We start from the raw sequence: 57,671 nt of genomic DNA, 5'->3' as shown, positions 1-57,671 counted from the left end.
TTTTTAGTTTTATTTACAAATCATTACTTCCCCCAATTAAAAGTGATTTTATTAATTTCCTTATTTTCTTTTTTTCTTGCAGTTTTTATATTACCCTTTAAATTTGGAGTAAAGAAAAGTGTAGGGCAATTAAGAAATCACATTGTAGTTGAACTTCCTAAAATGAAAAATGAAATTGCACTTTTTTTAGTTGCAGGAATGTTTGGTGTAAGTATTAGTAGTGTTTTATTAGGTTTTAATTTATCTTTACCTTTTGAGCAATTAAACGCTTTTTATGCTTCACTTCTTTTATTGTTTTTTGTACTTTTATCTTTTGTAGGAATTCATCCTATTATTTCTATTGCAGTATTAGGAAATTGGGTAGATCAGTTAAACCATACACTTTTAGCAATAGCTTTTTTAATGTCATGGGCAATAGCTGTTTCTACATCACCTTTTAGTGGCTTAAATCTTACAATGCAAGCAAGATATAAACTTAGTGCAAAAGAGATTTTCAAAACAAATTTACCTTATTCTATAAAGATGTACATAGTTTGTGTTATTATGTTAATTCTTATCTCAGAATATTTAGGATTATAATTTGAATATATTTTTTATTATTTTAGGAAAAATTGCACCATTATATTTGAATATAGCTTTTGGTTACATCTTAACAAAATACTTTAAAGTAAAAAGAGAATATATTGCTTTTTTATTGGTTTATATTTTAGGACCTATTGTTATATTTTTTGCAGTATTATCTATTGAAATAACAGTTCAGTTAGTTTTTTTACCTCTTTTTATTTTTTTCTTTGGAAGTTTTATAGCTTTTTATATTTTAAAAAAGTATAAAAATGATTGGAATGATGCTAGTGTAAATACTTTAGCTTTTACCTGTGGTACAGGAAATACTGGTTTTTTTGGAATACCTTTAGCAATGATTTTACTTGAACCTAGTGTTGCAAATATTTTTATTTTTGGGACTTTAGCTTCTTTATTATATGAAAATACAACTGGTTTTTTTGTTACTGCAAAGGGAAGTTTTACCGCAAGACAATCAATAATAAAGGTGCTTAAATTACCTTTATTATACGCATTTATTTTAGGACTTTCTTTTAATCTTATAGGAGTTAAAACTCCTGAATTCATAGTACCTTATTTTGAAAATTTTAAATGGGCATATGGAATTTTAGGAATGATGATGTTAGGTATGGGAATGAAAGGTTTTAATTTACATGAAGACTTTGATAAGAAATATATAAAAATCTCATACTTTTTTAAATTTGTTTTTTGGCCAGGGGTAATTTTGGCAATAATTTTTATTGATAAATCATTTGTCAATTTTTTAAATGAAGATATATATAAAGTAATGTTTTTATTTTCTATTGTTCCTTTAGCTGGAAATACGGTAACTTTAGCAGTTTTATTAAAAGCAAAACCAGAGAAAGCTTCCTTTACAGTATTATTATCAACGCTTGTTTCAGTTGTTTATATTCCTGTGGTATTAGCATTGTATGGAGGATTTTAATTTAGTATTCTTTGAATTTTCCAAAGATGTTTAGAATAATAAGGATTATCAAGTCGTGAGATAGTTACACCTTTTCTAGTAGAAGCATGTAAAAATTCTCCTCCTCCTATGTAAATACCAACATGCCTAGACTTATAGCCAGTTTTAAAAAAAACCAAATCTCCAATTTGTAAATCAGCCATACCAATTTCTTGACCTACTTGAGATTGTAGTTTTGTTGTTCTTGGTATTTTTACTTGAAGTGCTGTTCTAAAGGTGTTTTGAACAAAAGCAGAACAATCTATGCCTCTTTTTGTATTTCCACCATATTTGTATTTTACACCTTTCCACTGATAATAATAAGTTATAAGTTGGTCATAGAGTCTTTGATTCTCTTCATAATCTCTAAATTCTAAATTTGGATTTGGTTTAGGGTTAGAAACTACAGAGCTGCTAGAAAAACAGCCTGTAAAGAACAAAATGAAAAATATAACTAGAAAAAGTAGTTTTGTGTTTTTCATTTTGAAACTCTCATTTTAGAATCCTCTTAAAGTTACACCTAGATAAACGGCAATCAGTCCTAAAACTATATTTAGAGGAATTAAAATTTTTGCTATTGGTTCAAGTTTTTGTTTTGCAAGGGGGAAATCAAGATTGTCAAAAGCTTTTTGTGCTTGATTTCTTCTGATATAAATATAAATAAATACTAAAGTCATTATAGTCCAAATAACTTCTTTTGCAATAACAAAAGAATAAAGACTTGTACCTTTAAATCCTAAAGCAATAATCATAATAATTGCAGTTATTAGTAAAACTACAATTGAAGGAATAACCATAGAAAAAAATCTTTGTAAATTTTCTAAAGTTCTTCCTAATTTTATTTTTGGTTCTTCTACTTTTTGCATAGAGTAATGAACTGCAAATCTAATTGCAATCATTCCTCCTACCCAAATTATTGCAGAGAAAACATGCAAAAAAATTATAATGCTAGAAAAATTGTTAAACAAAGATTGCATTTTATAAATTTTCCTTTACGAAGTTTAATGCCACTTCTTTTGCTTCATTTACCTTTGAAACATCTTTTCCACCTGCTTGTGCGAAGTCTGGTCTTCCACCACCTCCACCACCAACAATAGGAGCTACAGCTTTAATCCAATCTCCTGCTTTAACATTTGTATTTTTACTACCTGCAACAAGCATAACTTTTTCACCTTTTGCTTGAATAAGTAAGATAGCTACTTTTTCATTTCCATTTTTGTAGTCATCAACAAGTTTTTTAATATCACCATTTTCAACAATATCAACAACTACTTTTGTATTATTTATTGTCTCTTCAGAAATAGGAGTTTGTATAGAATTATGTGCTTCTTCTAACTCTTTTTTTAATTCTTTAATTTGTTCTTTTAATTTCTTAATTCCAGTTAGTGCATCATTGTTTTTAACTTCAGCTTGAATGTTATTAAGTTGTTTAATGTTTTCTTTACTATATTTAATAGCAGAAAGCCCACATACTGCTTCAATTCTTCTAACTCCTGCACTAACTCCTGTTTCTTTTGTGATATAAAAAGAACCTATATCATGAGCATCTTTTACGTGAGTTCCCCCACAAAATTCAACTGATACATCTCCAAAGCTAACAACTCTTACAACATCTCCATATTTTTCACCAAACATTGCAATAGCACCTTTTTGTTTAGCTTCTTCAATTGGTAGTTCTTCAACACTTCCTTCTAGTCCTCTTGCAATCATTGAGTTTACTAAATCTTCAACTTCTTCAAGTTGTTCTTGCGTCATTGCTTTAGGATATGTAAAGTCAAATCTTAATCTTGAGGCATCATTTAAAGACCCTGCCTGAGAAACAGTTTCTCCTAAAACCATTTTTAAAGCACTTTGAAGTAAGTGTGTAGCAGAATGATGTTTAGCAACTTCCCCTCTATCTACAACTACAGCATCAACTTCTTCTTGTACACTTAAAGTAGAGTTTTCAACTTTTACTTTTGATAAATTAATTCCATGAAATTTAGAAGTCTCTTCAACAATAGCAATATGTTCATTATCTTCTAATGCTCCAATATCTCCATTTTGACCCCCACTTGTAGCATAAAAAGGAGTTTTATCAAGCATTACCCAACCATTTTGTCCTGCTTTTAAAGAGTTTACTTCTTTAAAGTTTTCATCTAAAATAGCTACTATTTTACTTCTTGAGGTAGTATTTGAATAACCTATAAATTCATTTAATCCATATTTTTCAATTAATGTTTTGAAATCACCTTCTGTAGCACTATCTCCACTTCCTTTCCAAGAAGCTTTTGCTTTCTTTTTTTGTTCATTCATCAATTTATCAAATTTTTCAATATCAACATCAAGATTTTTATCTCTAAGCATATCTTGAGTTAAGTCTAGAGGAAAACCTTTTTCATCATAAAGTTTAAAAGCAATTTCTCCACTAAATTTATCTTTAGTATTCTCTAACTCTTCATTAAATAAAGTCATTCCAGATTCAATTGTTTTGAAAAATCTTTCTTCTTCTAAAGTTAGTTGTTCTTTTACATAATCTTTTTGTTCTATAAGTTCTGAATAATGAGAACCCATAATATCGCATAAAGTATCATATAATTTTGCCATAAAAGGTTTTCTAAAACCAAGAAGATAGCCATGTCTTACAGCTCTTCTCATAATTCTTCTATTTACATAAGGTCTTCCCTCATTACCAAATAAAATTCCTTGAGAAAGCATAAATGAGTTTGCTCTTAAATGGTCTGCAATTACTCTAAATGAGCCAAGTGTTTCTTTTGTTGCTTCTTTATTTGCTAATTTTTCAAGTTTTTTTATAATTGGTTGAAAGTTTGATGAATCAAAGTTATTAAAAACACCTTCTTTTATTGCAATAACTCTTTCAAGTCCCATTCCTGTATCAATTGACGGTTTAGGAAGTTCTGCTCTTGTAATAGTACCATCTTCATTTTTACTTTGTTCATACTGCATGAATACAAGATTCCAGATTTCTAAAAATCTATCGCCTTCTCCACCTAGGTAATCTTCTGATGAAGAGAAGTTTTCTTCTCCTTGATCATAAAAAATTTCAGAACATGGTCCACAAGGTCCTGTATCACCCATTGACCAGAAGTTATCTTTATCTCCAAATCTTTTTATTCTTGAAACATCAATATGTTTTTGCCAAATTTCAAAAGCTTCATCATCACTATCATGAATAGTTACCCATAATTTTTCAATAGGTAAAGCAAGGTTCTTTGTAATAAATTCCCAAGCATAAGCAATAGCATCTTCTTTGAAATAATCACCAAATGAAAAATTACCTAACATTTCAAATAAAGTGTGGTGTCTTGCAGTATAACCTACATTTTCCAAGTCATTATGTTTTCCTCCTGCTCTTACACAAAGTTGGCAAGAAGTTGCAGTAGGGTTTTGTGGTTTTGGAACTGCACCAGTAAATATATCTTTAAATTGAACCATTCCAGCATTTGTAAACATCAATGTTGGGTCATCTGGTACTAAAGGCATAGATGAAATTACATCATGTCCTTTACTTTTAAAAAATTCTAAATATTCTTTTCTAATATCCATATAAACATCCGTATTAAATTTAATTTTATTTTAACGTAAAGTTCATTTAGCCAAGTTTATTTAAAGTTTATACTCCTATAAAATTAAAAGAGGAAAGAGATAAACCTCTTTTTTATTTTTTTATTTTCTTATTTTCTTTCTTTAAAATATTTATTTGTTTCTTCTGAAACTATTTTAGATAGCAATAGTAATGCAATTAAGTTTGGTATAGCCATAAGTCCATTTGCTAAATCTGAAAAGTTCCATACTACTTTTAATTCTGTCATTGCTCCAACAACAATAAAACTTACAAATACAATTCTATATAATTTTACTGATTTGTCTCCAAAAATATATTCAAAAGCTCTTTCTCCATAATAAGACCAACCTAAAATAGTAGAATATCCAAATAAAACAGTTGCAATAACTATAACTAAAGCTCCATAATCACCTAAAAAATATTGAAAACTTTTTAGTGTTAATTCTCCTGCATTTATTCCTTGCGTCCAAAGTGGAGCCATTAAAATAATTAAAGCTGTCATTGTACAAACAACAAGAGTATCAATAAAGGTTTGTGTCATTGATACTAAAGCTTGTTTTGCAGGATCATTTGTTTTTGCAGCAGCTGCTGCAATTGGTGCAGAACCAAGTCCTGATTCATTTGAAAACACACCTCTTGCTATACCATATCTAATGGCAGCAGCAACAGCAACTCCAGCAAATCCTCCTCCTGCTGCAATAGGATTAAAGGCATGATAAAATATTAATCCAAAAGCATCAGCAACTTTATCTAGATTTGTAAATATAACTATAAATGAAGTTCCTAAATATACTATTATCATAAAAGGAATTAGAAAAGAAGTAGTTTTTCCAATAGATTTAATTCCTCCAATAACAACAAAAGAAGTAATTGTTAAAAGAACTATCCCTGTTAACCATGTTGGTGTATCAAATTGTGCACTTAATGCATTAGAAATAGCGTTTGATTGAGTCATATTTCCAATACCAAATGAAGCAAGTATAGTAAATAAAGCAAAGGCAAAAGCAAGTCTTGGCATATTTAAACCTTTTGAAAGGTAATACATGGGACCACCTTTATAACCGTTTTTACCTTTTTCTCTATACTTTACAGCTAAGATTGCTTCAGAATATTTTGTTGCCATCCCAACTAAACCTGTTACCCACATCCAGAATACGGCTCCAGGACCTCCAAAAGTAATTGCAGTTGCAACACCAACAATATTTCCAATTCCTACAGTTGCTGCAAGTGCTGTCATTAATGCTTGAAAGTGAGAAATATCTCCTTTTGCATCTTTTTCTTTTGTGAAAATTAATTTTAAGGCATGACCTAAAGCCCAAAATTGCATACCTTTTAATCTAATAGTTAAAAAAAGACCTGTACCAACAAGTAATATTAACATCGGTACTCCCCAAACAAAGTTTGAACTTACAGATATAATTTTTTCTAATGTTTCCAATTTTTTCTCCTAAACATAAACCTTTTATCTTATCTTAGACTTAGTTAAAAAAAAATCAACACCTATTTTATTCAAAGCTATAATTCAGATATATTATTGTTTAATACGATAAAAATTACTAAAAGAAAAAGATTATCATTTACTTAGTTAAACTAAGACTTAATAAAAGTTTAGTATTATTATGCCCTTAGAACACTGAAGGTATTTATTTTCATTTTAGTATATTAAATGATAGAAAGGATTATACTATGTTAGATTTAGCAATTATTGGTGGAGGACCAGCTGGCTTAACAGCAGGTTTATATGCAACTAGAGGTGGTTTAAATAATGTAACAATGTTCGAAATGGGAATGCCAGGAGGACAAATTACAGGAAGTAGTGAAATAGAAAATTATCCAGGTCAAGCTGAAGTAGTTACAGGGATGGAACTTATGGAAAACTGGCCTGCTCAAGCAATGAAATTTGGTTTAAAACATGAAATGAATCAAGTTACAAATGTTACAAAAGAAGGTGATATCTTTACTATAACTACAGGAGATGGTAAAACTCAAGAAGCAAAAAGTGTTTTATTAGCTACAGGTTCAGTACCAAGAAGAGCTGGATTTAAAGGTGAAGATGAATTTTTTGGAAAAGGTATTTCTACTTGTGCTACTTGTGATGGATTTTTCTATAAAAATAAAGAAGTTGCTTTAATTGGTGGTGGAGATTCAGCATTAGAAGAAGCAGTGTACCTTTCTAAAATTTGTTCAAAAGTATATTTAGTACATAGAAGAGATACTTATAGAGCAGCTCCAAGTACAATTGAACATATGAAAGCTTGTGAGAATATTGAAGAAGTTACTAATGTTACAGTTGAAGAAGTTATTGGTGATAATACAGGGGTAACAGGTTTAATTGTAAAATCAAAAGAATCTGATGAAACAAGACAACTTGATGTTCCAGGTGTATTTGTTTTTGTTGGTAGAGATGTACTTAATGATCCTTTAAAACAAGAAGATGGTTCTTTTCTTTGTGATGTAAATGAACAAGGAGAAGTAATTGTTGATCTTAAAATGAAAACTTCAGTTCCAGGTCTTTATGCTGCAGGAGATGTAAGAATAGATGCAGCAAAACAAGTTGTATGTGCAGCAGGTGATGGTGCAACAGCAGCTGTTAATATTATTGAATATATTGGATAATCTTAAAAAGGATAAATTAGATGTTAAATGTAGGTATTTTAGGTAGTACAGGTAGAGTAGGTTCTCTTTTAATAGATGATTTAGAACTTGATAATGAAGCAAAGTTATCAGCTTGTTATGTTTCTAGTAAATTGACTAAAAGTATTCCTGAAAATACAGTTGTTACAAATGAGATGAAAATATTATTAGATTCTTGTGATGTTGTTATTGATTTTTCTGTTCCTGTTGCTACTCAAAGCCTACTTGAAGAAGTTGTTGAAAATGGTGGAAATAAACCTTTAGTTATTGCAACTACAGGTTTTAATAAGCATCAACAAAATTTACTTATTGAAGCATCTAAAAAAGTACCAATTCTTTATGCAACAAATATGAGTTTAGGAGTTGCAGTTTTAAATAAACTTGTAACTTTAGCAAGTAAAGCATTAAAAGAGTTTGATTGTGAAATTGTTGAACAACATCATAGACATAAAATTGATTCTCCTTCAGGGACAGCTTTAACTTTAGCAGAACATGCAGCTCGTGCTAGAGACTTAGACTTGGATAAAGTTAGAGTTTCTGGTAGAGATGGTGAAATTGGTGCAAGAACAAAAGATGAAATTGGTGTAATGAGTCTAAGAGGTGGAGATATAGTTGGAAGACATACAGTTGGATTATATAATGATGGTGAATTTATAGAGCTTCATCATACAGCAACTGCAAGAAATACTTTCTCAAAAGGTGCTATCAAAGCAGCAAAATGGCTTGTAAATCAAGAGCCAGGACTTTATTCTATTAATGACTGTTTAGGTCTATAAAAAATTAAATTTATATTAAGAAGAAAAGAAGAGATTTATGCGCATAAAGTTCACTTCTTTTTTTCTAAAAGGTTAAAATAAATGTGTGCAATTGTTGGGATTTATGGAAATGATAATGCAGCAAGATTAGCTTCTTTAGCTTTATTTTCAATGCAACATAGAGGTCAGGAAGCAACTGGTATCTCTTCTTCATGTGGTGGAAAGATATATACTAAAAAAGATAGAGGATTAGTTTCTGAAGTTTTTAATAATGAAGCTTTAGAGTACTTAAAAGGTAATATGGCAATTGGTCATAATCGATATTCTACTGCTGGTGGAGATTCAATTTTAGACGCTCAGCCTGTTTTTGCAAAATATAAACTTGGAGAAATTTCTATAGTTCATAATGGAAATCTTATAAATAAAGATCAAGTTAGAAATGAACTTATAGAGCAAGGTGCTATTTTTCAAACAGGAATGGATACTGAAAATTTAATACACTTAATAGCAAAAAATACAAAAGACAGATTAAGAGATAGAATAAGGGAAGCTCTAGATAAAACTATTGGAGCTTATTGCTTTATAATTCAATCAAGATCAAAGCAGTTTGTTATTAGAGATAGGTATGGAATTAGACCTTTATCTTTAGGTAGATTAAAGTCTGGTGGATACATTGTTGCAAGTGAGACTTGTGCTTTTGATTTGGTTGATGCTGATTTTATAAGAGATGTAAAGCCTGGAGAGATGCTAATATTTGCTGAAGGGCATGATGAGCCTGAGTCAATTCAATTATTTGAACCAGAGTATAGACCTTGTGCTTTTGAATATGTTTATTTTGCAAGACCAGATTCTGTAATAAATGGAAAAAATGTATATAGAACAAGAGAAGATATGGGGAAAACCCTTGCTAAAAATGATGTAAATAATTCAATTAAAGCAGATATGGTTATTCCTGTTCCTGATTCTGGTGTTCCAGCTGCTCTTGGATATGCTGCTCAAAGTGGAATACCTTTTGAGTATGGAATTATTAGAAATCATTATGTTGGAAGAACATTTATTGAACCGACACAAGAAATGAGAAATATGAAAGTTAAGATGAAACTTTCTCCTATGAAATCACTTATTACTGGTAAATCTTTGTTGGTAATTGATGATTCAGTAGTTAGAGGAACAACTTCTAAAAGAATTGTTAAAATGCTAAAAGAAGCAGGGGCAAAAGAGGTTCATTTTAGAGTAGCTAGCCCAGAAATCAAATTTCCTTGTTATTATGGAATAGATACTCCAAATCAAGATGAATTAATTTCTCATAGAATGACAAAAGATGAAATATGTGAATATATAGAAGCTGATACTTTAGAATACTTATCTATTGATGATTTAAAGAATTCAATAGGTAATGATACAAATTATGCTTTAGAAAGTTTTGATGGTGACTATTTCGTTACAAAATAAAAATTTAAAAAGACAAAAAACAAAGAATGTACTTACTATAGGAAGATACTTTAAAAATAAATTTGGACATAAAGTATATAAAGTTCCAATTTCAATAGGTGGTTTCACCTGTCCAAATATTGATGGGACAGTGGCAAAAGGTGGTTGTACCTTTTGTGAAAATGATTCTTTTTCTCCTAATCTTCAAGAAAAGAAACCTAAGTTTAAATTGAATCCAAATATAAAAGAGAATCCTTTTTTAGAAAATCAATTAAAACAATTAGAAATGCAATTTAATGCTACAAAAGATAGGTTGTCAAATAAGTTTGGTGTAAAAAAATATCTTGTATATTTTCAATCCTTTACAAATACTTATGCTCCAATTGAAACTTTAAAAGCTTTATATACAAAGGCATTATCTTTTGAAAATGTTATGGGATTATCAATTGGTACTAGAACAGATTGTATGACTGATGAAATTTTAGATTTTTTAGTTGATTTATCCAAAGATAAAGAAATTTGGGTTGAATATGGAATTCAATCTTTTTATGATGAAACTTTAGAAAAAATAAATCGTGGAGATGATGCTTCCAATATGAGGTATTGGATAAAAAGAACAAAAGAAAAAGGCTTAAATGTTTGTGGACATTTAATTTATGGACTTCCTGATGAAAATCAAGAAATGATGCTTAAAACTTTTGAAGAAACAGTAAAGCTAAAAGTGGATTCAATAAAATTTCATCCTTTATATGTAGTAAAAAATACTCTTTTAACAAAACAATATAAAAAAGGTCTTTTTACTCCAATTAGTGAAGATTTATATATTGATACAGTTGTTAAATCAATAAAGAAACTTCCTGAAAATATTTCTGTTCAAAGAATAACTGCTGGAATAGAAGATAGTTCTTTATTAGCACCAATGTGGTGTAAAAATAAACATGAACAAATTTTTAAAATAAGAAAAGCTTTATTAAAAGAGGGTTTAAAATACTAAAAAAGATAAGCTAAGTTATTCTTAGTCTTATCCTTTTATCTTAAGAAGATAATCAACAACATTTTCTATAAAAGCATCATGTTTTCTATCTTTTCTATATGCAATATATAATTTTCTAGACATTTTATGATTTCCTATTCTTGATTCATATAAAGCTCCAGCTTTAAGTAATGATTCAATAGCATTTCTTGATACAATAGAAACAGTAGGTCTTTCTTCTTTATTTGAATGTAAAACAGTTTGAACTATAGTTGTTGCACTTGTAACTTCACTTGTAACATCAAAAGTATCACAGTCAGGATAGTTTGCCTTATCCAAAGATTCTTTAAAAATTAGTCTTGTATGTGAATCTGGATTTCTACATACCCATTTATATGATAATAAATCACTTGCTTTTGCTTTTGAAGGTAATGGCTGATTTGAAAATATTACAATTTCATCATCCATCCATTCTCTATATATAATATCATCATCTGGTATATGATTTTCAACTAATGCCATATCAATCTTTTTATCTAATAAATCTTCTATTGCTTTATGTGAAACCGAAACATTAATTGATACATCATTGTTAATATTTTCTTTTAAATTATTTAAAAATCTTGGAAGAATATAATTTCCTATAATAAAAGATGCTCCAAAAAGGAAAGTTACATCTTTGTTCATTATTTTTAATAACTCTTTTTCTCCATTGTTTACACATCTTTCTATCTTTTGTGCAATACTATAAAGCATTTGACCTTCTTTTGTAAGTCTAATCCCATTTTTCTTTCTATCTACTACTTGAACATCAAGGTATTCTTCTATATATTTCATTTGTTGAGTAACAGCTGGTTGAGAAATACCCAATTTTGCAGAGGCTTTTGAAAAAGACTTTTCTCTGACGACTGTTAAAAAAGTTTCTAGTTTTGCAAAATCTGTTAACATTATTTTAGCCTTTAAAAAAATTAATGATTATAATAACATTTATTTATAAATAAAAAAATTAAGAACAGCAGGTTTTATACAAAATATGCTATACTATATATTAATACTATAAAATTTAGTGTAATTATGGAGTAGAAATGTTAGAAAATTCTTTGTCATCTCTAAATGAATCTCAAAAGGAAGCTGCCCAGCATATTGATGGTTCTTTACTGATTCTAGCAGGTGCAGGTTCTGGTAAAACAAAAACAATTACAACAAGGCTTGCTTATTTGATATCTATAGGAATTGACCCTAGTTCAATCCTTACATTAACATTTACAAATAAAGCTGCAACAGAGATGAGAGAAAGAGCATACTCAATGATAGATACAAGTATTGTAAATACTCCTCCACTACTTTGTACTTTTCATAAGTTTGGATTATTATTTTTAAAATTTCATATGAGTGAATTAGATAGAAGGAATAACTTTATAATTATAGATACTGATGATAAAAAAAGAATACTAAAAAATATAGACAAAGAAATTACTACTTCACTTTTAGTAGGTGAAATTTCAAAATATAAAAATACCTTAATAAGTCCTAGTGAAGCTAAGCAAAGTGCTCAACTTAAAATATATCAACAAATTGCAGATGTTTATGAAAAATATGAAGCATACTTACTTAAAAATAATTTAGTTGACTTTGATGACTTATTACTGTTACCTTATAAAATATTAGAAAAGAATGAAAATTTAGCAGAACAAATAAGTCAAAAATATCAATATGTTATGGTTGATGAGTATCAAGATACAAATGAGCTTCAATATAAACTTTTAAAAAAACTATGTACAACTCATAATAATTTGTGTGTTGTAGGTGATGACGACCAATCTATTTATGGATGGAGAGGTGCAACCATAAAAAATATTTTAAATTTTGCAGATTATTTCAAGGGAACAAAAGTTGTAAAATTAGAAGAAAACTATCGTTCAACAAATACTATTTTAAATCATGCTAATCAACTAATAGAACATAATAGAGATAGATTAGGTAAAAAATTAATAGGAACTAGAAAAGAAGGCGATAAAATAAAAGTTTATGAATCTTCAGATGAAAATGAAGAAACAAGAAAAATTATAGATGATATTAATAAACTTTTAGCTCAAGGTGAAAGTGCAAAAGATATGGCAATTTTATTTAGAGTAAATGCACTTTCAAGATCCTTAGAAGAAGGCTTTAACAAAGCCGGACTAAATTATAGACTAATTGGTGGAATGAAATTCTATGAAAGAGCAGAAATTAAAGATTTAATTGCTTATTTTAGAATTTTAACAAATACTACAGATAACTTTTCTTTTAAAAGAATAGTGAACAAGCCTAAAAGAGGTATTGGAAAAACAACTATTGAAAAACTAGATGCAAAATCAATTGAAACAAAAAAACCTATTTTTTCATTGATTGAAGAACTAGAGCCTGATGATTTAGCAAAAATTGTTGGAAAGAAAAATTCAAGAACTCTAAAAGTTTTTATGGCTTCAATAATGGACTTAAAAGAAATTTTAGATGAATCAAAAATGAAATTTTTAGATATGTTCGAAGAAACTTTTGATTATAGGGCCTCATATGATAATGTTCCTGATGGTTTTGATAGACAAGCGAATGTTGATGAGTTTTATGGATATATAAGAGATTTTTTTATTCAAAATCCTCATTTAGACTTGGATGATTTTTTAAATGAAATTGCTTTAGAATCAGAGCAAAGTGAACTTACTGAACAAGCAGTTTCTATGATGAGTATACATTCATCAAAAGGTTTAGAGTATAAACATTTATTTATAATTGGTCTGGAAGAAGGTTTCTTCCCAATTATTGGAGATGGAAGTGATATTGAAGAAGAAAGAAGATTGGGGTATGTTGCAATTACTAGAGCTATGGATAACTTGACCTTATCTTTTGTTCATTCAAGATTTTATAAAGGGAAAAGAGCATCTTTATTAAAAAGTAGGTTTTTAAGTGAAAGTGGCTTAATAAAAGGAAGTTTAACTATAGAAAAGACTTCAGCATACAAAAAAGGTGATTTAGTACAACATAAAATTTTTGGGATGGGAAGAGTACAAAAAGCTACTAAAGCTGGAAAAGATTATAAACTTACAATAAATTTTGGTGGTCAAAGAAGAGATATCCTTTCAAGTTTTGTTGAGAAGATATAAATAATTATGCAGAAAAGACTTTATGACAATAAACCATTAAATAAATTAATTGTTGTTAACAAACCAATATTTAGAAGTTCGAATTCATATTTAAATGAAATAAAAAGAAAATATAAAAATAAAAAAGCAGGTTTTTCAGGTACTTTAGACCCCTTTGCTTGTGGATGTCTAATTGTTGCTTTTGGACAATATTCCAAGCTTTTTAATTATCTAAAAAAAACTCCTAAAACGTATAGAGCTGTGATTTGGTTGGGAACTACATCAGAGTCTTTAGATATTGAAAATATAATTACTATAAAAAATGAAAAAGTATTAAGTAAAGCTCATATTAAAGAAGAAATTAAAAACTTAGTAAAAGTACATGAATATTATCCTCCAAAGTTTTCAGCAAAAAAAATAGATGGTAAAAGAGCATATGACTTAGCAAGAGAAGGCAAAAGTATAGATATGAAAAAAACTTTTATGGAAGTATTTGATACAAGATTTATTTCCTATAAGCATCCTTTCATAACTTTTGAGGCTACTGTTAGTGAAGGCTCATATATAAGAAGTTTAGCTCAAATTCTTTTAAAAAAGTTAGATGTTAAAGGAACACTTTCTTATCTAAATAGGATAAATGAGGGAATGTTTTTTTATGAAAATGAAAAAGATTTAAATCCCATTGATTTTTTAGACTTGAAAGAAAATACTTATACCGGAGAAAAAAGTTTTTTTGAAAATGGTAAAAAAATATCTTTAGAGTTTTTAGAAAATAAAGATGATGGAAAGTATATAGTTAAATTTGAAGAGTTTTTTAGTATAATTCAAATTCAAAATAATGAAGTTAAGTATCTATTAAACAAGGTTAATTTTTAATGCCAATAAGAAAATCTTATGCAAAAGTAAATATTTTTTTAAAAATTGTTGGTAAAAGAGATAATTATCATGAATTAGCATCAAGATTTGTAAGAGTATATTCCTTATACGATATTATTGAGTTTAAAAAAGAAAAATGCACTAAATTTACTTTAGAGGGAAATTTTTCTTGTGATATTAAAAGAAATACTGTTTATAAAGCATATGAACTTTTAAAAGAATACTCTTCAAAAGTAGATGAATATTTTAATAATCACAAAGTCATAATTGAAAAAAATATTCCAGAATTTGCTGGATTAGGTGGAGGAAGCTCAAATGCTGCAACATTCATTTTAATGGTGAATGAAGAGTGCAACTTAAAAATGTCTAAAGAGGATTTGTGTAAAATAGCACTAAAAATTGGAGCTGATGTTCCTTTCTTTATATATGAATATAATAGTGCAAATGTATCAGGAATTGGTGAAATTGTAGAAAAATTTGAAGAAGAAATTTTAGATATTGAACTTATTACACCAAATATTAAGTGTGATACAGGTGAAATATTTAAAAAGTTTAGAGATGAGTTTTATACAGAAATTAATCAAGAAAAAGTCTTTAAGCTTTTTAAGGAAAAATCAAAAGATTTTTTAAGTAAGAGTAGCATAAGCGTAGCAAATGATTTATATAAGCCTGCGAAAATAATATATAAAGATTTAAAAAATTATGAAAAAAAACAGTGGTTTTTTAGTGGAACTGGAAGTACATTTTTTAAGGTTAAATAATGGCAAAAAATAAAGAAAAAAATTTATCATTTAAAAATAAAAAAGCATACCATGATTATCATATTTTAGAAACACTTGAAGCAGGAATTGTTCTTGAAGGAAGTGAAGTAAAATCTATGAGAGAAGGTAGAGTGAATTTAAAAGATAGTCATGTAAGAATTATTAAAAATGAAATATATGCTTTAAATATTCATATTACACATCTAAGTACTGCACACTCGACATATAGACCAAATGAAAAAAGAGATAGAAAGTTACTTTTACATAGAAAAGAAATTGATAAACTATATAATAAAGTGACAAAAGATGGAGTAACTTTAATTCCTACAAAATTATATTTTAATTCTAAAAATATGGTTAAAGTTCAAGTAGCTATTGCAAAGGGTAAAAAACTACATGATAAGAGAGAAGATTTAAAGCAAAAAACTTTGAAAAAAGAAGCTTTACAAGCTTTAAAAAATCACTTCTAATTTTACTCTTAGAATCACTATCAAAATAGCTATTAAAAAAATAAAATATTAAACTAAACTTAAAAAAAAATTGTTAATTTTTTGTTAAATTTAAGGTTCTCTTAGCTATGATTAGCTTGATAAGTGACAGAAAAGTGACTTGTATAAAAAATTAGTAGGAGGAGATTGATGCAAAACGGTTCACAAATCGAGTATGATTACTCAATTGCAAAAGCCTTTACATTTGCAACAATTCTGTTTGGTATCATTGGTATGACAGTTGGTGTTATACTAGCGTTTCAACTTGCATTCCCTGGATTAAATAATCTTGCAGGGGAATATGGTACTTTCAGTAGATTAAGACCTTTACACACAAATGGTGTTGCTTTTGGTTTTACTCTTAGTGGTATCTTTGCATGTTGGTATTATATCGGGCAAAGAGTTTTAAAAGTATCTTTAAAAGAGTCTCCATTTTTAATGGGTGTTGGAAAATTACATTTTGCACTTTACTTCATCACAATTCTTTTAGCAGTTGTAACTTTATTTATGGGTATTACAACTTCAAAAGAGTATGCTGAATTAGAATGGCCTTTAGATATTTTAGTAGTTGTTTGGTGGGTATTATGGGGAATATCAATTTTTGGATTAATGGGTATTAGAAGAGAAAGAACATTATATATCTCTATTTGGTACTTCATTGCTACATTTATTGCTATTGCTATGTTATACTTATTCAACAATATGGAAGTTCCAACATACTTTGTATCTGGGTATGGTTCATGGATTCACTCAGTATCTATGTATTCTGGAACAAATGATGCCTTAGTACAATGGTGGTATGGACACAATGCTGTTGCATTCGTATTTACTACACCAATTATTGCTATGATTTACTATTTCTTACCAAAAGAGTCAGGACAAAATGTTTACTCTTATAAGTTATCAATCTTAGCTTTCTGGGGTTTAATGTTTGTTTACCTTTGGGCTGGTGGACACCACTTAATTTATTCTACAGTTCCTGATTGGATGCAAACTATGGGTTCTGTTATGTCAATTGTATTAATTTTACCATCATGGGGATCAGCTATTAATATGCTTTTAACTATGAAAGGTGAGTGGCAACAATTACAAACAAATACGTTAATTAAGTTTATGGTATTAGCTTCTACATTCTATATGTTATCGACAATAGAAGGACCAATTCAATCAATCAAATCTGTTAATGCAATTGCTCACTTTACAGATTGGATTCCAGGACACGTTCATGATGGTGTTTTAGGATGGGTTGTATTTATGGTTATGGCTGCACTATTCCATATGGCTCCAAGAATGTATGGTAGAGAAATTTATTCTAAATCATTAATGGATACTCAATTCTGGTTACAAACAACTGGTATTGTTTTATACTTCACATCAATGTGGATTGCAGGTATTACTCAAGGTATGATGTGGAGAGCTTATGATGAATATGGTTCATTAGTTTATTCATTTATTGATACTGTAACAGTATTACATCCATACTATACAATTAGAGCAGTTGGTGGGTTATTATACCTAATTGGTTTCTTTATGTTTGCATACAATATGTATAAAACTGCAACTGCAGGAAGAATTCTTGATAAAGAACCTACAAATGCTACACCGGTAGCTGCTTAAGAAGGAGGGTAATAATGTTTCATTGGTTTGAACAAAGACCGTTTTTCTTTGCGGTATTAGTATTTATATTTGTTGCATTCGCAGGTATTATTGAAGTAATTCCTGATTTTGCTAAACAATCAAGACCTACTGTTGGTACGAAACCGTACACTTTACTTGAGTTAGCAGGTAGACAAGTTTATATTAAAGATTCTTGTAATGCTTGTCACTCACAGTTAATTAGACCATTTAAATCTGAAACAGATAGATATGGTATGTACTCATTATCTGGTGAATATGCTTATGATAGACCATTTTTATGGGGATCAAAAAGAACAGGTCCAGATTTAATGAGAGTTGGAAATTATAGAACAACTGATTGGCATGAAAATCATATGATGGATCCTGAGTCAGTAGTACCAGGTTCAATTATGCCAGCATATCCTCATCAGTTTACAAATATTGCTGATTTAGATACTGCATATGCTGAAGCGTATACTGTTAAAACAGTATTTAAAACTCCATATGATGTAGATATTGATGGTGATGGGAAAATTGATGTTGAGCTAGGTGATTATGAAACTGCAATTGCAAAAGCAAAAGAAGATGCAAAAGCTATTGCTGCTGATATGAAAAACCAAGCTGTTAAAGATGCCGTAGCAAACGGTCAAGTTCCTGAAATTGTTGCATTAATTGCATATTTAAATTCTTTAAAATAAGAGGTTAAAATGGATCAAGAAACTCTATTGACAATTCAAGGTTATGCAAAGTTTTTTTTAATCTTGATAGTATTCATTGTATTTTATTCTTATGCTTATTCAATGTATAAAAGGCAAAAAAAGGGTGAAAGAGATTTTGAAAAATATTCAAATTTAGTTCATGATGATGCAATAGAATCTGATCCTCTCGAAGATAGAAAGAAAGATAAAGAGAATATAGAGAAGGAGAAATAAGATGAAATCTATGGTAATAGGTGGAATTATTCTTATCGTTGCTCTAATCGCAGGAACTTACATTGTTGCGGGTGATGCGTTAAGTAGCGATATTTCAGTTGAGAATAGTTTAACATTTTTAGGTGCTATTGCAATTATTACTATTACAGTATTTGTAGCTTTAAAATATGTTAACCAAATCAAAAATGATACAGCTAGTGGTGAATTAGCTGATGAAAACTGGGATGGTATTGGAGAGTATAAAAATCCAATTCCTACAGGTTGGGGATTAGCTTTTATAGGAACAATTATCTGGTTATTTTGGTACTGGACTATTGGTTATCCTACAAATGGATTCTCACAAATTGGTCAATGGAATGAAGAAGTAAATGATTATAATACTAGATTTGCTTCAAAATTTGAAAATCCATCAGAAGATACTTTAGTTGCAATGGGTGAGTCAACATATTTAGTTCAATGTGCACCTTGTCATGGTGTTGATGCTGAAGGTATTAATGGTAAGGCTCATAACTTAACAAATAGAATGGCTAAAGATCAAGTTGAATATATCATTAAAAATGGTGCAAACAACTTTGCTAATGCTTATCCAGCAGGTATGCCTCCTATGATGTTAACTGAACAAGCTGATATTGATGCAGTTTCTTCATATGTTGCAGGTGGATTTAAAGGTGAACAACCAGCAGCATATGCAGTATGTGCTTCTTGTCATGGTGCAGATGGTAAAGGTATGCCTTACGTTGGTCCAAATATTGTAGAATATGACGATGCAATTGTAACTACTGTTTTAGAGAATGGGAAAAAAGGTTCTATTGGAATGATGCCAAACTTCAAAGGAAGACTTAATCCTACTCAAGAAAAAGCAGTTGCTGCTTATATTAGAAGTTTAGGAGAATAAGATGGCTGGAAATACACAAATGAATGATAACGAAAGAGGATTATTTGCTCTTAATGGAATTGTTGGAATGTTAATTGCAACAGTTTTACTATTAACTATTTTAGGTGTATTAACTTATAATGCAATTGTAGTTCAACAAAATGAATCTACAAATTATTATAAAATAAACCAAGATCTTAATGGACTAAAAGCAATTAGCCCTGACAATATCAAGCAATATGAGCTTGTTGGTAAGGAGAAATAAAATGGAAAAAATTATTGGTGTACTATTAGTAATAGCAGCTGGTTTATCATTATATTTATCTTTTTTTGATTCAACAAGAGTGTTTGTAGGTTAATGGCTAGTTTAAAATTTTTAAAAGTAGTAGTGATTACACTGCTACTTTTTTTATCTTCAAATTTGTATGCAAGTAAATATGTATTAAGTGATGATGGTCTGATTGATAAAAGAGCTATTGGAAAAATAGAAGAAATTGGAAATGAAACCTCTGCTAAACTTAATGTAAATATATATGTTTATGCAAAGTCTTCTTTAGGATTAGATTCTAATATTTCAACAAAAGATAAAATTAAATATATAAAAGATCATGAATCTCAAATTTTAGATTCTTTGAAAAAACCTTATGTACTGTTAACTATGTCAGTAGAGGATACTCATGTAAATTTAATTGTATCTTCAAGTTTAAAAGATGTTGTAGAAAAAAATGAAATATTAAATGGATATGTTGTACCATTGCTAGCATCAAAAGACAAAAACTCAACTTTTGCAAAGGCAAGTGCAGCTATTTTAAATGGATATGCGGCAATTGCTGATACTATAGCTGAATCAAAGGGAATAGAACTAGAAAGTAGTATAGGAAGCTCAGGAAAAGTAGCTGGTACTATTTGGAGAGTTTTTATGTATACTTTGATTATTTTAGGTATTTTATTGTATATGTATGCAGTTTTGAAAAGAAAAAAATAGGAAAACATTTAATATGAAAAAAAGAAATTATTGGCCTTTACTTTTTATTGGTTTATTCTCATTTGCTTTTACATTAATCATTTGGACTATATATTCAGCTGTAAACACACCTGTTTATGAAGATGAAACATTTTTAAAGTCTTATCAGGATCTTGATAAACATTTTAATGAAGTTGTAGAATCAAATAGAACTTTTAAATCAAAATATAATTTTGAAATACTTTTTAATGATAAAAAGTTTGCACTTATTATTGATGATATGTTTAAAGCTCAAAGGGTTATTGAAAAAGAGTCGAAACATAAGAAAGTGTTTTTTAAAGGTAACAATACTGTTTCTATTTTGATTACAGATAAATCAGGGAATTTAATAGATAATATAAAAATTAAACTAAGAATTTCGAGGCCAACTAACCATAATAATACAATGGATTTCACAGAAGAAGATTTTTCCTTAGAAAATGGAAAATATACTAAATTGGTGTCTTTACCATTAAAAGGAAATTGGAATGTTACTGGAAATTTCTCAATTGGCAATGATATAGGATATTTTTATTTAAAATCTGATGCAATTGAGCAGTAAAAAACTTATAGTTAAACCTACTTCTAGGTCTATAAGAGAGTATTTAAGTAATTCAACTTTTGAAAATACTCTCTTACCCTCTCTTATAACAATTGATGAATTTTTTAAACGAGTACTTTTTTTTGAAAACAAAAAATTAATTGATGAAGAACAAAGATTTTTATATCTTACAGAAGCAGTGAAAAATGTAAATTTAAAAAGTCTAGGTATTTCTTCTTCTTTTAGTTCCTTTTTAAAACAAAGTGATTATATATATAGATTTTTTTTAGAGATAGCAAGTGAAAATATTTCTATTGATTCAATTACTCTTGTAGATACATATTCTTATTATGAAGAACATTTGAGTATTTTAAGAAGTATATACAATAATTATTTAAAAATACTAGATAAAAATAATGCTGTTGATAGAATAAACTTTTATAAATATTTTAATATAAATAAAGATTTTGTAAATAGATATGAGGCTATTGAAATTTATTTTGAAGGTTATTTTACACAGTTTGAGTTTGAACTTATAAAAGAAGTTTCTAAATGTGTAAATTTAGAAATTGAATTTATTTATAATGAATATAATAAAAAATCTATTCAAAAGTTTATTGATTATGGTTTAAAAATTGATAATTTTAATAGATATAGAATAAACTTTAGTAATAAAAAAATAGTTTCCCAAAAAGAAGATAAACAAAATATTCAGAGCCTAGAGATAAAAGGATTTTCATCTAGAATAAACCAGATAGCTTTTATTAAAACAAAAATATCTGAATTTGTAGATAAAGGTATAGATCCTTCAAAAATTGCATTAATTTTACCTGATGAGAAATTTGCAAATATTCTTAGACTTTTTGATGAAGAATCTTATTTTAATTATGCGATGGGAATAGGCATTGAAAACAGTAAATTATATAAAGTTTTAGATGCAATATATTCAAGCTTAGTGGACGAAGAAATAAAACTAATTAAAAATATTGAGTATTTAAATATTGATAAATCTTTTTATACTGAATTATTTAAAAAAGCATGGAATAAACCAATAAGAAAAGAAAATTACGCTGAAATAATAAAATATTTTAAATCTTTAGAAAGTAATAAAGACTTACTAGAAAAGTTTGATGATATATGTTTTAAGTTTGAGAAATTAATCTTTTCTCAAGATGAAGTTATACTTTTTAAAGATGCTTTTAAAATTTTTCATCAAAAAGTTTCTTCTATTACCCTTGATGATGTAAACTCAGGAAAAATTACTGTAATGGGTCTATTGGAAAGTAGATTAATTGAATTTGATGCATTAATAATATGTGATTTTAATGAATCTTTAATTCCTAAAAGAAGTCTAAAAGATAAGTTCTTATCAACTGCTTTAAAACAAAAAGTTAACTTACCTACCATAACTGATAGAGAAAATCTTCAAAAGTATTATTATAAAAGGTTAATTTCAAACTCAAAGAATATTGCAGTATCTTATGTAAAAAATGATAGTGACCAGATTTCTAGATTTGCAAGTAAGATTTTTGACAAATATGAAATTGAAGATAAACTTTATGATAATGAATATAAACATATTCTCTATCATAATCATTCTTTAAAACATTTTGATGAAGAAATTATTTTAGATATTGATTTATCAAAGATTGTTTGGAGTGCAAGTAGTTTAAAAGAATTTCTTGAATGTAAACGAAAATTTTATTTAAATCACATATTAAAAATAAAAGAGCATGATATCTCTTTAAAACCAAAAGGATATGAGTTAGGAAATATTGTTCATAATACTTTAGAAAAGTTTTATAAGCAAGAAGATAGAAATTATGGAAAATTATTAGAAATATTTAATGAATACAGAAGTGAAAATCCTTTCTTAAATTTAGACTTGGAAATTTGGAAAAGAAAACTTCAAGATTTTATTTCTTATGAAGAAGAAAGATTTAAAGAAGGCTTTGAAATTATTGCTTTGGAAAAAGCTTTTATTTTTGATTTTGAAGGAATAAAGCTTCAAGGAAAAATTGATAGAATTGATAGATTAAAAGATGAATACTATGTACTTGATTATAAAACTTCAAGTAATTTAAAAGTAAGTACTAAAAGAACATATGAAAAAGCGGTTGATTTCCAATTAGAGTTTTATTACTTAGCTGTAGAAAATTTATTTAAAACTGATAAAATTAAAAGTTTTTATTATGATTTATTTAATATGAAGCTTTTAGAAGAGACTGTTTTAGATAATAAATTAAATTTATTAAAAGAGATTTTTGAAACTTTCAAGACAAAAAGTGTTAACTTTATAAAATGTGATGATACACAGACTTGTCAATATTGTATTTATAAAACAGTTTGTAATAAAGATTAGGAAATTTATCTATTAATTGCTTTATAGTTACATAAATAGTAAATAAAGTTATGTTATTCTTTCATATACAAAAATATTCAAAAGTAGATAAATGAATAATAAAAAACTACACACACACTTAACTGAACAAACAATAATGTTTGCAAGTATTACAAAATGGATTATCTTATCATCGTTAATTGGAGCTATAATTGGAGCTATAGTATCTTTATTCTTAAAGTTTTTAGAATATTGTGAGAATTCAAGAGAAGTTTTACCCTTTGACTATTATTATACATTACCCTTTGCTCTTGTTATCACTGTATTTATTGTAAAAAAGTTTGCTCCTAGTGCACAAGGACATGGTACAGAAAAAGTTATTGAAGCTATTCATAAAAATTCCGGAAAAATTGATATAAAAGTAATACCAGTAAAATTATTTGCTACAGTACTTACTATTTTTTCAGGAGGATCTGTTGGTAAAGAAGGTCCTGGAGCTCAAATTGGAGCTGCTGCATCTTCTTTTATTGCTACAAAATTAAGATTTTCAAAAAGAGATAGAAAGAAAATAGTTATTTGTGGTATTAGTGCAGGGTTTGCTTCTGTTTTTGGTACACCTTTAGCTGGTGCAATATTTGGAGTAGAAATACTTATTGTTGGTGCTTTAATGTATGATATATTATTGCCTTCAATAGTGGCAGGATTTTCAGCATTTTTTGTAGCTAAAATGTTTGGAATCAGTTATACTTATTTTGATATAGCTTTTTATACTTCTTTTGACTTTAATTATGTTTTAATTTCTAAAGTGATTTTAGCAGGAATCTTTTTTGGCTTAGTTGCTGATTTTATAATTACAACTTTAAAAGTAAGTCATGAATATATAAAAAAAATAAATTTACATTATATGTTAAAAGCATTTTTAGGAGGAGTTTTTATAGTTTTATTGACATTAATAGTTGGAGAAGAGTATTTAGGACTAGGTTTTAATACTATAAAAGAGTCTTTATCTTCTAGTTTTGAGTATCATGAAAATATTCCTTGGTATGCTTTTATTCTAAAAACAATTTATACTTCTTTAACATTAGGTTTTGGTGGAAGTGGTGGAGTTATTACTCCAGTATTTTATGTTGGTGCAACAAGTGGTAATTTTTTTGGTTGGTTAGTAGATGGATATATTCCTTTATTTGCTGCTTTAGGTTTTGTTAGTGTTCTTGCAGGAGCAACAAGTGCACCTATTGCAGCAATGATTATGGCGGTTGAGCTATTTGGTATGGATGTAGCTCATTATGCTGCTCTTTCAATAATAATAGCATTTTTAATGACAGGACATAGAAGTGTATTTCCTTCTCAAGTATTATCTATGAAAAAATCAGAGGCTTTAGATGTTAATCTAGGGGAGCAAATTGATAATACAGAAGCAACATATACCACAAGATTTTTTACGAATATTAAAAGAATATTAAGTTTAATTTATATGAAAATAAAAAATAAAAAAGAGTAATTTTTATACAGTCTTTATTAGAAAAAGATATATATTCTTGCTAAAATATTTTTAATCTTTTAAGTTTTACAAATAAAAAAAGGCTTTGGATCAAATCCAAAGCCTTTTTTTTGTTTAATAGATTATTCTATTATATTAGAAAGAATATTCTACGTGTAATCTTCCCATGCTTCCATCTTCATCAGTGTTATCAACACTTAATTCTCCAAATCTTACGTAAGTAGCAAAGTTACTTGACATTTGGTATTTAACTTGAGCATAAACTTCATTTATATCATTATCTGTTGTATAATCAGCTTCTGAGTAAAATAATCCTACATTTATGTTATCTGTTACATCTGCAGTTGCATGTACATATAAGTATTCAGCATCACCTTGACCTTCTGCAGTTACTCTCCAGTGGTAATCCATATTTGTTTTAGCACCTGAATCGAAGTAAACTACACCACCTTCATCATCAGTTTCACCATAAGCAACAAATCCTTCAAAGATTCCTGCTTTTGCAGTTAAACCTAATTGCCATAAGTTATTATCTAAATCAGCAGCATCTAAATCTAAAGAAGTATATCTTGCAAATGGAGATAATTTAACACCACTTACATCATAGTTTGCAGCTAAACCAACAGTATAAGAATCAAATACGTCATCTAAGTCAGCATAAAATGCATCAAGAGTAACACCAGCAAATGTAGCCATTGCACCTACAACATAGATATCTTCAGAACCATCTAATGCAGTTAACCCAGCATCTGTTAATTCAGATGATGCTTCAGTAGTATTAAAGTTAGTTTGGTTAAAGTATGCACCAACTAATGTAGCAGGACCAACATTATATACTGCAACTAAACCAGTACCAGTTTGCTCATTACCCATTGAATCTCTAGCAACAGTCCATGGAGTATCAATTGCTTGTTTACCAACAGTTACAGCAAGACCTTTTACACCTGTATATGTAAAGTTAACTTCTGATAATGTTACATCTACATTTCTATCAGAATCAGTAGAAGTACCAAGTGATGCTTCACCAGTTCCAGCTCCAATGATAAATCTTGTATTAGCAGTTACATCATCATTTACTTTAGATGATAGGTTTAATCCAATTTTATAGTTGTTGTTTGCATGATCTGAAGCTTCTTCATAATCATTATATCTGTATGCAACAGTTCCTGATACATCTACATTTTTAATTGCTTCTGTAAGTGGTTGAGCACATGCTGAAGTTCCAGCTACTGTTAAAGCAGCAATTAAACTTAATTTTGTAATTTTTGTCATTTCAATCCTTTGTGTGTAAATAATTTGTATTATACATGAAAATTATTAAAAAAAAATATATTTGTTGTAAAAAAAATATACAATTATTCTATTTTTGTTGTGATATTAAGACATCTTCAATTATCTTTGTAATATCCCCATCAAGAATTGCTTCTACGTTAGAATAACCAACATTTGATCTAGTATCTTTTACTTGTTGATAAGGTTGTAATACATAAGAACGAATTTGATGTCCCCATCCAATTTCACTTTTTTCTGTTCCATTTTTTTCTGCATGTTGTTTTTCAAGCTCTAATTCATATAGTCTAGATTTTAACATTTTCATGGCACTTGCTTTATTTTTATGCTGAGATCTATCATTTTGACATTGAACTACTAAATTAGTAGGAATATGTGTGATTCTTATGGCACTTTCTGTTTTATTAACATGTTGACCACCAGCTCCACTAGCTCTATAAGTGTCAACTCTAATATCTTTATCTTCTATCTCTATATCGATGTTATCATCTACTTCTGGGCTTACCATTACAGAAGCAAAAGAAGTATGTCTTTTAGCATTTGAATCAAAAGGAGAAATTCTAACAAGTCTATGGATACCATTTTCTGCTTTTAAATATCCATAAGCATTTTCCCCTTTAATTAAAAAAGATACATCTTTTATTCCAGCTTCTTCTCCATCTTGATAATCTAAAACTTCAATTTTATAATCATATCTTTCTGCCCATCTAAGATACATTCTATAAAGCATAGATGCCCAATCTTGTGACTCTGTTCCACCAGCTCCAGGATGAATTGAAATAATTGCATTTGAAGAATCATCAGGAGAGCTTAACATTACAGAAATTTCTGTTTGTTTAATAAGTTCTTCTAATTCTTTTGCTTCTTCAAAAAGTAGCTCAAAAGTTTCTTCATCTTTCTCTTGGTTTGCTAACTCGTATAATTCATTTGTACCACTTAATGCTTCATTTGCTTTATTAAATTTACTTAGTTTAGCCAAGATTCGATTTTTTTCTATTCCAATCTTAGTGGCAGTATCAACATTATTCCAAAAGTCTTGTTTGGATTCAAGTTCTTCAATCTCTTTTAATCGAGTATTTAATTCATCTGGTTTTAAAATATTTTTAATATTCTCAAGCTTCTTATTTAAAAGCTTAAGAAGTTCAGAGTATTCATAACTATCCATTATTTCTTTTCTTGCTCTTTTTTCTTATTTATACTTTGTAGGTATACATAAACATTTTTTATGTCATTACTATCCATTAGTGTAGCATAAGGTTTCATCACCAATGCCATACCTCTATCATATGTTCCTAGATTATAATCTCTAATAGATAAAGTGAAGTCTTGAAGGTTTAAATCTTTAATAGGTCTTGAAGTTCCTCTAGCTTTCTCTTCTCCATTCTTTCCATGACATGTTGCACATTTATTTTTATAAAGTGTTTCTCCAGATTTACTTTTTTGAGCATAAATTCTTTCTTTTTTTATAGCAATTTCTTGTTCTTTTCTTTTTTCAAGTCTTTGTAGAATCTTGTTTTCTAGTTCTTGTTGATTTAAAGATGAAATTTCAGCCTCTTTTTTTAAAACATAAATATAGTTATTCCCTTTTTCAGTTTTTTCTATATTTATATCTGCAACATTCCAACCTTCATTTTTCATATCTTGTACAGACTTAGTTCCCTTACATTCTCCCCCATCTAAAGAAGTTTGCTCTATAGTTGCCATGCTTTTATGATTTTCTTTATAGCACATAGTTGTTTGTGCGGCTGCCAAACTTAAGCTTAATATAGAAGTTAGTGTAAGTGTAGAAAGAAGTTTCATTTATATCCTTTTTTTTAATTCAAGGATATTTTATCATAAATAGATTAAATAATATTTTAGTAAAAAAAAAGGCCAGGGTAAAACCCTAGCCTTTTGGTAGATTTAAGTTGTCTTTTCTTATTAGAAAGAGTATTGAACTTGTAATCTTCCTCTTAAGTCATCAATAGTTTTACCTGTACTATTTTCTTTTTCATATGTACCATATCTAACATATGTTTTAAAGTTTTTAGACATTTTATATACAACTTGTGCATAGATTTCTTGCTCTTCCATGTCATTTGCATAATCCATATCACTTAAGTTAGCAGAAATATGTAATGATGGTAATGCTTGTACACCTAAAGAAACATTATAGAAATCTGCATCTGCTTTTCCATTTGGATTCATATTCCAAGTTTGGTATGCAGTTTTTGAATCATTATCAAGTGCTACTAATCCACCTTCTTCATCAGTTCCTGCATAACCTACAGTTGCATCAAAGATTCCTGCTTTTGCAGTTAATTTGATTTTATATAATACATTATCAGCATCAACATTATCTAAATCTAAAGAAGTATATCTTGCATCAACACCTAAGTTAACAGCATCTAAATCGAATTTAGCATTTGCTCCAACAGTAAATGTATCAAATAAATCTTCTGCATCTAAATACCATGCATCTAAAGCAACTGGTCCAATGTTACCCATTGCAGCAACAGTAATTAAGTTTTCAGAACCATCAAATAATGCTGTTCCTTGACCTGAAGTATTTAAGTTAGTTTGGTTGAAGTATGCAGCAGCTAAAGTAACTGGTCCAACATTTGAAAGAGCTAAGATACCAGTACCAGTTTGCTCATTACCATCTGAATCAACAGCTACAGTCCATGGAGTAGTTAACCCTTGTTTACCAACATTAACAGTTGTATTTGCAAGTCCTGTATAAGAGAAGTATACATTAGATAATTCAACATCTACATTTGCATCTGAACCATTTTGAGTATCTAATCCAGCAAAACCACCATCAGCACCAGCAACTAAAAATCTAGTTACAGCAGTTACATCTTCATTTACTTTTGCTTTTGCAGTTAAACCGATTTTGTAGTTATTTGAAGTTCTTGAACCTAGACCACCATCGATATCATCATTATAATCATTATATCTATATACAACTGTACCAGATACATCTACATCTTTAATTGCTTCTGCTAAAGGTTTTGCAGAAGATACTGTTGAAAGACCAGCAACTGCAACAGCAGCAACTAAACTCATTTTTGCGAATTTTTTCATTTTTTCTCCTAAGTTTTACAAATTTGTAAGCAGTTAACCGGACGCGCGAACCATTTAGATAGTAAACTAACCAAATACTTTCCGGATGACCGTTAGACAAATTCTACATAAGCTAAAATAAAAGTTTTCTTAAACTATAACCCTTTTACGGTAATTTTAAGTAGTTTTTTATATATAAATAATAATTGAAATATTTATTCTTATACAGTTTGTTTAGTTTTCTAAAGAAACAATGCAGTTTTTAAGAATATCTGGTTTAGAAATTTTTATTGAAAGATTTGAAATTTTGTACTTTTTATTTAAATATTTTTCTAAGTATTTAATAGCATCTTCAAGTAAAAAAAACTTTTTTTCTTTCATTTTTTTTTCGACTCTTGATGCTACTTCTGAATAATCTATAAAATAATCTTTTTTAAAGTCATATTCAAAAAAGATATTAATATTAACTTTTTGTTTTTTTATTCTTTCAAAGTCAAGTATACCAATAATACATTTAAAGCTTAAATTCTCAATATTTATTTTCATAAAATTTAAACTAATTTTTTCTCTTCCCCTCTAATAAGTCTAACAATATTGGGGATGTGTTTATAATAAATTATAAAAGCAATTAAATACATTGGAGCATTGCTATTTACTCCTAAACCATTATTTAAAAATAAAGCAGCAATTACAGTTGCTGTTAAACCTAATAAAGAAGATAAAGAAGATACTTTTAAAACTTTTGCACAAATAATCCAAACAAGAGCACCTATTAATGTAGGTATAGGAAGTAAAACTAAGAATACTCCAAGTCCAGTTGCTACGCCTTTTCCACCTTCTAGGCTCAAAAAAATAGAGTAACAGTGTCCTAAAACTGCAAGTACTCCTATAGCCCATAAGGTAGACTGTGAAGCATCTAATGCCATAGCAATTAAAATAACAATTGTTCCTTTTAGGGCATCTAAAATAACAGTTGCAACACTTAATTTCTTTGCTAAAGAAGGGTTTGTTTCTTTTACTACCCTAAGAACATTTGTTGCTCCTATTGAGTGACTACCTTGTTCTTTTATATTAACACCTGCAAATATTTTTGCAAGAAGAAGACCAAAAGGAATAGAACCTGCTAAATAAGCCACTATATAAAAAAGAATATTGAAATTTAAAAAATAATCCATTTAAAACCTTGAAATTTATTTTGAAGATAAAATTATAGCTAAATTTTATTTAATGCTTTTATTTTTAATAAGTTATAACAAAAATTTTGATATATTCCAAAAGATATTATAAAGTAGATATGATTTAAATATAAAAATGAAAAGAGACATATAAAAGGTTTAAATTGAATTTAAAAATAGATTATAAAAAAGAAATTTTAAGATTAAAAGAGCAATTAGATGTAACTTTAGTTGCACACTTTTATCAAAGGGATGAGGTCTTTGAGTTAGCTGATATCACAGGAGATTCTTTAGAGCTTGCAAAAAAAGCTAAGAATACTGATTCTAAGTATGTAGTCTTCTGTGGTGTTGGTTTTATGGGAGAAAGTGTAAAAGTATTAAGCCCAGAAAAAACAGTTTTGATGCCTAAAGTAGCCTGTTGTGCTATGGCTAGAATGATTGATGAGGGTTATTATGAGCAAAACCTAAAACAGATAAATGAAGCTGGAATACCAAATGAAGATATCTTGCCAATTACTTATATCAACTCAAGTGCAGCAGTAAAAGCAAAAGTTGGTGAAATGGGAGGTATGGTTTGTACTTCTTCAAATGCTTATAAAATTATTGAAAAAGGTTTAGAGTCTGGAAAGAAGATTTTCTTTGTACCAGATAGATGCCTTGGTCAAAATTTTGCAAAACAGATGAGTCTAAAATCAGCAGTTGTTGGTGATGGAAGTGATTTAAAAGAAGCAGATATTATTTGTTATAACGGTTTTTGTTCTGTACATCAGCTATTTACTGTGGATGATGTAGAGTTTTATAGAGAAAAATATCCAGATATTTTAGTTGCAGTTCACCCAGAGTGTGATCCAAGTGTTTGTGATGCTGCGGATTTTGTTGGTTCTACTTCTCAACTTATAAAATATATAAAAGATTTACCTATTGATCAAAAAGTTGTTGTAGGAACTGAATTTAATATGGTTAATAGACTTAGAGAGAAAAATACTTATATTTTAAGTTCTACAAAACCAGAGTGTCCAACAATGAATGAAACAACTTTAGAAGATGTTTATAAAACACTGAAATCTATAAAAGACAATAATATAAATGAAGAAACATTAATAAAAGTAAATGATGAAACAATAAAATGGGCAAGAGTTGCTTTAGAGAGGATGCTTGAAGTATGATAAATATTAAGAAGTTTGTTAAAAATGCTATTATAGAAGATAATGGAAGAGGAGATTTGTTTTTTGATGTAGCTCCTAAGGGTAAGTTTACAGCACGTGCTATTGCAAAAGATGATGGTATTTTAGCAGGTGAACTTTATGCAAAAGCATTAGCAAAAACAGAAAAGTTTGATTGTAAGTTTTTAAAGCATGATGGTGATGTTTTAAAAAAAGGTGATGTAATAGCAAAACTTGAAGGTAAAGCTTCAATTCTTTTATCAAGTGAGAGAACTTTTTTAAATATGCTTCAACATGCATCTGGAATTGCAACTATGGCAAATAAGTTTGCAAGTAAGATTGAGGACTTAGAAGTAGCTTTATTAGATACAAGAAAAACAAGACCACAACTTAGAGATTTTGAAAAGTATGCAAGTAGAATAGGTGGAGCTATTAATCATAGGCTTGGACTTGATGATTGTTTGATGATTAAAGATACTCATATGAAAACAATACCTGATCTTGCAGAGTTTATTAAAAAAGCAAGAAAAAGAATCTCTTGGGTTACAAAAATAGAGATTGAGTGTGAAACTTTTGAGCAAGTAAAAACTGCAATGGAAGCAGGAGCAGATATTATTATGTGTGATAATATGGAACCAGAACAGATAAAAAAAGTGGTTAAGTTTAGAGATGAAGAACATCCTCATGTTTTATTAGAAGCAAGTGGAAATATTAATCTTGATACGGTTAGGGATTATGCTTTAACAGGAGTTGATGCTTTAAGTTCAGGAAGTATTATACACCAGGCAACTTGGCTTGATTTTTCAATGAAATTTGACTAATTTACTATTGGTTAATAGTTTTATAATATAGTTGACTTATGAAAAAAGACTTTATCCTAAATAATAAAATAAATATGACAGATTATGCAAGGGCTTTACGTCTGATAGAGAAGAGTAGGTATATTCTTATTATAACTCATGTAAATCCAGACCCAGATTCTATCGGTTCAGCTTTAGCCTTGTCTAATTTTCTTTATGAAAATAGAATAAAGCATAAGGTTTTTAATGTAAGTTCTGATTTGCCGCAAAATTTAGATTTTATTCCAAGGTTTGATAAAATTACTGACCAATTACCTAAATTTTATGATTTAGCAATTTCTGTTGATTGTGGAAGTTATGGTAGATTAGGAATTACTCTTCCTAAAGACATACCTCTTATTAATTTTGATCATCATAAATCAAATGATGATTTTGGAGAGGTAAATATAGTTGACCCTATGAAAGGTTCAACAGCAGAGATTGTTTATGATTTTTTCAGACACAATGGCTTGTATATTACAAAAGCTAGTGCAACAGCACTTTATGTAGGAATATATGATGATTCTTTAGCTTTCTCTTTAGGTAGATGTGATGAACTAACATTTGATAAGGTTAACCATTTGGTTGAATATGGAGCAAATCCTTCTGATATAGCAAATAAACTTTTAAGAAGAGATTCTTTAGCTAAATATAGAATTATTCCTAAAGTTTTAGAAAGTTTAGAACTATACGATGAAGGTAAAGTTGCTACAATTTATGCTAAAGAAGAATGGTTTAAGGAAACGGGAGCTCATAATAGAGATTGTGAAGATGCACTTGATATGATTATGAGTATGCAAATAGTTAAAGTTGCTTTTTTTGTAAGAGTTGTAAATGAAGTTAGTAGAATTTCATTACGTTCAAAAGAAAAAATTGATGTATCAAAAGTAGCTGCTTGTTTTGGAGGTGGTGGACATTTCAATGCAGCAGGTTGTAGCTTAAATACAATTGATATAGAAAAAGCAAGAAAAAAAGTTTTAAAGGAAGTTCTTGAGACGACAAAAAAATAGTTTTGGAAAAATAGTTATCTTTTTAGTTTTAGCAGTTGTTATTGTGGGTATAGTTTTTGTTTACTTTTCTCCTCAATTTGAAAAACAAGCACCTAAAATAAGCACAGAAAATAGTCTTTTTTGGAATACAAAAGATGAGTTTGCAATTTCATTATATGATGAAAGTGGTATAAAATCTTATAGTGCTTATTATGTAAGTAAAAATGGTCCAGTTGTTATTAATAGTCAAAACTTATCGTCAAAGCAAACAAATGTAACGTTTAATCTAGCTAATATAAGACTTGATCCAAATGCTAAAAGTGCAAAGATTGTAGTAGAAACTACTGATAGAAGTAGTTGGAATTTTTTCCAAGGGAATAGTTCTAAAAAAGAATTTGTAATTGACATTGATAAAAGAAGTCCTATAGCAAATGTTGTTGCAAATTCATATAATATTAGACAAGGTGGAAGTGCTGTAGTAGTAGTTGAGGTAAAAGATGAAAATTTAAGTGATAAATATATCACTTTTAATAATGAATACAGATTTGAGTTACTTCCATATAAAAAAGAGAATTTTTATGTAGCAATTATAGCCTGGCCAGTTTGGGAAGAAGATTTTAATAGAGTTAATTTAGTTGCTGAAGATAAAGCAAGTAATAAAACTATTACTAAAGTACCTTTATATATAAAAGATTTAAAAATAAAAAATGATGATATAAAAATTAGTACAAGTTTTATTCAAAATGTTTCTATACCTGTTTTACAAAAAAGTGAAATAGAAGTACCAACAAATGAAATTGATATCTTTCTTAAACAAAATAGAGATTTAAGAGTAAATAATGTTGGAACTATAAGAAGTGAATCTGTTAATAAAATGTCAAAAGAGATGTTAAATAAATTTGATATTAAACCTTTTAGAAGATTAAATGGTTCTAAAACATTTGCAGGTTTTGCAGAAAGAAGACATTATTATTATAATGGTGAGAAAATAGATGAAGCATGGCATTTAGGAATGGACTGGGCAAGTATTAAACATGCAAAAATAACAACTTCTAACGAAGGAAAGGTTATCTTTAATGATTATTTAGGTATTTATGGAAATACCTTAATTCTTGACCATGGTTTTGGAGTACAATCATTATATGCCCATACTAGTAAATCTTTTGTTCAAAATAGTGATTATATAAAAGCAGGTGATAAAATTGCATTAACTGGAAGTACAGGAGCAGTTTTTGGAGACCATTTACACTTTGGAGTATTAGTTCAAGGAATTGAGGTTAACCCTTTAGAGTGGATGGATAGAAATTGGATAAAAACAAGAATTACCAATATTCTAGATGAAGCTAATTATATTATAAAAAGTAGTGGAAAATGAAACAAAGAACTATAGCAAATAGTGTTGAAATTGTAGGGATAGGATTACATAAAGGTGTTCCTGTAAAGATGAAACTTGAACCTTTAGATTCAGATATGGGAATAGTTTTTTATAGATCTGATAAAGCAGTTTCTATTCCCTTAAAAATTGAAAATGTAGTAGATACAAAAATGGCAACAGTAATTGGAAAAGATGATGTTGTCATATCTACAATAGAACATTTACTATCTGCTGTATATGCTTATGGAATAGATAATTTACGTGTTGTTATTGATAATGATGAAGTTCCTGTTTTAGATGGTAGTTCTGCAGGGTATTGTATGCTTATAGAAGAAGCTGGAATAAAAGAACTTGAAAAATCTAAAAAAGCTATAAAAATAAGACAAGATATAAAAATAGAAACAGATGATGGTAAAAGAGTTAGTTTAAAACCTTCAAATCATATTATTTATGATTTTTCTATTAATTTTGAACATCCTGTTATTGGAGAACAAAACTTTAGATTTGATTATTCAATAGAAGAGTATAAAGAAAATATTAGTAAGGCACGAACTTTTGGTTTTTTACATGAAGTTCAATATTTAAGAAGTATTGGCTTAGCTCAAGGTGGAAGTTTGGAAAATGCAATTGTTTTAGACCAATCAAAAGTCTTAAACCCTGAAGGTTTAAGATATAGTGATGAATTTGTAAGGCATAAGATTTTAGATGCAATTGGAGATATGGCTTTATTGGGTTATACTTTAGTTGGAGAATATGATGCCCATGCAGGAAGTCATCATTTAAATCATTTACTTACAAAAAAAGTTTATGAAGATAAAGAAAATTATGAAATTATTGATTTAGAAAAAGCAGATGCAGAAGCTCATGTATTTGAACTTGCATATTCTAGGATACAAGCTTGACAGAAGTTTTAGTGGTTAGTATTTCAAAACCTCTTTTAATAGGGATTTATAAAAACAAAGACTTAATTGAAGAATTTGAAGTTGAAGGTATGACCTCAGATTTTCTTCCTCTTACTTTTAACAAAATTATTAAAAAATATAATATTAATAGAATAAATTATGTAAATACACCTGGATCATATATGGCTATAAAGGTAGCGTATGTATTTTTAAAAACACTCTCTATAAGTAAAGATATTGAATTTTATGCATGTAGTGGCTTTGAATTTAATGGCAATACTCCTATAAAAGCTTTAGGAAAAAAATACTTTATAAATGAAAATGATACTATTAAAGTAGATTTTTTAGATAATAATACTAAAATACAAGATTTTAAATTGCCAAAGTCTTTAAAAGAAATTAATTTCTCTTTAGAAACTTTACCAATATATAATTTACCTGCCGTATAAAGGAAAATAATTGAGAATAAGTGTTCCCGCAACTAGTGCTAATTTAGGACCTGGATTTGATAGTTTAGGATTAGCAATATCATTATATAATCAAGTAGTAATTAGACCATCAAAATTTCATAGTGTTTCTTTAAGAGGAGAAGGTTCAAATAACCCAATGCTTAAAGATAATAATATGTTTATTGCTATATTTAATGATTTCTATTTTAATTTAGCAAAGAAAAAAAGAAATTTTAGATTTGAATTTACAAATGAAGTACCACTATCAAGGGGTCTTGGTAGTTCTTCGGCGGTAATTGTTTCTGCAATTGCTAGTGCATATGCTATTGAGGGTGTAAAACTTGAAAAAGAAAAGTTATTAAATTTAGCTCTTGCTTATGAAAATCACCCTGATAATATTACCCCTGCAGTAATGGGTGGTTTCAATGTTGCAAGTGTTCAAGATAATGAAGTGAAATCTATAAGAAAAGAGTTACCTCGTTTTTTAAAAGCAGTTGTTGTAATTCCTAACAGACCTATTTCAACACAACTTGCTAGAAAAGCTTTGCCTTTTAAATATTCTAAAGAAGATACTATTTTTAATATAGCTCATTCCTCTTTACTAACTGCTGCTTTTATGACAGAAAACTGGGAAATGCTAAAGACTGCATCAAAAGATATTGTTCATCAGAAATATCGAATGAAACAAATGCCTGAATTATTTGATGTTCAAAAAACTGCATTAAATAATGGTGCACTAATGAGTACTTTATCAGGTTCAGGTTCTACTTTATTTTCTTTATGCTATAAAGAAGATTCTCAAAGGATAGAAAGTTCTCTTAAAAAGAGATTCCCACATTTTAGGGTATTAACAAGAAATTTTGATAATTCTGGTGTGAGAATAGAAGATTAAAAATAATAAGTTTAAGTAAAAATTAGGTATTATATTGACTATTTTGAAAAAACCAATCAGAACATGTGTTGTTTGTAGGAGAAAATTTGAACAAGATGTGTTAATAAGATTGAAATGTGAAAATAAAAAACTTTCCACTTATGACAATAGTGGAAGAAGTTTTTATATATGTAAAGAGTGTATTTCCTTTTTGGAAGATATAAACTCAAAAAATTATAAAAAACTTGAAAAAGCACTTTTTAGAGAGTGTAGAAACAAAGATAACTACGTAGGACAACTTAAGGAGATTTTAACGCATGTCAGATAATGTAAGAGTATATGAAATTGCTGAAGAAGCAGGAGCAAGTAGTAATGAAGTAATTGCTAAAGCTAAAGATTTAGGGATAGAACTTAAATCACCTCAAACAGCAGTTTCTTTTGAAGATGCAGAAGAGATTACAAACTATATAATGACTGGTAAAAGTTCAAAACTTGTAAAAAAAACAGTTACAAAAGTAGTAAAGAAAAAAGAAGCACCTAAGAAAGAAGAAGAAACACCAAAAGAAGAAGAAAAAGCTGAAAAAGAAGTAAAAACTGAGAAAACAGTTGAAACTAAACAGGAAGAAACACCTGAGAAGCAAGAAGAAAAAAGTTTAGAAAAAGAAACTAGCGTTAAAAGTGTAGCTCCAAAAAGGGTTGTTCCAAAAAGAAGAGGGCTTAAGATCATTAAAAAGAAAAAGCCTAGAGAAGAAAAAGAACCTACAATTTCAAATAATATAGATAACCAACCTAAAAAAGCAATGAAATCATTAAGTGAAATTTTAGGTGGAAATGAAAATTCAAATTCTAATGAACAAACAAAAGTAAGTCAAGAGCAAACAGCTGCTTTAAAACAAAAGAAAAAAGAGAAAAAGAAACAACCTCCGAAAGCTCATGAGCATGGAAAGGTTATAGAATTTGAAAGAGGAAGTGAAAATAATTTTTCAAATGCAAGTGATGAATCTCTTTTAGGTGAAGAAGTTGTTTTACTTGATATGGATTTAGCAGATACTTCTAAGCTTTTTGATGAACCTGCTAAGAATAATACAAAAAATGATAAAGATAAAAAACAAACAAGATCTTCTAGACCTGCAGCGTTTGGAAATAGACCTCAAGGTTTAAAGAGAAAGAAAAGAAAGAAAAGAATTAGAAGAGAAGTCGAAGAAATTGATATTACTGAAGTAACAATTCCAGAAGACGTTAGGGTTTATGAATTTGCAGAAGCTTGTGGTAAATCACCAGCAGAGGTTATAACTGTATTATTTGGTCTTGGCATGATGGTTACAAAAAATGACTTTTTAAAACAAGATGAATTAGAAATTCTTGGTGAAGAGTTTGGAATAGAAGTAACAGTTAAAGATGCTTTAGAAGATGCAAACTATGTAGAAGATTATCAAGAAGAAGAAATAGATGAATCTAATTTTGAGACAAGACCTCCAGTAGTTACAATTATGGGGCATGTTGATCATGGTAAAACATCATTACTTGATAAGATTAGATCTTCTAAAATTGCTTCAGCTGAAGCAGGAGGAATTACTCAACATATTTCTGCATATACAATTAAGCAAAATAATCAAAAAATTACTTTTGTAGATACTCCAGGGCATGCCGCTTTCTCTGCCATGAGAGCAAGAGGTGCAAGTGTTACTGATATCGTAATTATTGTTGTAGCAGCAGATGATGGTGTTAAACAACAAACAGAAGAAGTTATTTCCCATGCAAAAGAGAGTGGATGTCCTATTATTGTTGCTGTTAATAAAATCGATAAAGAAGCAGCAAATATGGATATGGTAAAATCTCAAATGGCTGAGAGAGAAATGACTCCTGTTGATTGGGGTGGAGAAATTGAATTTATTGGAGTTTCTGCTAAAACAGGAGAAGGTATTGATGATTTATTAGAAAATATTCTTCTTCAATCAGAAATTTTGGAATTAAAAGCTGATCCAAATGCAAAAGCAAAAGCAACTGTTGTTGAATCTTCACTAGAAAAAGGAAGAGGTCCTGTTGCTACTGTAATTGTTCAAAATGGTGAATTAAAAGTAGGAGATAATGTAGTTTGTGATACTACTTTTGGTAGAGTTAAAGCTATTACTAATGATTTAGGTAAACCTGTAAAATCTTTAGGACTTTCTGAAACAGGTTCTATTTTAGGTTTAAATGAAGTACCTGATGCTGGAACTGTAATGGTTGCTCAAGATTCTGATAAAGAAGCAAGAGAAATTGCCACAAAAAGAGCTGAACATGCTAGAGCTAAAGAATTGTCTAAATCAACAAAAGTTTCTTTAGAAGAAATGAGTGGATTAATTGCAGAGGGTAAAATTAAACAACTTCCTGTGATTATTAAAACTGATGTAGGTGGTTCTTTAGAAGCAATTAAAGGTTCACTAGAAAAAATCCAAAATGAAGAAGTTAAAGTTAAAGTGATTCACTCTGGAGTGGGGGGAATTACTGAGTCTGATTTAATTTTAGCAAGTGCCAGTGAAGGTTGTATAATTTTAGGATTTAATGTAAGACCAACTGGTAGTGTAAAAAATAAAGCTAAAGCTGATGGAATTACTATTAATACTTATTCAATTATTTATGATTTAATTGATGATATTAAAGATACACTATCTGGTATGATGAGTGCTGTTATTAGAGAAGAAAATACTGGTCAGGCAGAAGTAAGAGATACTTTTGTTGTTCCAAAGGTAGGAACTGTTGCAGGTTGTTTTGTTACTGATGGTAAAGTTATTAGAGGTGGACATGCAAGAATTATTAGAGATGGTGTTGTTACTTATACTGGTAAGATTTCATCTCTTAAAAGATTTAAAGATGATGTTAAAGAAGTATCTAATGGCTATGAATGTGGTATTATGTTTGACAAGTTTAATGATATTAAAGTTGGAGATTATATTGAAACATTCATTCAGATTGAAGAAAAAAGAGAAATTAAGGCTTAAGGTTTTAGTGTGAAAAGTATTAATCTTCAAAGAACTGAATCATTATTAATGGAACTTGTTCCTGAAGCTTTATCAAGTATGAATGATCATAGAATTCGTTCTCTTCCTATAACAGGTATAAACTGTAAAAATGGAAAGTATGATGCAATTGTATATTTTGATGGAAGTGACTTCGAGGATAAAGAAATACCAGGTGTAGTTTCTGCATTAACTAAAGCAAGTGGTAGAATAAAATCATATGTTTTAAGTGCAACAGGTTGGTATAAGTGTCCTACCTTTAAATTTGAAAATGATAAATCTTTAGAGAAGTCAAAAAATATTGAAGATTTATTTAGAAAAATTGAAAAAGATAAAAAGAGTGACTCATGAATTTAGAAGAATCAATTGAAATTGCAGTACAAGGTTGTGGTGCAGAAGTTTATGATATTGTATCTTTGAAAGAAAATGATATGAATATTTTCAGAGTTTATGTTACATCAAAAGAGGGAATTAATCTTGATAAATGTGCAGAAATTTCTAGAATGATATCTCCTATCTTGGATTTAGATGAGCCTATGAATGGTAAATATAATCTTGAAGTTAGTTCACCTGGAATAGAAAGAAAACTAAAAAATCCTAGGCATTTTAAAGCTTCTCTTGGTGAAAAAATTAAATTAAAAGACTTTGATAAGAATTCAATCAAGGGTGAATTATTAAGTGCTGATGATAATGAAATCAAAATTAAAACAGAACATGGAGAAGAAATAATTACATATGATGAAATTTCTTCTGCTTCAACATATTTTGAATGGTAATATAAATTTATAATAAATTAAGAAAGGAAGTTGATTTTCAACTTCCTTTTTTTTTACTTTAAAGAAGAAAAAATGAAAATAGATGACAACTTTTTTATGAAATTAGCAATTGATGAAGCATGGAAATATCAGTTGTTAACTTATCCAAATCCTGCAGTTGGCTGTTTAATTGTAAAGAATGGTGAGATTTTATCAATAGAAGCACATAAAGAAGCAGGTAAAGCTCATGCAGAAGTAAATGCATTAAAAGCTGCTTATTTAAAAAAATATCCAAATGATGTAATTAAAGCAAAAAATTCAAGCCATGATATACATAAATACTTAATTGAAAACCATAAGGGGTTTTTTAATGATTGTGAAGTTTTTGTTACATTAGAACCATGTAATCATGAAGGAAAAACTCCTGCTTGTTCGAATCTTTTAAAAGAACTAAAACCAAAAAGAGTAATAATTGCTCATAAGGATATTAATAAAGAAGCCTCAGGTGGTATAGAAACTCTTTTAAAGGCAAAGATTAAGGTTGACCTTGATTGTATGAGAAAAGAGGCATATGATCTATTATATCCTTTTATAAAATGGACAAGTGGTACATTTATATTTTATAAAATGGCACAAACATTAAATGGCTCTATTGATGGTAATATTTCTTCAAACTCTGCAAAAGCATATGTTCACGCACTTAGAGATAAAATCGACTTAATGCTTATTGGAGGAAATACAGTTCGAAATGATAAACCTACATTAGATGCAAGATATATAGCTGGACGTGCCCCTGATATAATGATTTATTCTAAAAATAGAATATTTGATACAAATATTCCACTTTTTAAAGTAGCAAATAGAAAAGTTACTATAAGTAATGATTTATTTAAGCTTCTAGATTACAAAATTGTGATGGTAGAAGGAGTCTATAATTTGTTAAATATTCTTAAAGAAAAATTAGATTTCATAGTGTTACTTGTAAGCCCAAAAATTAGAAATGGAATTAATGCTTTAAACGATATTGATATTGATTTTGAAATAGTTCATGAGAATTATATTGGGGATGAAAAAATTATTTATTTGAAAAAAAAGAGTTAGTTTTACATAAAAGAGTGAAGCTATCCACTCTTTTAATATTATTTTACTTTCTCTAGGTATTCACCTGTTCTAGTATCAACTTTTATTACATCATCTTCTACTAAATGGAAAGGAATTTGTACAACGGCTCCACTTTCTAAAGTAGCAGGTTTTTTACCACCTTGTGAATCTCCTTTAAAGTTAGGAGGTGTTTCTACAATTTTAAGTTCAACTACCATAGGAGGCTCAACTGTGATTGCATCACCATTGAAGAACATCATATCTACGTTCATTCCATCAATTATCCAATCTGCAGTATCTCCAACTTGATCGTATGTTAAACCAATTTGTTCATAAGTATTTGTATCCATAAATTGTAGCATCTCACCATCATCATATAGGTATTGCATTGTTTTTTGTTGTAAATCTGGTGTAGTACATTTATCACCAGCATGAAATGTTTTTTCAATTACCTTACCATTTAAAAAGGATTTAATTTTACATCTTACAAATGCTGCTCCTTTACCAGGTTTTACATGCTGATATTCTGTTATTTTATAAGGAACACCATCAATTTCAATTTTCAATCCCTTTTTTAGTTCACTCATTGAAATATTTGCCATTTATTCTCCGATTATGTTTTTATATATAGAATTTTAAGAAGTGAAAAATCACTTCTTAATTAATTATCATCTTATATTTCTGCATAAGCTACAGAAATTGCAGCTTCTAAATTATTTATTTGTTCTAAAACTTTATGAGAAATAGATTCATCAACAAGGATTACAGCTAAAGCAGAGTTTTTACCTCTTGCTAATCTGAAGTCAGAAATATTAATATTATTATCTCCTAACAATTTACCAACTTGTCCAATTACTCCAGGAACATCATTGTTTCTCATCATTATCATTTTACCTTTTGGTTCAATATCAAAATCAAAACCATCAAGTTCAACAATTCTTTGAACATCATCATCAAATACTGTACCAGAAATTGTATTTACTCTTTTTTCTGTAGTAATAGTTATTGTGATTTTATTGCTATATCCTGAAGAATGATTTATTTCACAAGTATCAAATTTAATACCTTTTTCTTCAGCTATAAATTTTGCATTTACATAGTTTATTTCATCTTTATCACTAGAAGCTGTTAATGCACCTACTGTTGCAAATGTTGATAAAGAATCTAAATATTCTTTTATTTCTCCTTGAGCACAAACAGAGATAGATCTAATTGCAGATTTATCTAATTGTGCTGATAGGAATGCTATTTTCTGAGTTAATTCAATATACGGTTTTACAAATGAAGGAATCTTATTTTCATCAATTGGTAGATTTAGTGCATTAGGGTATGCAATTCCTCTTGCAGACTCAATTGCATTTTCAGCGGCTTGAGTAGCAATCTTTTTTTGAGATTCTTTTGTATTTGCTCCTAGGTGGGCTGTTACAGTTATATTATTTAAATCTAAAAGCGGGTGATCTGTTGCTGGCTCTTTTTTGAAAACATCAATTCCTGCCATTGCAATTTTCCCAGATTTTAAGTTATTGTAAAGAGCTTCTTCATTATATAATCCACCCCTTGCACAATTTATTAAAATTACACCATCTTTCATTTTTGCAATTTCATTCTCACCAATCATATCAATTGTTTCTTGATTTTTAGGAGTATGTATAGTAATTATATCACAAGCTAAAATGTCATCAAAGTTTGTTGTATATTCAACGCCTAAGTCTGTTGCTTTAGTTGATGGAATATATGGGTCATATGTAAGAACATCCATTTCAAAAGACTTAGCTCTTAATGCAACTCTATGCCCTATATTACCAAAACCAATGACTCCTAACTTTTTACCAAAAAGTTCATTACCATACCAGTCTTCTCTTTTCCAAATTCTTTCATTTTTTAATTGATTGTGTGCATAAGGAAATTTTCTCATACAAGATAGCATATGAGCCATAGTAAGCTCAACGGCTGCAATTGTATTTGCAGTTGGAACATTCATAGCAATGATACCTCTTTTGCTACAAGCTTCCATATCTACATTATCATAACCAACACCAGCTCTAATAATTGCTTTTAGATTTGTTGCTGCATTTAAAAACTTTTCATCTACATCTGTTGAAGATCTAGTAATAGCAACATCTGCATCTTTTATTACATCTAATAAAGATACTTTATCTATATCTGCTGCATATACATAATTTATGTCTTCTGTAGTTTTTAAGATGTTTAATCCATCTTCATGAATATGGTCACAAACTACAATTGTATGTTTACTCATTTGCACAAATCCTTATTTAATTTGGTCTTTTAATAAATCACCTAAAGTCATAGATGTATCATCATTAACAGCTTTTAAAACTTCTCTTTCTTGTTGTTGTTCTAATCTTTTAATAGATAATCTAACTCTATTTCTTTTAGTATCAATATTAACTACAACTGCTTCTAGTTCATCGCCAATATTAACTTCTTCAGCATTAAGTGGTCCAAAGTCTTCATTTCTAATTAAACCATCTAAATTGTCTTCTAATTTAATAAAAATACCAAAATCTTTTTTATCTTTTACTGCACCTTTTACAATATCTCCAAGGTTATGAGAGTTTTGGAATTTTTGCGCAGGTGAATCAGAAATTTCTTTAATTGATAAAGAAATATTTTCTTTTTCTCTATCTATTTTGATAATTTTAACTTCAACTTCATCACCTTTTTTATAAAGTGATTTACATTTTGCATTTGATTCCCAAGAAGCTTCTTCATTGTGTAATAAACCATCAACTTCTCCAATTGTAACAAATGCACCAAAATCAGTTAAAGTAGCAATTTTACCTTTAACTACATCTCCAACTTTATGCTCTTTTGTAAATTTTGCAAAAGGTTTCTCTTGTAGATTTTTTAGACTTACTCTTAATCTTTTTTTATCTACATTTAATTCAATAACTTCAACATTAACTTCTTCACCTAATGTTAATAAGTCTTTTGGATTTTTAAGGTTTTTATTCCAAGAAATTTCTGAAATGTGTAATAAACCTTCAATATCATTTCCTAAATCTACAAATGCTCCATAAGATTCAAAGTTTGAAACTGTAACAGTAATAGTATCTCCTACTTCTAGTTCATCTTTAATTTCATCCCAAGGATTTGGAAGTGCTGCTTTAATAGATAATGATAAGTGTTGTTTAGCTTTATCATAAGATAATACTACAACAGATACTTCATCACCTTCATTATAGTAGTTTGCAGGGTTAACAGGACCTTTATAAGAGATTTCATTGTAGTTTACTAAACCATCAATTCCACCTAGGTCAATAAACATTCCATAAGAAGTTATTTTTTTAACAATACCATTTACAGGTTCGTTTTTTTCTAAAATTTCATTTACTTTAGAGTCTTTTTCTACTTTTGCTTCTTCAATAAGTTTTTTTCTAGAAACTATAATTGAGTTTTGAGCTTCGTTTATTTTTAAAACTTTTGCTTTAACTTTTTTACCGATAGCTCCATGAGTTTTTAAATATGATTGTGCCATTGGCATAAAATATTCTAGACCAGAATCATCTTCAATAATAAAACCACCTCTGTTTTTTACAGAAACAATTTTACCTTCAATTGTAATATCTTCAACATTTTCACCATGTTCTTTTACAAAGTTATCAAATTTTTCTTTTTGTAGAACTTTTTTATAAGAAATATTTGGTCTTTCACCTTTATTTCCCATTAACATTACAGAAATTGTGTCACCAGCTTTAAATTGTACTTCTCCACCGATTGTAATTTCAGAGATATTTAGTCTACCTTCTATTTTTTGACCTACATCTACAAGAACATTATCATTAGTAATTTCAACAATTACACCATTTACTACAGAGTTGTTTTCAGCATTCTCAAAAGACTCGTTAAGCATTTTCTCAAAATCAAAGTCTTCACCTAATTCAATATCATCGATAGCCATTTTATTCCTTCATTTTAACCGTTTTATTATAAATGGCTATTATTATATCGGATTAATACTTAAAGAAAGAGTATTTAGTATTTTTCTATTTCATCAACAACTTGTTGTATAATCCAATCAGGAGTGCTTGCTCCCGCTGTTATTCCACATAAATTTTTATTTTTAAACCAATTTGGATCAAGTTCTTTTGCATTTTCAATTAAGTAAGAATCTTGACAATTTTCTAGACAAATACTATGTAGCTGTTTTGTATTTGAAGAGTTTTTACCTCCAATGACAACCATTACATCAACTTCTTTAGAAAGTTCTCTTGCAGCATCTTGATTTTCAAAAGTTGCATCACAAATGGTATTGAATACTCTTACTTCTTTATTTTTTAAAATTAAAGCATTTACAATTTCTAAATAAGTCTCTTTTTTCTTAGTTGTTTGGGCAACAGTAGCAATTTTGTCATACTTAAAATTGATATTATCAAGTTCTGATATTGATAGAATAACATGAACATCTTCTTGGTCTTCTCCATATGACTTTACCCCTTTGACTTCTGGGTGAGCCTCATCACCAAATATTAAAATCGAATAATTTTCTTGGGACATTTTTTTTACTATTTGTTGTGGTGTAGTAACAAATGGACAGGTAGCATTAATGACTTTTGCATCTTTTTTTCTTAAATCTTTTAAGTCATTTTTAGGAATACCATGTGTTCTAATAATAATTGTATCTTTGGGTTTTACATCAGTGAGATTATTATATAAACCTACATTATAATCAGTTTTTAATCTATCAATTTCATTTTGATTATGAATTAATGGACCCATTGTTGCAGAGTCTTCATATCCTTCTGCAATTTTTATAGCTCTTTTTACTCCAAAACAAAAACCGTAGCTTGATGCTAGTTTTACTTTCATTATTTAGATCCTTAAAATTATCTCAATTTTTTAATATAAAGAGTCAAGGATTTCTTTGAAGTTTGGAAATGAAGTTAAAATACAATCAACATCATTTATTTCCATATCACATAAAGTACCAGCTATTGCAAAGCTCATTGCAATTCTATGGTCTCCATGAGAGTCTATAGAGGCTTTAATTATTGTTCCTCCTACTATTTCATAACCATCTTCAAATTCAGTGTAAGATACACCACACTTTTCAAGGTTTGAAACAACAGCTTTAATTCTATCTGACTCTTTTACTCTTAACTCTTTTGCATTTTTTACTAATGACTTTCCATTTGCAATTGACATAGCAATTGAAAGTGCTGGAAGTTCATCAATTAACCAAGAGATATTATTTTCAACCACAACACCATTTAGTTCTTTGTGTTTTACTTCAATATCTCCAATAGGCTCATAAATATTCTCTTTTTCTATAAAATTAACTTCTGCACCCATTCTTTTTAAAACTTGGTATGCTTCAATTCTTGTAGGGTTTAATGACACATTTTTTATTACAACTCTTGAGTCTTTTGTAATTGCAGCTGCTACTGCAAAAAAGAACCCAGAACTTGGATCTGTTGGAACTGTAATATTTAATGGCTTTAAATGACCTTCTAAAGGATGAATATTTATAAACCCTTCATCATCTGTCTCTAACTTAGCTCCCATACCTTTTAGCATTCTTTCTGTATGGTCACGTGTTAGTTCATTCTCCTTATACTTTGATACACCATTAGCTCTAAGTGCAGCAAGTATCATTGCTGATTTTACTTGTGCAGAATCAACAGGCGAAATATAAGTAAAAGGTTTTAACTCTTTTACTCCTCTAATAAATAAAGGAGCTTTATTACCTTCTTCTCTACCATCAATATTTGCACCAATACTTCTTAGCGGGTCTGCCACTCTTTTCATTGGTCGCTCTTTAAGGTATTTATCACCAGTTAAAGTAAACGCACCATCAACAGAGGCTAATAGTCCACAAAACAGTCTCATTGCAGTTCCTGAGTTACCACAATCAAGAATATCTTTTGGTTCAGTTAGTTTATTAGTTGGTGTAATTTCTACAGTAGAACCATCTCGTGTGATTTTAGCACCTAATTGTTCTACTATACTTAAAGTATTTAATGTGTCTTCTGCTGTAAGGTAATTTTTAATATATGAAGTTTCATTAGAAAATAGTGAAAACATTGCACATCTATGTGATATTGATTTATCACTTGCAATTGAGTCAATTTCTATGTCAAAAGGCTTAGATAGTTTTTTAATGTCAAATGTTTCCACTTTTGTTTCCTTATCTTAATTCAATATTTAATTTTTCTTTCAATGCTTCTAAAATACTATTCATTGTTGAAGTAATATCTTCTTCTTCAAGTGTTTTATCATCATTTTGAAGAACAAATCTAATAGTTAAACTCTCATTTTCACCTAAGTTTTCATCTTTATAGATATCTATTAGGTTATATTGTTTAATTGTTTTATTCTCTAAAGAGTTAATTACATCTTTAATTTTCTTAAATTCCATATCTTGTGGAACAATAAGGCTTAAGTCTTTTTTAGAAGCTTGGAACTTAGAGTAACTTTCTACTTTGATTAAATCATTTGCAATTGTTTCAAAATCAATTTCAGCGATAAATGTATCAGCTAAATCATATTGGGCTGCAACACTTGGATGTAGTTTTGAAATAAATCCTACTGTTTGACCATCTACAATTACATTTGCATTTTGGTATGGGTGAATTAAATCATTAGAAATTTTATTCATTGGTTCTAAATCAAATTTTCCAACCGTATTTAATACTTTTTTAGAGAAAGAGAAGAAATCAATATTTTCTGGTTTTCCAGAATTTGTAATTTCTTCAAGTTCTTTTTGCCCTGAAAATACAAAAGAAATTACTGTTTTTTCTTCTCTTCTTAAGTTAAATATTTTCCCGATTTCAAAAAATGCTGCTGATTTAAAACCAAGTTTAGCATTGTTTGAACAAGCTTCAATTAGGTTTAAAGAGATAGTTGTTCTAAAAGTATCTAGCTCTTTTACAATTGGATTTAAAATGTCAAGACTTTCTTGAACTGTTGCTAGAGAATATTTTTCTAACTTTTGTTTATCTGCAAAAATATAAGTCACAGTTTCAAAGAAGCCATTTTCTATTGCTTTAGCTCTTAATTTATTTTTTTTAATTAAATCATAAGAAGTTTTATTTGATCTATTTACTTCATCAATTGCTAAAGGTTTTGCTTGAATATTATCAATACCAATGATTCTTACAATTTCTTCCGTAATATCAGCAATATTTTTTATGTCATGTCTATAATATGGTACTTTAATTGATAATACATCAGAGGAGTTGTCTTTTACTTCAAATCCTAAACCACTAAGTATTTTATCAATTTTAACTTTTTCTACTTCTTGCCCAATTATTGCATTGATTTTTTTTATACTTGCATCAATAGTAATTTTTTCTTCATAATCAATAAAAGATTCATTTCCATTATAAACTTCTGCACCAAAAGTTGAAATTAATGAACAAAATTGTTTCATTCCTAACTCAATTGCTGGTTCACTACCTCTTGAACTTCTATAATAAACTTCTCCTGTTTCTTTTTTTGTTTCAAAAACTTTTTTTGCTAATGTTTCAGGGTTTATATAAGAAGCTTCTATAATATATTCATTACTTTCATCTTTTTCTGTATTATTTTGCTCTACGCATAGAGTACTTAATTTTTTATTTCCAATTACTACATCAAAACCTTGTTTGTCTTTTTGAATATGTATTGTTGATAAATTATTTACTACTTCTGCATCTTTCTTTGCATAGGCATTTAAAATTACTCCTGAAGAGTGAGTGATGTATGAAATAGCATCACTTAAATCATTTTCTTTATATTTGTCAATGATTCCAACTCTTATTTTTTGTAAAACTGGTAAAGAAAAGTTTTCAGAATTTATTACTGTATAAATAAATTTTGTTTCTATATTACTTTGACTTTCTACTTCTAGTATTTGTCCAATTCCTAAATCATTGTAGTTAATTTTAAATTCTTGCTCTTTGAAAGGGATTGAATAAAAAGCACTAAGTTCTCTAGCAACTCCATTTATGCTTAAACAGTCTCCTCTATTTGCAGTAAGTTCAATTTCAATAATATCATCATTTAATAGATTATATTCTCTTAATTCTCTTCCTGTTACAAGTTCTCCAATAGAATTATCAAGTTCTAAGATACCATCATTTAATTTTGCTAAACCTATTTCTGTAGAAGAACAAATCATACCATTTGACTCTATACCTCGAAGTTTAGCTTTTTTAATTTTAAAATCTTCACTAAGTTTACAACCAACTACAGCAACAGGAACATATTGTCCTGCATCAACATTTTTTGCACCACAGACTATTTGTACTGTTTCATTTCCAATGTCAACTTGGCAAATATTTAATTTGTCAGCATCTGGATGTTTTTCTTTTTCTAAAACTTTTCCTATTACTACTTTAGGAACTATTCTTTTTTCTTCGACACTATCTACTTCTAATCCTATAGAGTTTAAAGTTTTACAAATATCTTCAGTTGATATTTTTGAAATATCTATATATTCTTGTATCCACGATCTTGTTATTATCATTTAAACTGTCCTAATAATCTTAGATCACTTTCAAATAGTGATCTTAAATCTCCTATATCATGAGTTAACATAGCAACTCTTTCTATTCCTAGACCAAATGCATATCCTGATTTATTTTCATATCCAACTGCATTAAAAACATTTTGATCTACAATTCCACAACCAAGTATTTCTATCCATCCTGTGTGAGAACATACTCTACATCCATCACCTTTACAGAATACACATGAAATATCTACTTCAGCAGAAGGTTCTGTAAATGGGAAGAATGAAGGTCTAAATCGAACATCTACTTCCCCAAAAATATGTTGTAAAAATTCAACTAAGACATGTTTTAAATTAGCAAAAGAAATTTTATCTGCATCATCTACTACAAGTGCTTCAATTTGGTGGAACATTGGCGTATGTGTAATATCATAATCTCTTCTAAAAACTGTTCCTGGTGCAATCATTCTAATTGGTGTTTTTTGTTCTAACATTGTTCTAATTTGAACAGGAGATGTATGTGTTCTAAGTAAAGTATAATCTTTATTATAGAATGTATCTTGCATATCTCTTGCTGGATGGTATTTAGGAAGGTTTAATGCTTCAAAGTTATGAAAATCATCTTCTACTAAAGGTCCTTCTTCTACTGCAAAATTAAGATTTTGAAAATAAGTAATTATTCTATCCATAGTTAATGTTACAGGATGTGCTGCACCACATGTTAATTCATTATTAAATTTTGTTACATCAATTTTTTCTTCTTTTAACTTTTCTTCAAGTGCTTTTTTTTCTAATACTTGTTTTTTATTTTCTAAAGCCTCAGTTATTTCAGTTTTTTGCTTATTTAAATTTTCAGCAAATGCTTTTTTCTCTGGCCCTGGAATATCTTTCATTTTTGCAAACTGCGCAGGAATAATACCTTTTTTACCTAAAGTTTCAATTCTTAAATTTTCTAGAACTTCAAGTGAATCAGCATTATTAATCTTGTCAAGCCATTCTTTCACTTTTATTCTCCTGTTGTTTTTTTCTAAGGAAGTGGATTATACTTTAAAATTTATTAGAGTTTGGTTATAATTTTTTTTAAACTTTAAAAGGTAATAATATGTGTATTTTTTGTAAAATTGTAAAAGGTGAAATTCCTAATCAAACAGTATTAGAAGATGAAAATTTTTTAGCTTTTAATGATATTAATCCTGCTAAAAAAATTCATGTATTGGTTATTCCTAAAGAGCATTATGATTCTTTTGATGTAATTCCTCCTGAAATAATGTCAGAAATGACTACATTTATTCATAAGGTTGTAGAAAAATTAGGAATAAGAGAAACAGGTTATAGAATGATTACAAATATTGGTAAAAATGGAGGACAAGAAGTTTCTCATTTACATTTTCATATTTTGGGTGGAGAACCAGTAGGTAGATTAGTTCGAGATTAAGTTGTAGTTATTAATACTACAACTCAACTTATTTTCCTTCTTGGAATTTTCCTAAGCTCATAAGTTTTTCATATTTTTTTTCATATCTTTCTTCTTTAGATAATTGTTTTAATTCCTCAAGAGAAGATAAAAAATAGTCTCCTAAAGCTTTAATTGCTTCTTCTTTTTTTCTATGTGCACCAATTAAAGGCTCATTTACCACATCATCAACTAAACCTAAGTCTTTTAATGATTCAGCAGTTATTTTAAGTGCATTTGCTGCTGTTTCAACTTTAGCAGGATCATTCCATAAAATTGCAGAACATCCTTCTGGCGAGATAACTGCATATACAGAATATCTCATCATAGCAAGTTTATCTGCTACAGATATTGCAAGAGCTCCTCCTGAACCACCTTCTCCTATAACAACAGATATTGTAGGAGTTGTTAATTCTGAAAATTCATATAAGTTTTTAGCAATTGCTTCAGATTGGTTTCTTTCTTCTGCTCCAATTCCTGGATAAGCACCGGGAGTGTCTACAAGCATAAGAACTGGCAAATTAAATTTTTCAGCTAATCTTGCTGCTCTTAAGGCTTTTCTATAACCTTGCGGACTTGGCATACCAAAGTTTCTTTTTAATTTATCTTTAGTTCCTCTTCCTTTTTGTTCACCAATAACCACAACTTTTTCATTACCAATATATCCTAGGAAACATACAATTGCATTATCATCATCATAATGTCTATCTCCATGAATTTCATAATAGTCATGCATAAGACCTTTTATATAATCCATTGCATATGGTCTATCTGGATGTCTAGCTAATTGAAGTTTTTGATAATCACTTAAGTTTTTAAAGGTTTTTTCAACTTCTTTTTCTAGTTTTCTTTCTAGAATTTCTACCGCATGTTCATCATTTTTTGTTTTTGCAACTGTAATATCTTCTTCAATTTTTTTTATTTTGTCTTCAAAATCTAAATAAGTTGCCAAATAATTTCCTTTTCGAAAAGAGTTTTTACTCTAATATTAATCTTCTAGTTTTTTAAATATTATAGAACCATTTGTTCCACCAAAACCGAAATTATTACTCATCACTATATTTAGTTGAGCTTTTTTCGCTTTATTTGGAACATAATCAAGGTTACATCCTTCATCTAGGTTTTCTAAATTTATAGTTGGAGGAATAATTCCTTCATTTAATGCTTTAATTGTAAAAATTGCTTCAATCGCTCCAGCAGCACCTAAACAATGACCAACTTGACCTTTTGTAGATGTAACAGGAGGACAATTTTCTACACCATTAAATAATTCAACTATTGCTTTTGATTCATTTGCATCACCAACTGGAGTAGAAGTACCATGAGCATTAATATAATCAATTTTAATGCTTTCCCCTATATTTGTTTGTGCCATTGATAAAGCAGCTTTCATAGCTCTTAATGGTCCTTCCATTACTGGTGCAGTTATGTGATTTGCATCACTTGATTCTCCAAAACCAATGATTTCACAATAAATCTTAGCACCTCTTTCTTTCGCTGACTCTAAAGTTTCAACAACAAGTGCTCCTGCACCTTCTCCCATAACAAATCCATCTCTATCTTTATCAAATGGTCTTGATGCTTTTTGTGGTTCATCATTTCTTGTTGATAAAGCTTTCATTGAAGCAAAACCACCAATTCCTGCACCACAAATAGCACTTTCAGCACCTACAACTAATACTTTATCTGCGCCATTAGTTACAATAGTTTTTACTGCATCTGCCAAAGCATGTGTTGAAGCAGCACAAGCAGTAACATGAGATAAAGAAGGACCTTTTAATCCATGTTCAATAGAAATAAATCCACCTAACATATTTACTAAAGATGAAGGGATAAAGAAAGGTGAAATTCTTTTTGGGCCTCTATTCGCACACGTTACAGAGTTTTTTTCAATTGTTGTTAATCCACCAATTCCTGAAGCCGAAATTAAACCAAATCTTTCTGATAATGAATCGTCAACTTTTTTATTTTCATCATTAATAAAACCTGCATCTTTCATCGCTTCATTTGCAGCTTTTATTCCTAATTGTATAAATCTATCAGCTTTTTTTACTTCTTTTTTATCCATTACTGTTGTTGGATCAAAGTCTTTAACTTCTCCTGCAAATTGTACAGGATATTCACTTGCATCAAATAATGTGATAGTTTCAATTCCACATTTACCTTCTACAGCAGCGTTAAATGAATCCTCTACATTGTGTCCTATCGAATTTATTGTTCCTAAACCTGTTATAACAACTCTTTTCATCAAATTTGCTCCAAAATCTAAAAATTTAAATAATTCAATTCTTATTAATTAAAAATTCAATAATTTAAATACTGTATTAAAAAAGCCAGTAACGATTACTGGCTTTACATTATTAAAAAGCGTAAAATTACGCGTTATCTTCGATGTATTTAATTGCATCCGCCACAGTTAAAATACCTTCAGCATCTTCATCAGGAATTTCGATATCGAATTTTTCCTCTAATGCCATAACTAACTCTACAACATCTAGTGAGTCTGCACCTAAATCTTCAATAAATTTAGACTCTTCTTTTACTTCTGCCGGATCGCAATCTAGTTGTTCTACAACTACTTCTTTTACATCATCTAATAATGCCATATTCTTTTCCTTTTTTAAAATTGTCGCAATATTATAACACAAAAAGATTTAATAAATCTTTTTAAACGTATAATCCACCATTTACTTTTAAGATTTCACCTGTTATATATGAAGCATGATCACTAAGTAGAAATGCCACAGCATCAGCAATCTCACTAGGTTGACCAAATCTACTTAAAGGAATATTCTTTTCATATTCTGCTTTAACTTCATCTTTTAATTCATCTGTCATATCTGTTTGAATAAAACCAGGTGTTACTGCATTATATCTAATATCTCTTGCAGCAGCTTCTTTAGCAAATGATTTAGTCATTGCATTTAATCCACCTTTTGAAGCAGAGTAATTTGTTTGACCTGGGTTACCCATTTCTCCAACAATTGAAGAAATATTTACAATTGAACCAAATTTCTTTTTTCCCATTGCTTTTAAAGCACCTTTACAGCCAATAAATGCTGAAGTTAAATTTGCAGTAATTACATCATTAAAGTCTTCTACTGACATTCTTAGTGCAAGTTTATCTTTTGTAATTCCTGCATTATTTACTAAATATGAAAGTTGCCCATCTGCATCTACAATAGTTTTAATTGCTGCTGTAAATTCATCTTCTTTTGTTACATCAGCTTTAACAATTGCTGCAGTTCCACCGTTTGATTCAATTTCTTCTTTGATTTTTTCTGCAGCTTCTATTCCATTTCTGTAGTTAATCCATACTTTTAAACCATAACTTGCAAGAGTTTTTGCAATTTGTGCGCCAATACCTCTACTTGCACCTGTTACTAATACATTTGATCCAGTAAATTTCACTTCATTAATCCTTTGTCATTTAATTGAGTAAATAAATCTCTAATAAAAGTTTCTTTTTTAAGATAATATTATATCTATAATTAGTTAAACACCTCTTTTATTGTCCCAAACTCTAATATGTAATCTGTCACAATATTTAAATCCATTTTTAATAGCAAGGTTAATAACTGCTTCACTATTTTGATTTATTTGTTCAGCTGTATCTCCCATAGGCATTAAGTAAACTTCTGTTCTGGGAATTTGTAAAAGTATATTTTTTATTTCTTCTTCTGCTTGTTTTTTAAAGTTTTTATCCACAACAAACTTTAAATAAGAGTTTTTTGTTTTATCTATAATAGTATTTAGTGTAGTTGTATTTACTCTTTTTTTTAAAGGTTCTAAAGAGTTTGATAACTTTACACTCATAGAAAAAATTATTTCTTTTTGATAAGACTTATCTAAAGTTATATCTAAAGAAGCATTGGTTTCAATTGTAACTTTGTAGTTGTTTTCTATATAATATCTTAGAAGTTTTTGAAATTCGTCATTTTTCCAATATAATAGAGGTTCTCCACCTGTTATTACAATATCTATTTTATATTTTGGTTCAATTTTAGAAATTTTATTAATAATATTTTCAGCTGACATTTTTTGCCATTGATCTTTAAATGCAGGATCTACAGCATAGTAAGTATCACATGAACATTTTTTTATACCACTTGGAGTTTCATATTCTACATTAAAGCCTTCACATCTAAAGTTACATTTTCCTACTCGTATAAATATTGAAGGGCTACCTACTAATTTACCTTCTCCTTGTATTGTTGGTCCAAAGATTTCATTAATTTCAAGCAAAGACATGACTTTTACTTTTTGGAGTTTCCTCAAATTGAACACTTGCAACTTTTATTCCTATTTTTTGCATTTTTTTACTTGCAATTTCTAAGAACCATGCAGAAAGATTTTCACTTGTAGGTACAAATTCAACAATTACATACCCTTCATACATCTCTTTTATATGAAGTGGTTCATCTTTTAATTTGTCCATATTAGGAATATAATATCCTTGCTCAAAAAATATTAAGTCTTCTTTTTTTATATGGGGTAGTAAAGTAGGGTATAAAGGGTCATTTATATCAATGATAAATTTATGATCTAAAACATCATCTAGAAACTGTTTAAACCAATTTAAGTGTTTAAAATCTGTTACCATTCCATCTTTTAATTCACTTGCTTCTAAAAAAATTACAATTTTCCCTTGGTGTCCATGAAGGTGTCTACATTTTAAACATGGATCTAAAGAGTATTCACTATTCAAGGTTTGTGACCAAACTCTATGTCCATAACAAAAGTCAAAAGATTTAGATATTTTCCATGTCAAAATTTATTCCTTATATTTTATTGGATCTTTACTATTTGCTTTTTCAAATCCATTTAGTCTTAGTCTACAAGAATCACAGACTCCACAGGCACTTTCTTCTTCTTGATAACAAGACCAAGTATGTTCTAAAGGGACATTTAACTCAAGAGATTTTTTTACAATTTCATCTTTCATTAAGTGAACTAGGGGTGTTTTTATTTCTATTTTTGTAGACTCTTTTGTTCCTTGATTAATGGCATTTGTCATTTTAGAGATAAATTCATCTGTACAATCTGGATATCCTGAACTATCTTCTTCTACTACCCCTATAAATAAGGCATTTGCTTCTTCTTTTTCTGCAATAGCACTTGCAATTGATAAAAAAATACCATTTCTAAAAGGTACATAAGTAATAGGAACACCTTCTTCTATACCATTTATTGGAATATCAATACTATTATCAGTAAGAGCACTAGCTCCTATTTGGGTAAAAAAAGGAATATCAATCTCGTATTTTTCTTTTATTTGTAAATCATTACAAATATTTCTAAAAGCTTGAAGTTCTTTTTTTTCTGTTCTTTGTCCATAATTAAAATGAACAGCAATTATTTCATATCCTTCTTTTTTTGCAATATAGGAAGCTAAAGTAGAGTCCATTCCTCCACTTAAAATACAAACTGCTTTTTTTGAAGCTTTATTCATAAGTTATAAAATCCTTATACTCTTTTGAAAAAAACTTCCAATTAAGTGGAAGTATCTTTATTTTAGAGTTTTTTTCAAGTTTTGATAAATCTTTATCTACAACAATCATTGCGTTGCATTTACTCAAAGTACTAACCATTCCTGGTAATCTTTTTTCTTCAGGATAAAAATATTCTCCATCAAATAATCCTGGAATTATAGTGATTCTTCCTTTTTTTATTTTTAAATCAATTCCTATTTTTGCATTTATATAATTTTGGTAAATTGATTTTTCTCCTAAAAGTTTTTGAATTAAAGTTTTTCCAAATAATTCAAAAATTAGACTTGAGGCTAAAGGGTTTCCTGGTAAATTTAAGATAAAAGTTTTTTCTATTTTTCCAAATATTGTTGGTTTTCCTGGTTTTATTTCAATACCTTTA

58 protein-coding genes (2 of these 58 cut by a window edge) are annotated in these 57,671 nt (G+C 28.7%); 32 read left to right on the top strand and 26 right to left on the bottom strand.

All coding sequences use genetic code 11. From position 1 onward, the window contains the following. Both CP965_RS06140 and CP965_RS06135 read left to right on the top strand, forming a co-directional pair. Positions 1 to 579: the final stretch of a tellurium resistance protein TerC gene (locus CP965_RS06140; RefSeq protein WP_129061201.1), read on the top strand. It extends 705 nt beyond the left edge of the window; the window shows 579 of its 1,284 coding nt (coding positions 706-1,284); the start codon falls outside the window, past its left edge; the stop codon is at positions 577 to 579. Between the two features lies 1 nt (position 580). Further along, positions 581 to 1,507, top strand: coding sequence for an AEC family transporter (locus CP965_RS06135; RefSeq protein ID WP_129061200.1), 927 nt, complete (start codon positions 581 to 583; stop codon positions 1,505 to 1,507). Here the strand turns inward: CP965_RS06135 and CP965_RS06130 are convergent. The 4 genes from CP965_RS06130 to CP965_RS06115 all read right to left on the bottom strand — a co-directional run bounded on the left by CP965_RS06130 (position 1,504) and on the right by CP965_RS06115 (position 6,528). Then, positions 1,504 to 2,007 (bottom strand): NlpC/P60 family protein, encoded by a 504-nt coding sequence (locus tag CP965_RS06130; RefSeq protein WP_129061199.1) that lies wholly within the window; start codon positions 2,005 to 2,007, stop codon positions 1,504 to 1,506. The two genes, CP965_RS06135 and CP965_RS06130, sit on opposite strands and share 4 nt — an antisense overlap. Positions 2,008 to 2,022: 15 nt before the next feature. Beyond that, positions 2,023 to 2,502 (bottom strand): hypothetical protein, encoded by a 480-nt coding sequence (locus tag CP965_RS06125; protein WP_129061198.1) that lies wholly within the window; start codon positions 2,500 to 2,502, stop codon positions 2,023 to 2,025. 1 nt (position 2,503) lies between these two features. Next, the gene (gene alaS, locus CP965_RS06120) at positions 2,504 to 5,071 is read right to left on the bottom strand and encodes an alanine--tRNA ligase (protein ID WP_129061197.1); all 2,568 of its coding nucleotides are present in this window, start codon (positions 5,069 to 5,071) and stop codon (positions 2,504 to 2,506) included. Positions 5,072 to 5,199: 128 nt separating this feature from the next. Beyond that, positions 5,200 to 6,528: an alanine/glycine:cation symporter family protein gene (locus tag CP965_RS06115; protein WP_129061196.1), complete on the bottom strand. Its 1,329-nt coding sequence runs from the start codon at positions 6,526 to 6,528 to the stop codon at positions 5,200 to 5,202. A 248-nt stretch (positions 6,529 to 6,776) separates the two neighbouring features. Between CP965_RS06115 and trxB the strand changes: the two genes are divergently transcribed. The 4 genes from trxB (at position 6,777) to CP965_RS06095 (ending at position 10,904) form a co-directional block, all read left to right on the top strand. Beyond that, positions 6,777 to 7,706, top strand: coding sequence for a thioredoxin-disulfide reductase (trxB, locus tag CP965_RS06110; protein ID WP_129061195.1), 930 nt, complete (start codon positions 6,777 to 6,779; stop codon positions 7,704 to 7,706). Positions 7,707 to 7,726: 20 nt separating this feature from the next. Continuing rightward, positions 7,727 to 8,500 (top strand): 4-hydroxy-tetrahydrodipicolinate reductase, encoded by a 774-nt coding sequence (gene dapB, locus CP965_RS06105; RefSeq protein ID WP_129061194.1) that lies wholly within the window; start codon positions 7,727 to 7,729, stop codon positions 8,498 to 8,500. An 81-nt stretch (positions 8,501 to 8,581) separates the two neighbouring features. Further along, positions 8,582 to 9,931 carry an amidophosphoribosyltransferase gene (gene purF / locus CP965_RS06100; RefSeq protein ID WP_129061193.1) on the top strand — a complete coding sequence of 450 codons (1,350 nt, stop codon included), beginning with the start codon at positions 8,582 to 8,584 and terminating at the stop codon, positions 9,929 to 9,931. Continuing rightward, positions 9,906 to 10,904 (top strand): TIGR01212 family radical SAM protein, encoded by a 999-nt coding sequence (locus CP965_RS06095; protein ID WP_129061192.1) that lies wholly within the window; start codon positions 9,906 to 9,908, stop codon positions 10,902 to 10,904. The genes purF and CP965_RS06095 overlap by 26 nt, the downstream gene beginning before the upstream one ends. Before the next feature lie 27 nt (positions 10,905 to 10,931). Here CP965_RS06095 and CP965_RS06090 read toward each other — a convergent pair whose 3' ends face one another. After that, positions 10,932 to 11,831, bottom strand: a complete 900-nt coding sequence (locus CP965_RS06090) for a LysR family transcriptional regulator (RefSeq protein ID WP_129061191.1) — start codon at positions 11,829 to 11,831, stop codon at positions 10,932 to 10,934. Positions 11,832 to 11,968: 137 nt separating this feature from the next. Here CP965_RS06090 and CP965_RS06085 point away from each other — a divergent pair, with 137 nt between their 5' ends. The 13 genes from CP965_RS06085 to CP965_RS06025 all read left to right on the top strand — a co-directional run bounded on the left by CP965_RS06085 (position 11,969) and on the right by CP965_RS06025 (position 24,936). Further along, positions 11,969 to 14,023 (top strand): ATP-dependent helicase, encoded by a 2,055-nt coding sequence (locus CP965_RS06085; RefSeq protein ID WP_129061190.1) that lies wholly within the window; start codon positions 11,969 to 11,971, stop codon positions 14,021 to 14,023. A 6-nt stretch (positions 14,024 to 14,029) separates the two neighbouring features. After that, positions 14,030 to 14,878, top strand: coding sequence for a tRNA pseudouridine(55) synthase TruB (gene truB, locus CP965_RS06080; RefSeq protein ID WP_129061189.1), 849 nt, complete (start codon positions 14,030 to 14,032; stop codon positions 14,876 to 14,878). Next, positions 14,878 to 15,639 carry a 4-(cytidine 5'-diphospho)-2-C-methyl-D-erythritol kinase gene (locus CP965_RS06075; protein WP_129061188.1) on the top strand — a complete coding sequence of 254 codons (762 nt, stop codon included), beginning with the start codon at positions 14,878 to 14,880 and terminating at the stop codon, positions 15,637 to 15,639. Before truB ends, CP965_RS06075 begins: the two co-directional genes overlap by 1 nt. Continuing rightward, positions 15,639 to 16,109, top strand: a complete 471-nt coding sequence (smpB, locus tag CP965_RS06070) for an SsrA-binding protein SmpB (RefSeq protein WP_129061187.1) — start codon at positions 15,639 to 15,641, stop codon at positions 16,107 to 16,109. The genes CP965_RS06075 and smpB overlap by 1 nt, the downstream gene beginning before the upstream one ends. 168 nt (positions 16,110 to 16,277) lie before the next feature. Beyond that, positions 16,278 to 17,744, top strand: a complete 1,467-nt coding sequence (gene ccoN, locus CP965_RS06065; RefSeq protein WP_129061186.1) for a cytochrome-c oxidase, cbb3-type subunit I — start codon at positions 16,278 to 16,280, stop codon at positions 17,742 to 17,744. Positions 17,745 to 17,758: 14 nt separating this feature from the next. Next, the gene (gene ccoO, locus CP965_RS06060; RefSeq protein WP_129061185.1) at positions 17,759 to 18,442 is read left to right on the top strand and encodes a cytochrome-c oxidase, cbb3-type subunit II; all 684 of its coding nucleotides are present in this window, start codon (positions 17,759 to 17,761) and stop codon (positions 18,440 to 18,442) included. Between the two features lie 9 nt (positions 18,443 to 18,451). Continuing rightward, positions 18,452 to 18,676 carry a cytochrome c oxidase, cbb3-type, CcoQ subunit gene (locus CP965_RS06055; protein ID WP_129061184.1) on the top strand — a complete coding sequence of 75 codons (225 nt, stop codon included), beginning with the start codon at positions 18,452 to 18,454 and terminating at the stop codon, positions 18,674 to 18,676. Between the two features lies 1 nt (position 18,677). Beyond that, on the top strand, positions 18,678 to 19,571 hold the full coding sequence (locus tag CP965_RS06050; RefSeq protein WP_129061183.1) for a c-type cytochrome: 894 nt from the start codon (positions 18,678 to 18,680) through the stop codon (positions 19,569 to 19,571). Between the two features lies 1 nt (position 19,572). Next, on the top strand, positions 19,573 to 19,815 hold the full coding sequence (locus tag CP965_RS06045; RefSeq protein WP_129061182.1) for a DUF4006 family protein: 243 nt from the start codon (positions 19,573 to 19,575) through the stop codon (positions 19,813 to 19,815). 93 nt (positions 19,816 to 19,908) lie between these two features. After that, positions 19,909 to 20,535 (top strand): hypothetical protein, encoded by a 627-nt coding sequence (locus CP965_RS06040; RefSeq protein WP_129061181.1) that lies wholly within the window; start codon positions 19,909 to 19,911, stop codon positions 20,533 to 20,535. Positions 20,536 to 20,548: 13 nt separating this feature from the next. Further along, positions 20,549 to 21,115 (top strand): FixH family protein, encoded by a 567-nt coding sequence (locus CP965_RS06035; RefSeq protein ID WP_129061180.1) that lies wholly within the window; start codon positions 20,549 to 20,551, stop codon positions 21,113 to 21,115. Beyond that, positions 21,099 to 23,456, top strand: a complete 2,358-nt coding sequence (locus CP965_RS06030; protein WP_129061179.1) for a PD-(D/E)XK nuclease family protein — start codon at positions 21,099 to 21,101, stop codon at positions 23,454 to 23,456. The genes CP965_RS06035 and CP965_RS06030 overlap by 17 nt, the downstream gene beginning before the upstream one ends. Before the next feature lie 91 nt (positions 23,457 to 23,547). Continuing rightward, positions 23,548 to 24,936, top strand: coding sequence for a chloride channel protein (locus tag CP965_RS06025; protein WP_129061178.1), 1,389 nt, complete (start codon positions 23,548 to 23,550; stop codon positions 24,934 to 24,936). Positions 24,937 to 25,071: 135 nt separating this feature from the next. Here the strand turns inward: CP965_RS06025 and CP965_RS06020 are convergent, their stop codons facing one another. From CP965_RS06020 to plsY, 6 genes are all read right to left on the bottom strand, one after another. Then, entirely contained in the window at positions 25,072 to 26,208 is a 1,137-nt protein-coding gene (locus CP965_RS06020; protein WP_129061177.1) for a major outer membrane protein, read from the bottom strand. An 88-nt stretch (positions 26,209 to 26,296) separates the two neighbouring features. Beyond that, positions 26,297 to 27,391: a peptide chain release factor 2 gene (gene prfB / locus CP965_RS06015; protein ID WP_129061176.1), complete on the bottom strand. Its 1,095-nt coding sequence runs from the start codon at positions 27,389 to 27,391 to the stop codon at positions 26,297 to 26,299. Continuing rightward, positions 27,391 to 28,026 carry a c-type cytochrome gene (locus tag CP965_RS06010; protein ID WP_129061175.1) on the bottom strand — a complete coding sequence of 212 codons (636 nt, stop codon included), beginning with the start codon at positions 28,024 to 28,026 and terminating at the stop codon, positions 27,391 to 27,393. The genes prfB and CP965_RS06010 overlap by 1 nt, the downstream gene beginning before the upstream one ends. A 120-nt stretch (positions 28,027 to 28,146) precedes the next feature. Then, entirely contained in the window at positions 28,147 to 29,292 is a 1,146-nt protein-coding gene (locus CP965_RS06005) for a major outer membrane protein (RefSeq protein WP_129061174.1), read from the bottom strand. Positions 29,293 to 29,505: 213 nt separating this feature from the next. Continuing rightward, positions 29,506 to 29,817, bottom strand: coding sequence for a dihydroneopterin aldolase (locus CP965_RS06000; RefSeq protein ID WP_129061173.1), 312 nt, complete (start codon positions 29,815 to 29,817; stop codon positions 29,506 to 29,508). Positions 29,818 to 29,822: 5 nt separating this feature from the next. Next, positions 29,823 to 30,446, bottom strand: coding sequence for a glycerol-3-phosphate 1-O-acyltransferase PlsY (plsY, locus tag CP965_RS05995; RefSeq protein WP_129061172.1), 624 nt, complete (start codon positions 30,444 to 30,446; stop codon positions 29,823 to 29,825). A gap of 176 nt (positions 30,447 to 30,622) precedes the next feature. Between plsY and nadA the strand changes: the two genes are divergently transcribed. The 12 genes from nadA (at position 30,623) to ribD (ending at position 41,889) form a co-directional block, all read left to right on the top strand. Continuing rightward, positions 30,623 to 31,612, top strand: coding sequence for a quinolinate synthase NadA (gene nadA, locus CP965_RS05990; protein ID WP_129061466.1), 990 nt, complete (start codon positions 30,623 to 30,625; stop codon positions 31,610 to 31,612). Then, on the top strand, positions 31,609 to 32,430 hold the full coding sequence (gene nadC / locus CP965_RS05985; RefSeq protein ID WP_129061171.1) for a carboxylating nicotinate-nucleotide diphosphorylase: 822 nt from the start codon (positions 31,609 to 31,611) through the stop codon (positions 32,428 to 32,430). The genes nadA and nadC overlap by 4 nt, the downstream gene beginning before the upstream one ends. Before the next feature lie 38 nt (positions 32,431 to 32,468). Next, a complete protein-coding gene (locus CP965_RS05980) occupies positions 32,469 to 33,458 on the top strand; it encodes a DHH family phosphoesterase (RefSeq protein WP_129061170.1) in 990 nt (329 codons plus the stop codon). Continuing rightward, positions 33,439 to 34,812 carry a M23 family metallopeptidase gene (locus CP965_RS05975; RefSeq protein WP_129061169.1) on the top strand — a complete coding sequence of 458 codons (1,374 nt, stop codon included), beginning with the start codon at positions 33,439 to 33,441 and terminating at the stop codon, positions 34,810 to 34,812. The genes CP965_RS05980 and CP965_RS05975 overlap by 20 nt, the downstream gene beginning before the upstream one ends. Further along, positions 34,809 to 35,714, top strand: coding sequence for a UDP-3-O-acyl-N-acetylglucosamine deacetylase (lpxC, locus tag CP965_RS05970; RefSeq protein ID WP_129061168.1), 906 nt, complete (start codon positions 34,809 to 34,811; stop codon positions 35,712 to 35,714). The genes CP965_RS05975 and lpxC overlap by 4 nt, the downstream gene beginning before the upstream one ends. Further along, the gene (locus CP965_RS05965) at positions 35,711 to 36,163 is read left to right on the top strand and encodes a hypothetical protein (RefSeq protein ID WP_129061167.1); all 453 of its coding nucleotides are present in this window, start codon (positions 35,711 to 35,713) and stop codon (positions 36,161 to 36,163) included. Before lpxC ends, CP965_RS05965 begins: the two co-directional genes overlap by 4 nt. Before the next feature lie 10 nt (positions 36,164 to 36,173). Next, complete coding sequence (thrB, locus tag CP965_RS05960; RefSeq protein ID WP_129061166.1) at positions 36,174 to 37,055, top strand: homoserine kinase; 882 nt, start codon at positions 36,174 to 36,176, stop codon at positions 37,053 to 37,055. 34 nt (positions 37,056 to 37,089) lie between these two features. Then, positions 37,090 to 37,362: a DUF448 domain-containing protein gene (locus tag CP965_RS05955; protein ID WP_129061165.1), complete on the top strand. Its 273-nt coding sequence runs from the start codon at positions 37,090 to 37,092 to the stop codon at positions 37,360 to 37,362. Continuing rightward, positions 37,352 to 40,015: a translation initiation factor IF-2 gene (gene infB / locus CP965_RS05950; RefSeq protein WP_129061164.1), complete on the top strand. Its 2,664-nt coding sequence runs from the start codon at positions 37,352 to 37,354 to the stop codon at positions 40,013 to 40,015. The genes CP965_RS05955 and infB overlap by 11 nt, the downstream gene beginning before the upstream one ends. A 9-nt stretch (positions 40,016 to 40,024) precedes the next feature. Further along, positions 40,025 to 40,384, top strand: a complete 360-nt coding sequence (gene rbfA, locus CP965_RS05945) for a 30S ribosome-binding factor RbfA (protein ID WP_129061163.1) — start codon at positions 40,025 to 40,027, stop codon at positions 40,382 to 40,384. Then, the gene (gene rimP, locus CP965_RS05940) at positions 40,381 to 40,809 is read left to right on the top strand and encodes a ribosome maturation factor RimP (RefSeq protein WP_129061162.1); all 429 of its coding nucleotides are present in this window, start codon (positions 40,381 to 40,383) and stop codon (positions 40,807 to 40,809) included. The genes rbfA and rimP overlap by 4 nt, the downstream gene beginning before the upstream one ends. A gap of 72 nt (positions 40,810 to 40,881) precedes the next feature. Beyond that, complete coding sequence (ribD, locus tag CP965_RS05935) at positions 40,882 to 41,889, top strand: bifunctional diaminohydroxyphosphoribosylaminopyrimidine deaminase/5-amino-6-(5-phosphoribosylamino)uracil reductase RibD (RefSeq protein ID WP_129061161.1); 1,008 nt, start codon at positions 40,882 to 40,884, stop codon at positions 41,887 to 41,889. A gap of 38 nt (positions 41,890 to 41,927) precedes the next feature. Here ribD and efp read toward each other — a convergent pair whose 3' ends face one another. From efp to pheS, 7 genes are all read right to left on the bottom strand, one after another. Further along, positions 41,928 to 42,491 (bottom strand): elongation factor P, encoded by a 564-nt coding sequence (gene efp, locus CP965_RS05930; protein WP_129061160.1) that lies wholly within the window; start codon positions 42,489 to 42,491, stop codon positions 41,928 to 41,930. 71 nt (positions 42,492 to 42,562) lie between these two features. Continuing rightward, positions 42,563 to 44,149: a phosphoglycerate dehydrogenase gene (serA, locus tag CP965_RS05925; protein ID WP_129061159.1), complete on the bottom strand. Its 1,587-nt coding sequence runs from the start codon at positions 44,147 to 44,149 to the stop codon at positions 42,563 to 42,565. 12 nt (positions 44,150 to 44,161) lie between these two features. Continuing rightward, positions 44,162 to 45,814: a 30S ribosomal protein S1 gene (locus tag CP965_RS05920; protein ID WP_129061158.1), complete on the bottom strand. Its 1,653-nt coding sequence runs from the start codon at positions 45,812 to 45,814 to the stop codon at positions 44,162 to 44,164. Positions 45,815 to 45,888: 74 nt separating this feature from the next. After that, the gene (locus CP965_RS05915; RefSeq protein ID WP_129061157.1) at positions 45,889 to 46,722 is read right to left on the bottom strand and encodes a 4-hydroxy-3-methylbut-2-enyl diphosphate reductase; all 834 of its coding nucleotides are present in this window, start codon (positions 46,720 to 46,722) and stop codon (positions 45,889 to 45,891) included. 30 nt (positions 46,723 to 46,752) lie between these two features. Beyond that, positions 46,753 to 48,030, bottom strand: coding sequence for a 3-phosphoshikimate 1-carboxyvinyltransferase (gene aroA, locus CP965_RS05910; protein WP_129061156.1), 1,278 nt, complete (start codon positions 48,028 to 48,030; stop codon positions 46,753 to 46,755). A 10-nt stretch (positions 48,031 to 48,040) separates the two neighbouring features. Further along, complete coding sequence (gene pheT / locus CP965_RS05905; RefSeq protein ID WP_129061155.1) at positions 48,041 to 50,362, bottom strand: phenylalanine--tRNA ligase subunit beta; 2,322 nt, start codon at positions 50,360 to 50,362, stop codon at positions 48,041 to 48,043. Then, complete coding sequence (gene pheS, locus CP965_RS05900; protein WP_129061154.1) at positions 50,359 to 51,351, bottom strand: phenylalanine--tRNA ligase subunit alpha; 993 nt, start codon at positions 51,349 to 51,351, stop codon at positions 50,359 to 50,361. The genes pheT and pheS overlap by 4 nt, the downstream gene beginning before the upstream one ends. Before the next feature lie 98 nt (positions 51,352 to 51,449). Between pheS and CP965_RS05895 the strand changes: the two genes are divergently transcribed. Beyond that, entirely contained in the window at positions 51,450 to 51,782 is a 333-nt protein-coding gene (locus tag CP965_RS05895; protein ID WP_129061153.1) for a histidine triad nucleotide-binding protein, read from the top strand. 28 nt (positions 51,783 to 51,810) lie between these two features. Here the strand turns inward: CP965_RS05895 and accA are convergent, their stop codons facing one another. From accA to CP965_RS05855, 8 genes are all read right to left on the bottom strand, one after another. After that, a complete protein-coding gene (gene accA / locus CP965_RS05890; RefSeq protein ID WP_129061152.1) occupies positions 51,811 to 52,752 on the bottom strand; it encodes an acetyl-CoA carboxylase carboxyl transferase subunit alpha in 942 nt (313 codons plus the stop codon). Between the two features lie 36 nt (positions 52,753 to 52,788). Beyond that, positions 52,789 to 54,048, bottom strand: a complete 1,260-nt coding sequence (locus CP965_RS05885; RefSeq protein WP_129061151.1) for a beta-ketoacyl-ACP synthase II — start codon at positions 54,046 to 54,048, stop codon at positions 52,789 to 52,791. Positions 54,049 to 54,175: 127 nt separating this feature from the next. Beyond that, positions 54,176 to 54,406 (bottom strand): acyl carrier protein, encoded by a 231-nt coding sequence (gene acpP, locus CP965_RS05880; RefSeq protein ID WP_129061150.1) that lies wholly within the window; start codon positions 54,404 to 54,406, stop codon positions 54,176 to 54,178. A 61-nt stretch (positions 54,407 to 54,467) separates the two neighbouring features. After that, the gene (fabG, locus tag CP965_RS05875) at positions 54,468 to 55,211 is read right to left on the bottom strand and encodes a 3-oxoacyl-ACP reductase FabG (RefSeq protein WP_129061149.1); all 744 of its coding nucleotides are present in this window, start codon (positions 55,209 to 55,211) and stop codon (positions 54,468 to 54,470) included. Between the two features lie 84 nt (positions 55,212 to 55,295). Continuing rightward, entirely contained in the window at positions 55,296 to 56,051 is a 756-nt protein-coding gene (locus CP965_RS05870; RefSeq protein WP_228712682.1) for a 7-carboxy-7-deazaguanine synthase QueE, read from the bottom strand. Beyond that, positions 56,038 to 56,571 carry a 6-carboxytetrahydropterin synthase gene (locus CP965_RS05865; protein WP_129061148.1) on the bottom strand — a complete coding sequence of 178 codons (534 nt, stop codon included), beginning with the start codon at positions 56,569 to 56,571 and terminating at the stop codon, positions 56,038 to 56,040. Before CP965_RS05865 ends, CP965_RS05870 begins: the two co-directional genes overlap by 14 nt. A 3-nt stretch (positions 56,572 to 56,574) precedes the next feature. Beyond that, the gene (gene queC / locus CP965_RS05860; RefSeq protein ID WP_129061147.1) at positions 56,575 to 57,252 is read right to left on the bottom strand and encodes a 7-cyano-7-deazaguanine synthase QueC; all 678 of its coding nucleotides are present in this window, start codon (positions 57,250 to 57,252) and stop codon (positions 56,575 to 56,577) included. Beyond that, positions 57,245 to 57,671, bottom strand: partial view of a molybdopterin molybdotransferase MoeA gene (locus CP965_RS05855; RefSeq protein ID WP_129061146.1) — the 3' end only. The gene runs 797 nt beyond the window's last position; only the last 427 of its 1,224 coding nucleotides appear in the window; its start codon lies off the right edge, out of view — the gene reads right to left on this strand; its stop codon occupies positions 57,245 to 57,247. The genes queC and CP965_RS05855 overlap by 8 nt, the downstream gene beginning before the upstream one ends.

Origin of the sequence: Halarcobacter mediterraneus (genome assembly GCF_004116625.1) — a bacterium.
GTDB lineage: Bacteria > Campylobacterota > Campylobacteria > Campylobacterales > Arcobacteraceae > Halarcobacter > Halarcobacter mediterraneus.
The sequence above is the reverse complement of the archived record's forward strand: the minus strand, read 5'-3'. Positions and strand labels throughout refer to the sequence as shown.

What these genes read in the sequence shown, in the direction of transcription:
- CP965_RS06055 (WP_129061184.1), top strand. Translation starts at nt 18,452, where the DNA reads ATGGATCAAGAAACTCTATTGACAATTCAAGGTTATGCAAAGTTTTTT.
- infB (WP_129061164.1), top strand. Translation starts at nt 37,352, where the DNA reads ATGTCAGATAATGTAAGAGTATATGAAATTGCTGAAGAAGCAGGAGCA.
- smpB (WP_129061187.1), top strand. Translation starts at nt 15,639, where the DNA reads ATGGCAAAAAATAAAGAAAAAAATTTATCATTTAAAAATAAAAAAGCA.
- ccoO (WP_129061185.1), top strand. Translation starts at nt 17,759, where the DNA reads ATGTTTCATTGGTTTGAACAAAGACCGTTTTTCTTTGCGGTATTAGTA.
- CP965_RS05980 (WP_129061170.1), top strand. Translation starts at nt 32,469, where the DNA reads ATGAAAAAAGACTTTATCCTAAATAATAAAATAAATATGACAGATTAT.
- CP965_RS06125 (WP_129061198.1), bottom strand. Translation starts at nt 2,502, where the DNA reads ATGCAATCTTTGTTTAACAATTTTTCTAGCATTATAATTTTTTTGCAT.
- serA (WP_129061159.1), bottom strand. Translation starts at nt 44,149, where the DNA reads ATGAGTAAACATACAATTGTAGTTTGTGACCATATTCATGAAGATGGA.
- CP965_RS05870 (WP_228712682.1), bottom strand. Translation starts at nt 56,051, where the DNA reads ATGTCTTTGCTTGAAATTAATGAAATCTTTGGACCAACAATACAAGGA.
- CP965_RS06090 (WP_129061191.1), bottom strand. Translation starts at nt 11,831, where the DNA reads ATGTTAACAGATTTTGCAAAACTAGAAACTTTTTTAACAGTCGTCAGA.
- efp (WP_129061160.1), bottom strand. Translation starts at nt 42,491, where the DNA reads ATGGCAAATATTTCAATGAGTGAACTAAAAAAGGGATTGAAAATTGAA.
- CP965_RS06040 (WP_129061181.1), top strand. Translation starts at nt 19,909, where the DNA reads ATGGCTAGTTTAAAATTTTTAAAAGTAGTAGTGATTACACTGCTACTT.
- CP965_RS06035 (WP_129061180.1), top strand. Translation starts at nt 20,549, where the DNA reads ATGAAAAAAAGAAATTATTGGCCTTTACTTTTTATTGGTTTATTCTCA.
- CP965_RS06000 (WP_129061173.1), bottom strand. Translation starts at nt 29,817, where the DNA reads ATGAAAATAAATATTGAGAATTTAAGCTTTAAATGTATTATTGGTATA.
- lpxC (WP_129061168.1), top strand. Translation starts at nt 34,809, where the DNA reads ATGAAACAAAGAACTATAGCAAATAGTGTTGAAATTGTAGGGATAGGA.
- nadC (WP_129061171.1), top strand. Translation starts at nt 31,609, where the DNA reads ATGATAAATATTAAGAAGTTTGTTAAAAATGCTATTATAGAAGATAAT.
- CP965_RS05885 (WP_129061151.1), bottom strand. Translation starts at nt 54,048, where the DNA reads ATGAAAAGAGTTGTTATAACAGGTTTAGGAACAATAAATTCGATAGGA.
- CP965_RS05895 (WP_129061153.1), top strand. Translation starts at nt 51,450, where the DNA reads ATGTGTATTTTTTGTAAAATTGTAAAAGGTGAAATTCCTAATCAAACA.
- rimP (WP_129061162.1), top strand. Translation starts at nt 40,381, where the DNA reads ATGAATTTAGAAGAATCAATTGAAATTGCAGTACAAGGTTGTGGTGCA.
- plsY (WP_129061172.1), bottom strand. Translation starts at nt 30,446, where the DNA reads ATGGATTATTTTTTAAATTTCAATATTCTTTTTTATATAGTGGCTTAT.
- prfB (WP_129061176.1), bottom strand. Translation starts at nt 27,391, where the DNA reads ATGGATAGTTATGAATACTCTGAACTTCTTAAGCTTTTAAATAAGAAG.
- purF (WP_129061193.1), top strand. Translation starts at nt 8,582, where the DNA reads ATGTGTGCAATTGTTGGGATTTATGGAAATGATAATGCAGCAAGATTA.
- ccoN (WP_129061186.1), top strand. Translation starts at nt 16,278, where the DNA reads ATGCAAAACGGTTCACAAATCGAGTATGATTACTCAATTGCAAAAGCC.
- CP965_RS06130 (WP_129061199.1), bottom strand. Translation starts at nt 2,007, where the DNA reads ATGAAAAACACAAAACTACTTTTTCTAGTTATATTTTTCATTTTGTTC.
- CP965_RS06045 (WP_129061182.1), top strand. Translation starts at nt 19,573, where the DNA reads ATGGCTGGAAATACACAAATGAATGATAACGAAAGAGGATTATTTGCT.
- pheT (WP_129061155.1), bottom strand. Translation starts at nt 50,362, where the DNA reads ATGATAATAACAAGATCGTGGATACAAGAATATATAGATATTTCAAAA.
- CP965_RS05920 (WP_129061158.1), bottom strand. Translation starts at nt 45,814, where the DNA reads ATGGCTATCGATGATATTGAATTAGGTGAAGACTTTGATTTTGAGAAA.
- truB (WP_129061189.1), top strand. Translation starts at nt 14,030, where the DNA reads ATGCAGAAAAGACTTTATGACAATAAACCATTAAATAAATTAATTGTT.
- ribD (WP_129061161.1), top strand. Translation starts at nt 40,882, where the DNA reads ATGAAAATAGATGACAACTTTTTTATGAAATTAGCAATTGATGAAGCA.
- CP965_RS06095 (WP_129061192.1), top strand. Translation starts at nt 9,906, where the DNA reads ATGGTGACTATTTCGTTACAAAATAAAAATTTAAAAAGACAAAAAACA.
- CP965_RS05915 (WP_129061157.1), bottom strand. Translation starts at nt 46,722, where the DNA reads ATGAAAGTAAAACTAGCATCAAGCTACGGTTTTTGTTTTGGAGTAAAA.
- dapB (WP_129061194.1), top strand. Translation starts at nt 7,727, where the DNA reads ATGTTAAATGTAGGTATTTTAGGTAGTACAGGTAGAGTAGGTTCTCTT.
- CP965_RS06030 (WP_129061179.1), top strand. Translation starts at nt 21,099, where the DNA reads ATGCAATTGAGCAGTAAAAAACTTATAGTTAAACCTACTTCTAGGTCT.
- CP965_RS06085 (WP_129061190.1), top strand. Translation starts at nt 11,969, where the DNA reads ATGTTAGAAAATTCTTTGTCATCTCTAAATGAATCTCAAAAGGAAGCT.
- CP965_RS06005 (WP_129061174.1), bottom strand. Translation starts at nt 29,292, where the DNA reads ATGAAAAAATTCGCAAAAATGAGTTTAGTTGCTGCTGTTGCAGTTGCT.
- acpP (WP_129061150.1), bottom strand. Translation starts at nt 54,406, where the DNA reads ATGGCATTATTAGATGATGTAAAAGAAGTAGTTGTAGAACAACTAGAT.
- CP965_RS06050 (WP_129061183.1), top strand. Translation starts at nt 18,678, where the DNA reads ATGAAATCTATGGTAATAGGTGGAATTATTCTTATCGTTGCTCTAATC.
- alaS (WP_129061197.1), bottom strand. Translation starts at nt 5,071, where the DNA reads ATGGATATTAGAAAAGAATATTTAGAATTTTTTAAAAGTAAAGGACAT.
- trxB (WP_129061195.1), top strand. Translation starts at nt 6,777, where the DNA reads ATGTTAGATTTAGCAATTATTGGTGGAGGACCAGCTGGCTTAACAGCA.
- CP965_RS06020 (WP_129061177.1), bottom strand. Translation starts at nt 26,208, where the DNA reads ATGACAAAAATTACAAAATTAAGTTTAATTGCTGCTTTAACAGTAGCT.
- queC (WP_129061147.1), bottom strand. Translation starts at nt 57,252, where the DNA reads ATGAATAAAGCTTCAAAAAAAGCAGTTTGTATTTTAAGTGGAGGAATG.
- CP965_RS06075 (WP_129061188.1), top strand. Translation starts at nt 14,878, where the DNA reads ATGCCAATAAGAAAATCTTATGCAAAAGTAAATATTTTTTTAAAAATT.
- CP965_RS06010 (WP_129061175.1), bottom strand. Translation starts at nt 28,026, where the DNA reads ATGAAACTTCTTTCTACACTTACACTAACTTCTATATTAAGCTTAAGT.
- CP965_RS06025 (WP_129061178.1), top strand. Translation starts at nt 23,548, where the DNA reads ATGAATAATAAAAAACTACACACACACTTAACTGAACAAACAATAATG.